Genomic DNA, 56,280 nt, shown 5'->3' with positions numbered 1-56,280 from the left:
ACTGGGCGTTCGCCGAGGTGACGACCGACGAGATGGCCGACGTTCTGCTTAAGATGAAGATGCGCCGACCCTACACGCTTGCCGATGCGGTCAAGGCCACCGGGCTGGAGGCCGAGCCGCTCGAGAAGCTGCTCGATGAGATGAGCTACATCGGTCTGCTCGAGTACAACTGGGAAAACCCCACCCGCACGAAGCAATGGGTGCTGCCCATGCTCGTGCCCGGTTCGGCCGAGTTCCTCAACATGCGCCAGTCCCAGATCGACGAGCATCCTGCTGTGGCGAAGTTTTTTGAGCAGGCCTCCAAGGGGGCCCTTGCCAGGGCCACGCCGATGGTGCCGCCCGGAGGCGCGGGAATCGGCATGCACGTCATCCCGGTCGAGCAGGCGATCCAGATGGAGGACCGCTCCGTCTCTATCGAGCACATCGAGCATTGGCTCGACAAGTATGAGGGCAAGTACGCAGCGAGCCCGTGCAGCTGCCGCATGAGCCGCGCGAAGTTGGGCGAGGGCTGCGGTGACGACCCGAACGACTGGTGCATCGCGGTGGGCGACATGGCCGACTACGTGGTGGAGACCGATCGCGGCCACTACATCACGCGCGAGGAGGTCTACGAGACGCTTCGCCAGGCCGAGGCCAACGGCTTTGTGCATCAGATCACCAACATCGACGGCGAGGACAAGATCTTCGCCATCTGCAACTGCAACGTGAACGTGTGCTATGCGCTGCGCACCTCGCAGCTGTTCAACACGCCGAACCTGTCCCGCTCCGCATATGTGGCGCGCACCGAGACCGACAAGTGCGTGGCCTGCGGCCGATGCGTCGAGGTGTGCCCCGCGGGCGCGGTAAAGCTCGGCCAGAAGCTGTGCGCCGCGAGCACGGGGGAGGTGCCGGAGTATCCCAAGCAGGAGCTGCCCGACACCGTGAAGTGGGGTCCGGAGAAGTGGAGCCCCGATTATCGGAACAAGAACCGCATCGAGACCTATGACACGGGAACGGCCCCGTGCAAGACTGCGTGCCCGGCTCACATCGCGGTGCAGGGGTACCTCAAGCTCGCGGCGCAGGGGCGTTATCGCGACGCGCTCGCCCTCATCAAGCGCGAGAACCCGCTGCCGGCGATTTGCGGCCGCATCTGCAACCGCCGTTGTGAGGACGCCTGCACGCGCGGGCGCATCGATTCGGCGGTTGCCATCGACGAGGTGAAGAAGTTCATCGCCGAGCAGGACCTTGCGGCTGAGCATCGCTACGTCCCCGAGGTGGTGACGCCCACGCGCACTGGGGGCTTCGACGACAAGATCGCGGTGATCGGCGCCGGTCCCGCGGGCCTTTCCTGTGCGTTCTACCTGGCAGAGAAGGGCTACAAGCCGGTCATCTTCGAGAAGAACGCGCGCCCCGGCGGCATGCTCACCTACGGCATCCCCAGCTATAAGCTCGAGAAGGACGTGATCGAAGCCGAGGTCGATATCATTCGCGAGATGGGCGTCGACATCCGTCTGGGCGTCGAGGTGGGTCGCGACGTCACCCTCGATGAGCTGCGCGAGCAGGGGTTCAAGGCGTTTTATGTGGCGATTGGCTGCCAGGGCGGCCGCCTGCCCGGCATCCCGGGCGAGGGCGCCGAGGGCGTGTCCGTCGCCGTTGATTTCCTGCGTGGCGTGGCCGAGCAGCAAGACGACGGTGGCAAGGCCGAGCCGATGTGCGGTCGCACCATCGTGGTGGGCGGCGGCAACGTGGCCATCGATGTGGCCCGCACCGCAGCGCGCCTGGGTTCCGAGCACGTGGAGATGTTCTGCCTGGAGAGCTCCGAGGACATGCCGGCCAGCACCGAGGAAGTTGTCGAGGCCAATGAGGACGGCGTGCACATCTCCTGTGGCTGGGGCCCGGTCGAGGTTCGCACGGGCGAGAATGGTCGCGTGAGCGAGGTCGTTTTCAAGCGCTGCCTGCGCGTGTTCAACGACGAGGGGCGCTTCGACCCGCAGTATGACGAGAACGAACTGCGAACCGTCGCTGCCGATCGCGTCGTGTTCTCCATCGGTCAGTCGATCGTCTGGGGCGACCTGCTCGAGGGGGAGGCGGTCGAGCTCGGTCGCGGCCAGGGCGCCGTCGCCGATCCCAAGACGTATCAGACCGCACAGCCCGACATCTTCGTGGGCGGCGACGTCTACACCGGCCCCAAGTTCGCCATCGACGCCATCGCCGCCGGCCACGAGGCCGCGGTGTCCATTCATCGCTTCGTGCAGGATGCGACGCTCACCATCGGGCGCAACCCGCGCTCTTACCGCGAGTTGAACAAGGACGACGTCGACTTTGGCAGCTACGATACGGCGAGCCGCGGCGACGCGGTGCACGACTACGAGCGTGAGAAGGCAGAGCCGTTCCGCGAGTACGTGAAGACGTTCACCGAGGAGCAGGTGCGCGCCGAGACCGCCCGCTGCCTGGGCTGCGGCGCGAGCGTCGTGGATGAGAACAAGTGCATCGGCTGCGGTCTGTGCACCACTAAGTGCGCGTTCGATGCGATTCACCTGCATCGCGAGCATCCCGAGTGCTCCAACATGGTGAAGTACGAGAAGAAGGTCCCGAGCCTCGCGAAGTACGCGCTCAAGCGCGAGATCAAGATTCGCTTTGGGAAGAAATAGCCGATAGCGGCGTTTCGGATAAGGCGGCCGCAAGACCTCGATCGGGGGACCGTCCCTCGATCGAGATCTCAATGGGGGAGTTTTCGCATGCACGAACTGGGCATCGTTTTCCACATCATCCGCAGCGTCGAGGGCGTGGCACGGGAGAACAACTTGCGCCGTGTCTCCTCGGTGACGCTCGAGCTCGGGGAGGTCTCGGGTGTCATCCCGAGCTATCTGACCGATTGTTGGGATTGGGCGTGCGCCAAGAACGACCTCATGCGCGGGGCCGAGCTGGTGGTCGAGGAAGTTCCCGCAGTCACATACTGCGAAGCGTGCGACAGCACCTATGGCACGGTCGAGCACGGTCGCATCTGCCCGCACTGCGGGAGCGAGAGAACGTACCTGATCCAAGGAGACGAGACGACTATCAAGGAGATCGCCACGCCGGATGAGGAGAGGTCCGAGGTCGCGCGGTAGGAGCGATGGACGTGCAGGAAACCCCATCGGGCGAAACGGCCCGATGGGGTTTCTTGTTGAGCAGGGGTGTGATTACTCGGCGCCCGCGAGCTTCTTCACCAATGTCCCAAGCTCGGTCACCTGCGCCTCGAGCTCGGCGATACGGCGGGCATTGTCGGCGATGCCCTCGCGGTTCATGATCGAGGCCTCCTCGACGGGATCGGGCATGGTCTCACGGTGGTGGGTCGCGTCAAAGGACTCGGCGAGGACGCGGCACCCGTTACGGCGCACCACGCGCCCCGGGATGCCCACCACGGTGCTGTCACTCGGTACGTCCTTCACGACGACCGAGTTTCCGCCGATGCGCACGTTGTCCCCGATATGGATGTTGCCGAGCACCTTGGCGCCCGTTCCAACGGTGACGTTGTTGCCCAGGGTGGGATGGCGCTTGCCGCATTCGTTGCCCGTGCCGCCGAGTGTGACACCCTGGTAGAGCACGCAGTCATCGCCCACCACGGTGGTCTCGCCGATCACGACCCCCATGGCGTGGTCGATGAACAGGCGCCGTCCGATGCGCGCGGCGGGGTGGATTTCGACGCCGGTGAAAAAACGGGTGATTTGCGAGAGAACGCGTGCGAGCCCGTGCATGCCATGGTTCCACAGCCAGTGCTCCGGCGTATGCATCCATTTGGCGTGCAGTCCCGGATAGGACAGGAAGATCACGAGTGAACTTTGGGCCGCTGGGTCGTTTGCCTTGACGGCGGCAATGTCCTCGCGGACGGTGGCGATGGCTCCCATGTCCCTCCTTTGGTGCGTGCGCGCGGTTGTGGCGCGACTCCCATAGTGTGTGAGCTGCAAGTGTACGCGCCCGTTTCGCTAATGTCGAGAGAATCGGTAGGATTAACATCGGCGGGCGCGCCCGCCCCGTGTGCCCCGACACGCCCCCGCGCGCCCCGTGTGCCCCGCGCTCGCCCGCGCCGAGAGGTTTTGGAAAGACTGCGGACATTACCTCGTTTTTACGCCTGCTCGGTATCATGGTGGCACTTGCGTTTGCAGCATGATCAGAAAGGCATCCCATGCAGGAGGCATTTTTCGGCTTCATCAGCCAGTTCGGCTACCTTGCGGTCGCCGCGCTCATCCTTTTCGAGAACGTGTTCCCGCCTATCCCCAGCGAGCTCATCCTGCCGCTGTCGGGCTTTCTCGCCACGCAGACCGAGATGACGCTCCCCGGTGTCATCATCGCCGCGACGGTCGGCTCGGTTGTTGGCGCGTATTTCCTCTACGGCATCGGCCGTCTGCTCTCCCAGGAGCGTCTTGAGGGGTTCTTCGACACCAAGCCTATGCGTATGCTGGGCTTCCATTCCGACGATGTGGCCAAGGCTATCGGCTGGTTCGACCGCAAGGGCCAGATCACGGTGCTCATCTGCCGCTGCATCCCCGTGGTGCGCAGTCTCATCTCCATCCCCGCCGGCACCGCCAAGATGAACATGGTGCGCTTCGCCCTCTACACGCTGGTGGGTTCGCTCGTGTGGAACGCCATCCTGTGCACGCTTGGCTTCTTCGCCGGCGGTGCCTGGGAGCAGATCACCGCTCAGGCCGAGTGGGTGTCCGACGTGGTGAAGGGCGTCATCATCGTCGTCGCCGTGGGCGTTGTGGCATGGTGGGTCAAGTTCCGCATCCTGCCGGCGCGCGCCGAGCAGAAGCGCCGCGAGGCCGAGGGCAAGTAGCGCCTCTGGCGCGCCGGGGCGCATCGGCGCGCGAACCATTTCCTGCCGATTAATTCTGCCGCCACTCCATCGCGGCGGAGTACAATCAAGCGAACATGCCAATGCCGGGCCATGTGCCCGGCATTCTTGTAGTATGCAAGGGCCTTCCGTCGGACGGGCCTTTATGTTGAGAGGGCGCCTTCGGCGAGGGTGCCCGCATCGAGTGAGGAGTTCACCATGACCGTTGAGAAGAAGGACCTGGACTGGGGAAACCTCGATTTCAGCTATCGCAAGACCGACTATAGCTATGTGTCCAACTACAAGGATGGCGCATGGGATGAGGGCGCCCTGACCACCGATCACAGCATCACGCTGTCAGAGTGCGCGGGCATCTTCCATTATTGCCAGGAGGTCTTCGAGGGGCTCAAGGCCTATACCACCGCCGATGGGTCCATCGTGTGCTTCCGTCCCGACATGAACGCCCAGCGCATGGCCGATTCCGCCGAGCGCCTGGTCATGCCCGCCTTCCCGCAGGACCGCTTCGTCGAGGCGGTCAAGCAGGTCGTTGAGGCCAACGCCGCGTGGGTGCCCCCGTTCGGTTCCGGCGCGACGCTCTACGTCCGCCCGCTCATGATCGCCACGGGCGACGTCATCGGCGTGAAGCCTGCCGACGAGTACCAGTTCCGTATCCTCGTGACGCCCGTGGGCCCGTACTTCAAGGGTGGCGACACCACCGTCAAGCTGTGCGTTTCCAAGTACGATCGCGCTGCCCCGCATGGTACCGGCAACATCAAGGCCGGCCTCAACTACGCCATGAGCCTCAAGGCGGGCATGGAGGCGCATGCCGCGGGTTATGCCGAGAACCTGTATCTCGACTCCGAGTCCCGCACCTATGTCGAGGAGACCGGCGGTGCCAACGTGCTGTTCGTCGCCAAGGACGGTACGCTCGTGGTGCCCAAGTCCCATACGGACTCGATCCTGCCCTCCATCACGCGCCGTTCGCTCGTGCAGGTGGCTCAGGACCTGGGGATCGCCGTCGACGAGCGTCCGGTTACCTGGGATGAGGTTGCTTCCGGCACCTTCGTCGAGTGCGGCCTGTGCGGTACTGCGGCCGTCATCTCGCCGGTGGGCGAGATCCACGATGACGATACGGTCGTCGTCTTCCCGGGCGGTCACGAGTCCTCCGGCCCCGTCATGAAGCGTCTGCGCGAGACCTTGACCGGTATTCAGGGCGGTCAGATCGAGGATACGCACGGCTGGGTCTGCAAGATCTGCTAGAAGAACGTGGGGCGATTCGGTTTCGCCCATGCATATCGATGGCGGCGCGCAAAATCGCTGCCGCGGCGGAAACGCTTCGTCGTTTTGCGCCCCTTGCTCGTTCGCGGCAAGGGGCGCTTTTCTGCTACCCTTGAGTCGGTCAAACAAATGGGTGAGCGCGGTGGACGCGCCCGCATGGAAGGAGGCCTCATGGAGGCTTACAAGCAGGAGTTCATCGAGTTCATGGTCGAGTCCGACGTCCTCAAGTTCGGCGACTTCACCCTCAAGAGCGGCCGCAAGTCCCCGTTCTTCATGAACGCCGGCGCCTATGTGACGGGCGAGCAGCTCATGCGCCTGGGCGAGTACTACGCCCGCGCCATTCACGATAACTTCGGCCTGGATTTCGATGTCGTGTTCGGTCCGGCGTACAAGGGCATCCCGCTGTCCGTGGTCACTGCCATCGCCATGCACAAGCTGTATGGCAAGGAGGTCCGTTACTGCTCCGACCGCAAGGAGGTCAAGGATCACGGCGCCGATAAGGGCGGCATGCTGGGCTACGAGCTCAAGGACGGCGACCGCGTGGTGATGGTCGAGGACGTGACCACGTCCGGCAAGTCCATCGATGAGACGTACCCCAAGCTCATGAATGCCGCCAACGTCGAGGTCAATGGTCTGATCGTCTCCCTCAACCGCATGGAGGTCGGCAAGGGCGGCGTCACCACCGCGCAGAAGGAAATCGAGGCCAAGTACGGGTTCCCCGTGGCGAGCATCGTGTCCATGGCCGAGGTGACCGAGCACCTGTACAACCGCGAGGTGGCCGGTCGTGTGGTGATCGATGACGAGCTCAAGGCCGCCATCGATGCATATTATGAGCAGTACGGTGCGCGCGAGTAGTGTTTGCATTCGAGCGATTTGGTGAGGCGGGCGTCGGCGGTTTGCCGGTGCCCGCTTTTTGCGCCGGCCGTTCACCGAGACGCTGCCGTCTGCATGGAATCCTTCGCGTATCATCAGGCCAACGTTCGCCTCGGTGGTGCGTGCCGTACGGGGTTGCATTCCGCTGTTGGGAGGAAAAGACATGAAGAAGAGGTTTTGGACGATCCCGTTGATGGTGCTCGCCGTGGCCTGCACCGTGTTCCTGGGAGGTTGCGGCGGTCCTTCGGTCGAGGAGCTCATCCGCGAGGATCTCGAGACGGCGTTTTCCGAGGTCTCTCCGGATAACGAGGAACTGCTCACCGCCATGACGGATAGTTCGGATGGCGGGTTCGAGACGCTCGGCATCGATACCCAGGAGTTCGCGAAGGCCTATCTCGACGGGTTTACCCACGAGATCAAGGAGGTCGCGGTCGACGAGGAGGCCGGCACCGCCGATGCCACGGTTGTGCTCAAGATGAAGTCCCTCACCGCAATCATGTCCGAGTTCACCGGCAAGTTCCAGGAGTATCTGACCACGATCGATCCTCAGACCGTGGAGAGCGAGGAGGCCCTGTACGAGGAGGCGGGCGCCATGCTCATGGAGGCTGTGAAGAACGCCGAGCCCGAGGAGAGCGAGTGCGTGTTCACGTACGAGAAGGACGATGAGAACACTTGGTCCGCCACCGATAGCGCGGAGCAGCAGATTCTCGATGCCATGATGTAGCTTGTAGACTGACATACCTGCGGGAATGAGCGCATGGGGGCGCGTGGGGCTTCGGCTCTGCGCGCCCGTTTACTGTGGCCCTTGTTTTCATCGTTCCGCTTTTGACGAAGGGGCCTTTTGCGGCGTTCGTCCCGCCTTGAAATCAATTCATCGACTTTTGGTAATTAGTTTGCCGATTTGCCGATGAGCGACCCATCCGATGCTTAAGCGAACTGGGATTTTAAGCATCATCTTGCGCGATGTTCCCCATGTATTCGGATTCCAATTACCAAAAGTCGACTGAGTGAAATGCACGGCATTCGCATACTGAATAATACGAGCCATAAGCAGTTGGAAGATGCATACTCCCCCATCGGCGCTCCTTGGAACCGCGCACGGGAGGGGCCGAAGGGGCGCACGGCGGGAGGGTCGCTACAAAACGATGTCGAGCAGCTCCTCGGGAGTTTCGATCACGTAATCGGCGCCGGCGCCCTCGAGCTCCGCGCGGCCGCGAAAGCCCCACGCCACGCCACATGAACGCATGCCCGCGTTGTGTCCGCAGGCGATATCGACATTGGAGTCTCCCACGTACAGGGCGGTCTTCGGATCTGTGTCGAGCTGTTCGAGGACGTGCGCGGTGATTGCCGGGTCGGGCTTGGGCGGAAAGGTGTCGATGCGTCCTTGTGCCAGGGCCACGCGGTCGCCAAAGTAGCGCTCGACAAGTGGGACCGTTGCCGCGTGGTCTTTATTGGAAAGAACGGCGCAGGTCACGCCACGCTCGCGAAGTTCGTCTAAAAGCTCGAGGATGCCGGGGTAGGGGGCCGTGTGGTCCTCCTTGTGCTCGGCGTAGAAGGCGCGGAAGTCGGCGAGTGCCTGCTCAAAGACGCGGCCGTTCCCCATGAATTCGGCGGGAATAAGGCGCTCGATGAGCTTGATCTGCCCGTTGCCGACTTTATAGCGGAATTGCTCCGCCGTGTAGGTGGGCCATCCGCGGGATTCGCATACATGGTTGCCGGCGATGGTGAGGTCCTCAAGGGTATTGAGCAGCGTGCCGTCAAGGTCGAATATCACGTGGGTGTAGGTCATGGACAGCCCCTTCGAAAAAGCCCGGCCACATACGTGACCGGGCCTGTCTATCATGGCTGGGGCAGAGGGATTCGAACCCCCGTAACTGGTACCAAAAACCAGGGTCCTGCCGCTGGACGATGCCCCAAATGGGTGTGGGCGCGCAAGCGCGCCGCTCTAGTGTAGCGTACCTAGTCGCTCAGCGCATCACACAGGCCGTCGAGAAGGCGAACGGCCAGAGTTTGCGCATCACTTGAAGTGAACGTGCCGTAGCCGGTGATGCCCGTGAGCTCGATGCGGAGCTTGATCGGACGGGTGGCCGCCGCGGCGACCGCCGTCTTGATGCGCAGTGAGAGGTTGTTGCACTCGGCCAGGGTGATCGTGGCGCGCGGCTCGGCGTCGTCGGGCAGCGCATCGGAGGCAATCTCGACCGTCAGGTCCACATCCTCGGGCGCGACGTCGTCATACAGCACGATGCCGCTACCATCGGTCGTGGCGGTTGCGATATTCCACACGCGCGAGGCGACGTTGCGGGCGATTGCGTCCTCACCGCCGATGGCGATGCTCCAGCTTTCGAGCACGCTCGCGGCGCGGGCGAACCCCATGCGGGCCTCGGCCTCGACATCGATCACAGAGGGCTTGCCCTCCCACACATGGTGCAGCCGGTTCACGTAGTTGAAGGTGTCCTGGAACGCCATGCCATCGGCGAACAGCCCCACGTTCTCCTGGAACTGCTGCAAAGCGGCCTCGGTATGCGGGCCGAAGTAGCCGTCATCCACGCCGCAGGCAAAGCCGAGCGTGTTGAGGGCGCGCTGCAGGGCGCGGACATCGGCGCCGTGGAAATTGGGAAGGCGCAGGTACAGCGTGCGATCGCCGAGCTTATAAGACTCGTCCACCAGCGCGCTCCAGCACGTGCCGTCCACATCCTCGCCCGCATCCAGTCCCTGCTGGGCGCGAAACGCGCGAACGGCCGCAGCTGTGGTTGCGCCGAACTCTTTCGCCGTCATCTCGGCGGCGTCGATCATATATCCAAGCGAGGAAAGGCGCGTCTGCACGTCCTCGACGGCAGGCCCTTGCATTCCCTGCGAAATGGGTTCCATGAGATCCCCTTACAACCTGGCGCACGCTGCGGACTTACAGGCCGCACGGCGCGTCTTCATGCGCGCGGGAGAACGAGTGCCTTCGCGCGGCATACATCATACAGTCTACCAAGAGTGCCGACGGCTCCGCATAAAGTACAGCAGGGTCTTTCGTTTTGTTGCGGTGAATGGTTCTGCACGAAAAACGACCGCGCCGATGAGGGGAGCGCGGTCGTTGAGGGGGCTGCGGTTCAGATGCGCGCCATGCGCGGCGGCAATCCTTACAGGTTCGCCTCGATGTCGGCCTTGAGCTTGGGCTTGGGAACAGCGCCCACGGAGCGCATGGCTTCGGCGCCGCCCTTCAGCAGGACGACGGTGGGGATGGACATGACGCCGAAGCGCATGGCCAGGTCCTGGTTCTCGTCGACATTGCACTTGACGACGGTGACCTTGCCTTCGAGCTCGCCGGCCAGCTCATCCACAACGGGGGAGAGCATGCGGCACGGGCCGCACCACGGGGCCCAGAAATCGACGAGGACGGGCAGCTCGCCTGCGAGCATGGAGTCGAAGTTGGTGGCATTCACCTCGGTGACGTTGGACATGGATTCCTCCTATATACGCGTTCCCGTCGGCGCCTGCCGACGGAGGTCTTTTGAATCGAGGACGTTATACCCATGCCTGCGCGCCCGTTACACCGGGAGTAGAATGATTCGGTGTGATTCTTTTCGCCTGGCTCGCGGGCCGGGGTGCGATCGTAGGGGCGGGTGTTCGACGGATGGCCATCACCACACAGGAGCGCAAGGAGGCGCTGGCGGCTGCAGCCGAGCAGGAGCTCAAGGGACTCGAAGCGCGCAGGGTCCGCATGGCGGGCAACGCGTTTTCGCCGGTCGTGCTTGTCAAAGGCGAGCTCAACGATGCCGAGCGTTCGGGCGATCCGCTGCTTTCGGGCGCGGACGGTACGGCCCTGCGTGCGGCGCTCGGCGCCATCGGTTGGGAGCCGCAGGATCTTTGCGTGCTGGCTGCGGTTGCCGGCTCGGGCGACGAGGCCGTGGCGGGCGGTCTGACGGCGGGTGAGCCGCTGCCCGTCGATCTGTTCCGCGAGGCGCTTGAGGCGCTCGATCCCGAGGCGGTCATCCTGTTGGATGATGCGGCCGCCGATCTTTTGCGCGAGACCTATGCCGACGCCCTCGCGATCATCGAGGACTTCGATACCGCCATGCTCAAGCCCGGGCTCATTGCGCCGGTTCTTGGCCGCCGTGTGCTCGCGCTCGATGGTTTTGAGGCCGCGCTGTCCCAGCCGGCGGAAAAGCAGCGTATGTGGGCATATCTCAAGCAGATGCCACCGCTGGGGGCGCCGTACTAAATGGGTTCCCGTGCCGCTGCGATTCGCTGATTCCATAGGTGTCTTGTCAGCTGTCTTGTCAGTGAAAGCCCCCAGTGCCATACTTCCCTCAACGAACCTGCGAATGTCGGGAGGACCGCATGGCACAGACGAGGGGCGGGGCCCTGGAGCGCGCGGCGGCGGTGCCCGCCGAGACGCGCGAGCGCATCGAGGAACTCAAATCAAAGCGTGATGCGGTGATACTTGCGCATTACTATGTCGAGCCCGAGGTGCAGGCCGTCGCCGATTACGTGGGCGATTCGTTCTACCTCGCAAAGCTCGCTAAGACCTTGCCGCAACAGACCATCGTCTTGTGCGGCGTGGAATTCATGGGCGAAAGCGCCAAGCTCCTCAATCGCGATAAGACCGTGCTCTTGCCGGAGCCTGCGGCGGATTGCCCCATGGCCCATATGGTGAGCCGGGCGACGATCGACGCCGCCCGTGCCGAGTACGGCGACGATCTTGCGGTGGTTTGCTACGTCAACTCGACCATGGAGATCAAGAGCTGGAGTGACGTCTGCGTGACTTCATCCAACGCGGTCAAGATCGTGCGCGAGCTGCCGCAGCACCATATCCTGTTCATTCCCGATCGGAACCTTGGTCGCCATGTCGCGCAGCAGGTGCCCGAGAAGCACGTGATCCTGAATGACGGATGCTGCCCGCGCCATGAGGCGATTTCCCTTGCCGAGCTGCGCGAGCTCAAGTCGGCGCATCCCGAGGCGCTCACGCTGGCGCACCCCGAGTGCACCGAGGCGATTCTGGCGGAGGCCGAGTTCATCGGCTCGACCGCCGATATTATCGGCTTTGCGGAGGCGAGCGCGGCGAGCGAGTTCATCATCGTGACGGTCGATGGCGTGCTCTACGAGCTGGAGCGGCGATGCGCCGGTCAGGGCAAGCGCTTCTATGTGACCAAGACTCCGCCCACCTGCGCCGATATGGACGGTATCACGCTCGATAAGCTCGTGGCGTGTCTCGAGAGCGGTTCGGGCGCCGTGGATATCTCGGTTGATGAGGACGCCGCCCGCGCCGCGCAGTGCACGCTCGACCGCATGCTGGAATACGCAGCCCGCTAGGACGCATCCGGCAGGGTTCCGCATGAGCGGCGCCCGCTCGGATGCGTCCCTTGCGTGGGGCGCCGGAATGAAAGGGGCCGCGGATGGCGGCGAACCATATGGACATGACGTGCGATATCGCGATTGTCGGATGCGGCGTGGCGGGCTTGTATGCCGCGCTCACCGCGCCGGCGAGTGCCAAGATCGTGATGCTGTCGAAGGGCGCCCTCGACGAGTGCGATTCGATGCTCGCCCAGGGCGGCATCTGCGTGCTGCCCGAGGCCGAGGATTACGACTCGTTCTTTGAGGACACGCTTCACGCCGGGCACGGCGAGAACCGCCGCGAGAGCGTGGACATCATGATCCGTTCCTCGCGCGCGGTCATCAACGACCTGATTGCGCTGGGTGCGGAGTTCGAGCGCGAGGAGGACGGCTCGCTGGCCTTCACGCGTGAGGGCGCGCACGCCCGGGCGCGCATCGCGTTTCATGCCGACGTGACGGGCAAGGAGATCACCGAGGCGCTGCTGGCGGCGGTCAAACGCCTGCCCAACGTGCGGATTCTCGAGCATGTCGCCATGGTCGACCTGTTGTTCGATGCGCACGAGGGCGGCGGGGCGGATGCGGATGGCGCGCCCGCCTGCACGGGCGTGCTGGCACTTCCCGTCACTGCTGCATCCTCGACGGCCACGATTGAAGAGCTGCGCGCCGTCGCCGGTGTGGGCGAGTCCCTCGACGCCGCCCCCGCCGATCTTGAGTGCGGTGAACCCTTCTGCATCCATGCGGGGAATACCCTGCTCGCTACGGGCGGCATCGGCGGCGTGTATCAGCATTCGACGAATTACCCCCAGCTCACGGGTGATGCGTGCTTCCTTGCCAGCGCTTACGGCATCAAGCAAGAGCATCTCGAGTACGTGCAGATTCACCCCACCGGTCTGTATTCCGCCGAGCCCGGCCGCACCTTCCTTGTGTCCGAGAGTTGTCGCGGCGAGGGCGCGATCTTGTTGAATCATGCCCAGGAGCGCTTTACCGACGAGCTCCAGCCGCGCGATGTGGTGGCGCGCGCCATCCAGGATGAGATGCGCAAAGAGGGCACCGAGTACGAGTGGCTGAGCTTCGCCCCGGTCGATCCGCAGGTCGTGACCGCGCACTTCGCCAACATCCACGCGCATTGCCTGGAAAAGGGACGTGACATCCTCGCCGAGCCCATTCCGGTCGTCCCAACGCAGCATTACTTCATGGGTGGCGTGCGCGTCGATCGCGATTCGGCCACGAGCATGCCGCATCTGTACGCGGCGGGGGAGACCGCCTGCAACGGCGTGCACGGCAAGAACCGTTTGGCGAGCAATTCGCTGCTTGAGTCTTTGGTGTTCGCCCGCCGTGCGGCGTGGAAGATGGCGACGGGCGAAAGCCTGCCCGTGGAGGAGACCGGTGCCCCGGCTCTCGATGGCGTGCACCGCGCGCCGTGCGACCTGTTCCCTGGTCTTCCGTCGTTCGAGCTGAACATCGACACTCTTATATAGGAGGCTCGCATGAATCCCATCACCATGAACCTGGTGGCCGACGACATCATCCGCTTCGCCCTACGTGAGGACATGAACGCGGGCGACCTGTCGACCGAGTCCGTCTGCCCCGAGCGTCGCGAGGCCGAGGTGCAGCTCATCGCCAAGGCCGAGGGCGTGATCGCGGGTCTCGATGTGTTCGAGCGCGCCTTCACCCTGCTCGACCCGCGCACGAGCTTTGATGCTCGCGTCGCCGACGGCGATGCGGTCGAGCCCGGCCAGCTGCTGGGCATCGTGCGCGGCGACGCACGCGTCCTGCTCTCGGGCGAGCGCGTGGCCTTGAATTTCCTGCAGCGCATGAGCGGCATCGCGACGTACACACGCCGTATGGCCGCAGCCCTGGAGGGGACGAAGACCAGGCTCGTCGACACGCGCAAGACCACGCCGTGCCTGCGCATCTTCGAAAAGGCCGCGGTCGAGGCGGGCGGCGGTGCCAATCACCGCTACAACCTCTCCCAAGCGGTCATGCTCAAGGACAATCACATCGACGCTGCAGGCGGTATCGCCGCTGCGGTGGCGGGCGCCCGCGCGCACGCGCCGTTCGTCTGCACGGTCGAGGTCGAGTGCGAGGACCTGGGCATGGTGCGCGAGGCGCTCGAAGCCGGAGCCGATATCATCATGCTTGACAATATGACGCACGAGCAGATGGCCGAGGCGGTTGCGCTCATCGACGGCCGGGCCAAGGTGGAGGCCTCGGGCAATGTGGACGCGGGCAACATCCGCGCCCTCGCCGATCTGGGAGTCGACTTCATCTCGTCCGGCGCCCTCACGCATTCGGCGCCCATTCTCGACCTGTCCCTCAAGCATCTGCGCATGGTGTAGCCGGCATCTTTGGTGGAGAGGGGCCGCGTGCGGCTTGGTCCGGCGCCCCTCGCACACGGGCGAGATGGGCTTGCCAGATACGGATGGGAGGTGCGGCGGATGCCGTTGATGGGACATGAGCGCAGGAACGCGATCCTGCAGAGCCTGCGCGGGGCCGAGCGGCCTGTGAGCGGGACGGCCCTGGCCGACGCCGCGGGTGTGAGCCGCCAGGTGATCGTGCAGGATATCGCCCTGCTGCGCGCCGACGGGCACGATATCGTGGCGACCAACCGCGGCTATGTGCTGCGTGAGGGTTCTTCGGATGCGGATATCCCCACGCGCCTGGTCAAGGTGCGCCATACGGTCGAGCAGCTCGAGGATGAGCTCAACACCATCGTCGATCTGGGCGGTACGGTTCAAAGCGTGATGGTCAATCATCGTGCGTACGGCAAGATCACCGCGGACCTCGACATCCGCAGCCGCAGCGGGACCGCGCGGTATCTCGACGATATTCGCACGGGCAAGTCCACGCCGCTCATGACTGTGACAAGCGGGTATCACTTTCATCGCATCGCGGCCGAGAGCGAGGAGGCGCTCGACCGCATCGAAGCCGCCCTTGCCGCGCGCGGTTACCTCGCCGAGCTCATGCCCTATGAGGATGATTTCCAGTAGTCCCACCGCGTGCTCGCCAAGTCTCAATTGGGGACAGGTGCAAATTGAGCCTTATCGCGCGTTCGCCCGCGCGTGAGGTCCCGGTCGATACCATCTATATATATGCGAAAACCGGGTCCGACCCAGCAAGGGGTCGGACCCGGTTCTCATGGGATCCATATTCGGATGCGCGAGAGACTAGTCCTCGGCGATCTCGGTGATGGCGCCGGCGGGGCAGGCGTCCTGGCAAGCGCCGCAGGCAACGCAGGAATCCTCGTCGGCAACGGTGGCGACGTCGTTCAGCTCGACTCCTGTGATTGTTCGTTCAGCAAGAAAGCTCGCTCACCAAGCCGAGATAAGAATAACGTGATTCATTTGTCTGTCTCCTTTAAGAGCTTCTACCAAACCCCAACAGTGGGACACCAAGGGTTTCTGTCGTATCCGAAGATTCGGCATAGCCTTATGGAGAAAAACTCCGGAAGAATAAGGTTTCCTGTCATACGCTCGATTTCATCGGTCATTAGAAAGGGGAGCATAGTGTAGACATCACCGTCGTCCAGCTTGCACTTCGTAAGATAGTCTCTAATAAACAAATCAAAATGATTTTCGGACACACTCTTTATGCGATTGTTTTCGCATATGCGAATCCTTCGGTCGAAAACGTCCCGTTCCGCCGCAACAACTTCATTCCATTCGTTCGCGCAGCTCCGGCAATCAACTAGATGAATCCTAGTGGTAGTTATTGGAAATGGCTTATCCCAATCCATGTTTTCTGGATACTTGCGTTCAAGCACCAAGAGCTTAAGGCTGTGCGTATGCAGAATTGAGCAGGTGTAGCAAAGGGCAAGCTTCTCATGGGTGGCGTTGGTTGACCATGCCCTAATCTCTCCATCGACTGCTGACAACCGTTCATGAAACTCATTCCAAGATTTCTCACGATCGGCCTTAAAGACACCCTCTATACGAGACAACTCTGAAAGCCTGCTTTTTGCAGTAAATGGGGAAAGACGACCAATTGTTAGGTTATCCGGAAACCATAGCACGTCTCCGAAGCATTCTCCCTGCTGAATTGCAGCGGCTCGCGCAGCTCTCAGAACGGAGCTCACACTACCATCAAAGCATAGGTTAATCACAGAGACTCTGTTCCGCTATAGCCAGGGTTACCATATGCGTAGTTGTATACCTGAGCGGTAAATTGCCAACTGACCCAAATGCGGTGGCTCGCATTAAACTCGTGTTCGCCATCCACATATGCGGTAAACCCGCCGCTGGGAACAATCTGGTCCTCATTAAAGGATTGACGATAGCTATCCCCATTAGAAGTGTCCTTGCACGTGTAGGATCCACTCACGCCTTTGATACGAACGCAAGTCATCATAGATGCGAGTGTGCAGCGGAAGTCAATCTGGCATTTTCCATTACTCGTGGCAATCTTATGCAGAACCACCTGGCACGTTGGTTTTTCGGTGCAGTCGGCACGCAAAGAAGGGGTTTGTCCGACGGTATCAAAAGTCTCAAGTGGGACATCAATAACCTTAAAGGCTATCAAGTCCCCTTCCTCATAATCAGGACCAGGAGCAACCTTCTGCTCAAGTTCTTCAATATCTTCAGCTAGAAGAAATCCTTGGTTGCCACTAAAATCAGCTGGCGTAGCATACGACATCATCGGAACAGCTAAAGACCAAAAAACGACAGCAGAAAGAAATACTGAGACGATCGTCTTAAACTTCAGCTTCTTCATAATCTCCACCCATCAAGCGCTGGCACTCCATGCCCGAAACATTCGGCCATCTTGAAGTCTCCAATGGCACTCATTCGGCAGATGGAAAAAGCATTCGGTGAGCGGCACATCAAAACTATAACCCTACTTTTGTCCTATAAGCCGGAATGATGTGTGCCGGCGGCAGGGTTGCAGAGCACAAAAAAGCTTGGCTCCAAACGGGAGCCAAGCTTTTTTGTTGCTCAATGAGCAAGGCTTGTGCAAGCTGCGCACAAGATGCGCGAGCCGCGCTCAGGTTGGGTGCTAGTCCTCGGCGATCTCGGTGATGGCGCCGGCGGGGCAGGCGTCCTGGCAAGCGCCGCAGGCAACGCAGGAATCCTCGTCGGCAACGGTGGCGACGTCGTTCAGCTCGAGAACGCCGGCCGGGCAAGCGTCGACGCAGACGCCGCAGGCGATGCACTCGTCGGCATCGATGATCGGATGAGCCATGGTAAACCTCCTCTGTAGCGCCCGGTGCCACAGGCGAAGAGGCAACGGGTCTTTTTCGGTCAAAAACATACCACGCACCGCCGCGAGCGCAAGGCCTTGCAGCGGCTTTCCACTGCCGTTCACCGAGTTAGCCCTTGCAAACTTAGAGTGGGGACCCTTCGTTTGCACCGCAGCCTGGCGCGGAGCGCCCTTATCAATGTGGAGGATAGGAAATCTTATATGAATTGACTTAGATTTTGTATAAGGCGCGTCATAAGGGGATACACTATGCCATGAACAAACGCCGAAGCGCCGTGGGCATCCGCACATGCGCGTCACGCAACCCAACGAAGGGAAGTAATCATGAGCAAGATTCTCGGTATCGACCTGGGCACCACCAACTCTGCCATGGCGGTTCTCGAGGGCGGCACCCCCACGACCATCGTGAACGCCGAGGGCGACCGCACCACCCCGTCCGTCGTGGGCTTCCGCGCCGACGGCGACCGCATCGTGGGTAAGGCCGCCAAGAACCAGGCCGTCACCAACCCCAAGAACACCGTGTTCTCCATCAAGCGTTTCATGGGCCGCAAGTTCTCCGAGGTGCAGGACGAGCTCAAGACCGTGCCTTACGAGGTCAAGGAGGGCAGCAACGGTCGTTGCGTCGTCGTGATCGACGGCGAGGAGTTCACCCCCGAGCAGATCTCGGCCATGACGCTCGCCAAGATGAAGGCCGACGCCGAGAAGTACCTCGGCGAGACCATCTCTGAGGCCGTCATCACCGTCCCGGCCTACTTCAACGACGCCCAGCGTCAGGCCACCAAGGACGCCGGCCGCATCGCCGGCCTCGACGTGAAGCGTATCGTCAACGAGCCCACCGCCTCTGCCCTGGCCTACGGCCTGGACAAGCAGGACAAGGAGCAGAAGGTCCTCGTCTTCGACCTCGGCGGCGGCACCTTCGACGTGTCCCTGCTCGACCTGGCCGACGGTGTCTTCGAGGTTCTCGCCACCAACGGCGACAACCACCTCGGCGGTGACGACTGGGATCAGCGCGTCATCGACTGGATGGCCGACAAGTTCCAGTCCGAGAACGGCGTTGACCTGCGTCAGGACCCCATGGCCCTGCAGCGCCTGAAGGAGGCCGCCGAGAACGCCAAGAAGGAGCTCTCGAGTGCCCAGCAGGCTGTCATCAACCTGCCCTTCATCACCATGAACCAGTCCGGCCCGCTGCACCTCAACTACACGCTGTCCCGCGCCGAGTTCGAGAAGATCACCCGCGATCTGCTCGAGCGCTGCAAGGCCCCGGTCACCAAGGCCCTGAATGACGCCGGCGTCTCCCTGTCCGAGGTTGACGAGGTCATCCTGGTCGGCGGCTCCACCCGTATGCCCGCCGTGCAGGAGCTCGTCAAGAACATGACCGGCAAGCAACCCAACATGTCCGTGAACCCCGACGAGGTCGTCTGCAACGGCGCTGCCGTCCAGGGCGGCGTGCTCACCGGCGACGTCGAGGGCATCCTGCTGCTCGACGTGACCCCGCTGTCGCTCGGCGTCGAGACCATGGGCGGCATCATGACCAAGATGATCGACCGCAACACCACGATCCCGACCTCCAAGACCGAGATCTACTCCACGGCCGCCGATAACCAGACCTCCGTCGAGATCAACGTCCTCCAGGGCGAGCGCGAGCTGGCTCGCGACAACAAGTCCCTCGGCAAGTTCCAGCTCTCCGGTATCCCGGCTGCCCGTCGCGGCGTGCCGCAGATCGAGGTCACCTTTGACATCGACGCCAACGGCATCGTGAAGGTCTCTGCCAAGGACAAGGGCACCGGCAAGGAGCAGTCCATCACCATCTCCGGCTCCACCGCGCTTTCCGACGAGGAAGTCGACCGCATGGTGAAGGACGCCGAGTCCCACGCCGAGGAGGACAAGAAGCAGAAGGAGGAAGTCGAGGCCCGCAACCAGACCGACTCCCTGTGCTACTCCACCGAGCAGACCCTCGCCGAGCTGGGCGACAAGGTTTCCGGCGATCTCAAGTCCAAGGCCGAGTCCGCTATCGCCGACGCCAAGAAGGCGCTCGAGGGCTCTGACATCGAGGCCATCAAGTCTGCCGGCGAGGCCCTGCAGTCCGTGGCGTACGAGCTTGCCCAGATGGTGTACGCCGACGCCCAGGCCGCCGCGCCCGGTGCCGACGGCACTGCTGCCGCCGACGACGTGGTCGACGCCGAGTACGAGGTCGTCGACGACGAGGAGTAAGCTCCTTGAGACGCATCCGCCGCGCGCCCCGCGCGTGAGCGCCGCATGAGAGTTCGGGCGGCCGGCCTGCCAGCTGGCGAGCCGGCCGCCCTTTGCATGATAAGGAGACGGACGTGAAGATACCCGTGGAGGACGCCGTCGAGGCATCCGCGCAGGCACCTGATTCCGCCGATACAACCATTGAGAAGGAGGCAGCCGTCATGGCCGACGAAACCGAGGAGATGACCGAGGAGGAGATGGTCGAGGCCGCCATCCGCGCCGGTGAGGAGGCTGCGGACAACGATTTCAAGTTGAAGTACGAGAAGGCCGCAGCGGATCTGGCCGAGGCCCGCGAGCAGCTTGCCGCCGCCGAGGACGCCCGTGAGGCTGCCGAGGCAAAGGCTACCGATGCCGTGAACCGTCACGCCCGCCTGCAGGCCGATTGGGAGAATTACCGTCGCCGTACCGCCCAGGAGCGCCTGGACGAGCGCGCCCGCGCCACCGAGAAGCTCATCGAGGCCCTGTTGCCCGTGGTGGACGATATGGAGCGCGCGCTCGATCACGCCCGCACCCAGGAGCTTGCCGATGACTTCAAGCAGTTCGTCGACGGCGTGGACGCGGTTCGCTCCAAGCTGCTCAGCGTGTTCGACGGTGAGGGCGTCGAGGCGATCGACCCCAAGGGGGAGGCCTTCGACTGCAATATTCACCAGGCCGTCGGTCGCGTGGAGGACGCGTCTCAGTATGACGAGACCGTCAACGACGTGTACCAGAAGGGCTACCGCATGGGCGGCAAGGTGCTGCGTCCCGCCATGGTCACCGTGACCTACGGCGGCGAGACCCGCCCGGTGATCGTCGAGGACGACGAGGACGCCGAGGCCGAGACCGAATAGCGGCTCGCGGTTGCACATATGCACGATTCAGGCAGGGCCCTGGGATGAGACGCCCGGGGCCCTCTTTGAGAAGGGAGGGTTCACATGCCTTCATCTAAGAGCTTTTACGATGTGCTGGGCGTAAGCAAGAACGCCTCCGACAAGGAGATCAAGTCGGCGTTTCGTAAGCTGGCTCAGAAGTACCATCCCGATCGCGGTGGCGACGAGGCGAAGTTCAAGGAGATCTCCGAGGCGTATGAGACGCTGTCCAATCCGGACAAGCGCAAAGAGTACGACATGATGCTGCAGTTCGGCGGCATTCCCGGCCAGGGTGGCTATACGTATGCCGGTGGCGCCGGCGGTCCGTCGATGGCCGATATCTTTGGCAGCATGTTCCGCGGCGAGGGTGTGAGCGGCGCATATGGCGCCGATCCCACGTCGTTCGATTTCGGCGACATGTTTGGCGGCGGCCGCGCTCGCGCTCGCAAGGGCAACGATCTGCGCGCTGTGATCGATGTGACGTTCGACGAGGCCCTGCACGGCGCCAAGCGCAGTGTGACGCATCGCATCCCCTCGACGGGGGAGAGCGACACCATCGAGGTGACCATACCCGCCGGTTGCTACGACGGTATGAAGCTGCGGTACAAGAATCATGGCGAGTACGGCGTGAACGGCGGTCCGCGCGGCAGCATGCTCGTCGAGTTCCGCGTGGCGGAGCACCCGGTGTTCAAGCGCCGCGGCAAGTCCGCCGACGTTTCGATTGACGTGCCGGTGTCCATGTACGAGGCCGCCCTGGGTTGCACGGTCGACGTGCCCACGCCCTCGGGCAAGACGCTGCGCCTCAAGGTTCCCGCGGGGACCCAGTCGGGCAAGAGTTTCCGCTTTAAGGACATGGGCATGCCCGATGTGAAGCGCTCGGGCCATACCGGCGCCCTGCTCGCCACGGTGAGCGTGAAGGTGCCCATGAGCCTGACGGAAAAGGAGCGCGCGGCCCTGGAGAAGCTCCGCGACGCCGATGAGCGCACCTATCGCCCCTCCCTGTAACGTTGTGCAATTGGGGACGGGTGCAAATTGCACCACCCGCTCCAGTCCACATGTGTAATTTGGGGACGGGTGCATTTTACACAGCGTCGCGCGCCGGGTCGCTGCACCCCGGCGCGCGACGCGTACAATAGGATTCGATGATTCGATCGGATGGGGGAAGCATGACCGAAGAGAGCCGTAACAAACCGCTGTATATGATCTCCGTTGCCGCGGAGCTCACGGGCATGCATCCCCAGACGCTGCGCGTGTACGAGTCCAAGGGCCTGGTGAATCCCAAGCGCTCGGGCGGAAATACGCGCCTGTACTCCCAAGCCGACATCGAACGCCTCGAACTCATCAACCAGCTCACCGACGAGGGCATCAACCTCGCTGGCGTGGTGCGCATCCTGGACATGAAGGAGCGCGCCGAGGCTCGTGAGCTCGAGGCCGAAAAGCTGCGCTCTCGCGTGCGGCAGCTTGAGGATGAGCTCCATGAGCTCAAGATGCAAAAGCGCATCACCGCGCTCGCCCCGCGCGACGGCTCCGCCGACCCCGAAAAGGTCCTGCGCGGCTTGCTCGGCGGCGGCGACCTATAAAACCTCAATTTAGGGACAGTCCCTCAATTGAGGTTCCCGGCGCGGAACGAAAGGGATGCGGGCGAAAAGGAGAACGGCGATGGTTGGGGAGAATGGCGACATGAGCGATGCGCCCTTAAGCGAGAATTATCGCTTTTTCAATCACAGCGCCTGCGAGTTCTACCCGTGTCACGATATGCCGGCCGAAGATCTGAACTGCCTGTTCTGCTTTTGCCCGCTGTATCGCCTGGGCGAGGATTGCGGTGGGAACTTCACCTATATAGACGGTGCCGATGGTGCGCGCATCAAGGATTGCAGCGCCTGCACCGTGCCGCATCGGCGCGAGAATTACGACTACATTTTGAATCGGCTGACTTCGGAATAAAGGATGGCTTTGGCCGGGGGGCGTAACGCTGGGCGCTGCGCGCAATGGCGCGCCGCGACCCGACGGATGCTCGAGTGATGTTGGGCGGCGGCGCCGGCCTTGCGGGATCGTGCTGCTCATCCTGCGGGTCCGGCGTGCGTCGAGCATGACTGACCCCTCATTCATACACTAAGAAAATCTTATGTATGGAGACTTAGATTCTGGTATAAATCAAGCGCGCCTCGGCAACAATACCTCTCGATAACACAGTGCGCCGCCCCGTAGGGCGGCCGGATGCAACCCGTGGCCTGGTTCGACTCGGCCACCTCAATTGAGGGACAGTCCCTCAATTGAGGTGATGGCCAAAAGGGTTGCGAGAGAGGGTGATTCCATGAGAATCGACAAGCTTGCCATGACTTCGCGGGAGGCCCTGCAAAACGCCATCGGCATTGCGGCCGACGCGCAGGCCGCCGCCGTGGAGCCGATTCATCTGCTCGCGGCTCTGCTCACCAGCGGGGAGCGCAACATTTCCGTGATCATCGAGCGCATTGGCGCCGACCCCGCCCAGCTTGCGAACGCCACCCAGCAGGCCATCTCCCGCGCGCCCAAGGTCGAGGGCGCCCAGCAGCAACTTGGTAGCGACCTCACGCGTGTGCTCGAGCGCGCGGAGAAGAAGGCTGCCAAGATGGGCGACAACTTCGTGGTGACCGAGCACCTGCTCATGTCGCTCGCCGAGGACAAGGGCGATGCCGGCCGCATCCTGGCCGACGCCGGCGTGACGCGCGAGCGCATCGAGGAGGTGTACACGGAACTCCGCGGCGACGATCGCGTGACCTCGGTGGACTCCAAGACCGAGTTTGAGGCCCTCGAGCAGTACGGTCGCAACATCTGCGACCTGGCGCGTGCCGGCAAGCTCGATCCGGTGATCGGCCGCACCGAGGAGATCCGTCGCACCATCCAGGTCCTCTCCCGCCGCACCAAGAACAACCCGGTGCTCATCGGTGAGCCCGGAGTGGGCAAGACCGCCATTGTCGAGGGCATCGCCCAGCGCATCGTCGCGGGCGACGTTCCCAGCACGTTGCGCGACCGTGACCTCATCGAGCTCGACATGAGCGCGCTGGTGGCGGGCGCCAAGTTCCGCGGTGAGTTCGAGGACCGCCTGAAGGCCGTGCTCAAGGAGGTCGAAAAGTCCGAGGGTCGCGTGATCCTGTTCATCGACGAGCTCCATACCATCGTGGGCGCCGGTGCCACGGAAGGCTCCATGGATGCGGGCAATATCTTAAAGCCCGCCCTCGCCCGCGGTGATCTGCATGCGATCGGCGCCACGACGCTCGACGAGTACCGCAAGTACATCGAGAAGGACGCCGCCCTCGCCCGCCGCTTCCAGCAGGTGTTCGTGGGCGAGCCGAGCGTGGAGGACACGGTGTCGATTCTGCGCGGCCTCAAGGAGAAGTACGAGATCTTCCACGGCGTGCGCATCACCGACGGTGCGCTTGTGGCTGCCGCGGACCTCTCGAGCCGCTACATCGCCGACCGCTTCCTGCCCGATAAGGCCATCGACCTGGTGGACGAGGCGGCGAGCCGCCTGCGCATGGAGCTGGACTCCATGCCGGTCGAGATCGACGCCATCACGCGCCAGCTCACGCAGATGCAAATCGAGGAGCAGGCTCTGATGAAGGAGACCGACGCGGCTTCCGCCGAGCGCTTGGAGGCGCTGCGTCAGGATATCGCCGAGGTCCAAGAGAAGCTCAACGTGGCCAAGGCCGGCTGGCTCAACCAAAAGAACGCCATCGACCGTGTTCAGGAGCTCAAGGCCCAGCTGGACGAGGCTCGCGGCGAGGAGGCCCGCGCGACGCGCGATGGCGACCTTGCCCGCGCCTCCGAGTTGCGCTTCAGCGTGATTCCGGGCCTGGAAGCCCAGGTGCGCGAGGGCGAGGAGCAGCTCGCCGAGCAAAAGGGGGCGGAGAACTCCCTCAAGGAGGAGGTCACTTCCGACGAGATCGCCGAGGTCGTGAGCTCGTGGACCGGCGTGCCGGTTGCCAAGATGATGCAGGGCGAACTTGAGAAGCTGTCGCACCTCGAGGATCAGCTGCATGAGCGCGTCATCGGTCAGGACGAGGCCGTGCGTGCAGTGGCCGCCGCCGTTCGCCGCAGCCGCGCAGGCCTGTCCGACCCCGATCGCCCCATCGGCAGCTTCTTCTTCCTCGGTCCCACCGGCGTGGGCAAGACCGAGCTGGCCAAGGCGCTTGCCGAGTGCCTGTTCGACGACGAGCGTGCGCTTGTGCGCATCGACATGTCCGAGTACATGGAGAAGTTCAGCGTCCAGCGCCTCATCGGCGCACCTCCCGGATACGTGGGGTACGACGAGGGCGGTCAGCTCACCGAGGCGGTTCGCCGCAGGCCCTACTCCGTCATCCTGCTGGATGAGATGGAGAAGGCGCACCCGGACGTGTTCAACGTGCTTTTGCAGGTGCTCGATGACGGCCGCCTCACCGACGGCCAGGGCCGCCAGGTGAGCTTCAAGAACACGATCATCATCATGACGAGCAATGTTGGTTCGAATGCGATCGCCGAGTACGCAGGCCGTGACGAGGCCGAGATGCGCCGTCTGGTGGATGAGGCCATGAGCCACACCTTCAGGCCCGAGTTCCTGAACCGCATCGACGACATCGTGGTGTTCCACCCGCTCGGCATGGCCCAGATCGAGAAGATCGTCGACATCCAGCTCGCCGACGTGCGTCGCCGTCTGGCCAAGGAGCGCATGACGCTTACGATCGAGCCGCGCGCCAAGCAGCTGCTCGCCGAGGGCGGCTTGGACCCGGTGTTCGGTGCCCGTCCGCTCAAGCGCCTCATTCAGCGCGAGGTGGTCGACGCGATCGCGTGTGCCATCATCGACGGCCGCGTGCGCGAGGGCGACGAGGTGAAGATCGACGTCGACGAGGATGGCTCGTTCGTCGTCGTGTAAGAAATGCCGCATTGACGACAGGCGCCGGTTGCGTGCTGCAGCCGGCGCCCGTTTTTTAAGACCCGATTGGAAGCCCGGGCTTGTGGGAATACTCGTAATGACGCTTTCAGATCGGAGGTCGTGATGAACGCCAAGCGAATTGCCCGCCTGATCGTCGCCTGTATTGCGCTGATGATCGGCCTTGTCGGATGCGGGGGTTCGACTGGCCCCGCTGGCTCCGCAGCGCCCGGTTCATCACAGGGCTTGGACGCAAGTGCGACACCCGCCCAGCGCGCCGCGGCCTTGTACCAAGAAGCGGTCTCTCACCCTCAATCGTATTTCGGTCTCCCCGAGCATCCTGAGGGTGCGGGTGGATCTGATGTTCCGACATTCGACTACGCTTTGGTGGCCGTCAAGCCCGGTGAGCTCCCCGCGCTGCTTCTGCGCGCCATGGGTTCGGATGGGCGATGGGCCGACACAGCGGAGATCGTGCCCCTGACCGTGAACGATGCCGGGGACGGGCTTTCAGCTGGGGTCGCGCCGCTATGGGAGGACATCTCCCAGGCGGAAGAGCGGCAGAGGAGCGTTATGGCGTCTGCGTGCGGCGACGGCCTGCTCGTCGAGGACATGAATCGATCGACGGGTGAGGGCGTTGTTTGGCGCCGTCGCTTCGAGGCGGATGCCATGCGTCCGGAGCCCGTGTGCGAATTGCGAGGGGGGTCTGATTCGATGGCGGCCAAGGTTGCTGCGGAGGAATTCGTGCCCATACCCTGGGAGCCTTGCCCGCCTTCGGGTGCGAATCTCGACGACCTCGCCAGTCTGAAGGCACTTGCGGACGGCACGTGGCAGTCGACCGCCGTGCGCGAGGACAAGGACCGCTCGGCAGCGGCAGAGCAATTCGGGCTCATCACTCTGACTGGCACGGTGCGCGAGCTTGATGATCGCGGTATCGCCGCGCTGCAGGGCATCGAGAACCCCAACCCTCCAAGCGACGACCTCGTGATGCACGCGGTGCTCGAGCTCGACGAGCCCGCGACCCTGACCGCCATGAGCGGCGGCGGTCCGGACACGCGCGAGGGCGAGACGCGTTTGATTCTTATTGAGCGGGACACGAGTGAGCTGGCCTGGGGCGCCTATCAGGACAAGCATGTGACGGTGGCGATCGATCCCGCGATGCTCACGTGGCCCTCCGACACGAGTCTGCCGCTTGGAGAGCCTAGTGTCGCAACGGCGGGCATAGTCGTCGTCGATGTTGGGTGATGCCGTCGACGTCCTGTCGGGATGGTTGGCAGCAACAGTTTTATGCCGATCGCGATTGCCGGCATAGAAGCAGCTGCAGCCGCTATCGTATATCCTGCTGATACGGAGAACTGAAGAGGTGCCGGCCCACGTGCGTTCGCACGGAGGGTCGGCCTTTGCGAGGGGAGGGCTCATGGCCGAGCCGCAGAGGACGGGCGAGGAAACTGGCGTTTCGGAGTACGACGATCCGTGCATCCGCGCGGAGAATGAGGACGACGACGGTTACGACCCGTATTCCGATCGTCGCCCTGATCCCGAGCCCCTGTTCGAGCGCGACCCGTGGGCGTAGCGGTCGCATGATGGGATCGGCAGAAAACCTCGAGGGTGTTCGCGGGGTGTTTTCGCAAGGTGCGCGGGCGGCCGATGCGCGGCCGGTCGTTGGACGCTTCGCCCCGTCGCCGACGGGTCGCATGCATTTAGGGAACGTCGCGGCTTCGCTTTTGGCATGGCTTTCGGTTCGCAGCCAGGGTGGCAAGCTCGTGCTGCGCATCGAGGATCTGGACGACCGTGCCCGCAGCGGTCCGTGGGCCGAGTTGCTCATGGACGATCTGCGCTGGTTGGGGCTCGATTGGGATGAGGGTCCGTATTACCAGACCGAGCGGCTTGACCTCTATGAAGATGCGTTGCGGAGGCTCGATTCGCTTGGGCTGGTATACCCCTGTTTTTGCACGCGGGCCGAGCTCCATGCCGCGAGTGCCCCTCATGCCAGTGACGGCACGCCCGTGTATGCGGGGACGTGTAGGAATCTAACGCCTGAGCAGGTGGCGGAGCGTTCGGCTGTCCGGCCGCCCGCGATGCGCCTGAGGGTGCCTGCGGCGGATGGCTCGGACGCGCTCGCCATGGCACCTCGCATGCCTGTAGCCTCGCCGTCGCGTACGGTGAGGTTCACCGACCGCACGTATGGCGTGCATGTCGAGGACCTTGCACGTGAGTGCGGAGACTTTCTCGTGCGGCGCAGCGACGGCGTCTTTGCCTACCAACTCGCCGTCGTCGTGGACGATGCCGCCATGGGTGTCACGGAGGTTGTGCGAGGCTGCGATCTATTGGGGTCGACGGCGCGTCAGCTATATCTGCAGGATATGCTCGGCTATGGGCATCCCGAGTATGCGCACGTTCCGCTGCTGGTGGCGCCGGACGGGCGGCGTCTGTCCAAGCGCGATCGCGATCTCGATATGAGGGAGCTGCGTCGCCGCTTCGGCACACCCGAGGAGCTTTTGGGGCGCCTCGCGCATGCGCTGGGCCTAAAGCCCGACGCTGCACCGTGTTCCGCGGCACACTTGGTCGAGGGATTCAAATGGAACCAAGTGCGAGCGCACCGCGATAACTTCGTGGTGGTGCCCGGTTTCTTGGGCTAGTTTTGAATTGTTGCTTCCACGCCCTGGTCAAGCCCGCGGAAGTGCGTTATTATCGTCTGGCTGTTCCGGAGAGCTGACCGAGAGGCCGAAGGTGCTCGCCTGCTAAGCGAGTAAGGGCCGCAAAGCCCTTCTGGGGTTCGAATCCCCAGCTCTCCGCCAGTCGAAATTAAGAAGCGAGCCCATGAGGCTCGCTTTTTTGTTGCCGCTCCGTGGATTCGAACCCCATTAGGGGTGCGGAGCTGAGGAAACGGCGGAGCCGTTTTCCAGCGAAGCCCGCAAGCGCCGCAGGCGCGCAGCGGGAGGAGGGCGGCGCCAGCCGCCCGGCGAATCCCCAGCTCTCCGCCAGTCGAAATTAAGAAGCGAGCCCATGAGGCTCGCTTATAAGTCTGCGCACGGGCTCGTTTGCCGAATTGCCGTTTGCGAAACACTTGGATCCGCGGTGCATACGTGCGGGTACAATGTGCGCATGTTCGACTCGGAGAAAGGCGGCTTGCATGCCCACCTTCCTTTCACGCCCTCGCCCGCTCGTTCGCGCCGCGCTGCGTGCGCTTCTGCTGCCCGCGCTGACCATCCTTGTCGCCTTTGCTGCGACGCTTGCATTTCCCCATGCCGCCCACGCCGACACGTATGCCTTGCCGAGCGTGCACATTCAGGCGCAGGTCATGGAGAATGGCGACCTGTTCGTGACCGAGGCCCGCACCTTCGCCTTCGAGGACACGGTCAACGGCGTGTACTGGGACATTCCCTTCGCCGACAACGAGCAGGGGAGCGCGTCCGCGGTTTCGGTGCTCGACGTGCGCGAGCTCGACGACGCCCCCGAGGACGAGGCCGATGCCCGTCGCGCTTCGCAGCCCATGCAGGAGGTTTCCTCGGCGAACTCCGGCGATGGTCATGTCTATACGGTCGAGAACCTGGATGATTCTCTGCGCCTCAAGGTTTTCATCCCGCGCGAGGACGGCGACGAGGCGACCGTGTGGGTCAGCTACATGATCGAGGGGGCCGTCATGGCGTGGCCCGATACCGCCGAGCTCTACTGGCAGTTCATCGGGTCCGAATGGGAGGAGGACGCCGAAGACGTTCGCTTGGACGTGACGTTCGCCGGTGCTGCCGCGGGCACGCCGGCAACCTCGAGCTCCAGCGACGCGAATCTGCGCGCTTGGGGCCATGGCCCCCTCGACGGCGAGGTTTCCCTCGACGCGACGGACCCGGCAAACCCGCATGTGGTGCTCGGGGCCCCCATGGTGCATGCCGGCCAGTTCGCCGAGGTCCGTGCGACGTTCCCGACGGATTGGGTGCCAGGTCTGGCCGCGTCCGGCGAGCCTCGCCTCGAGAGCGTGCTGTCCGAGGAAGCGGCATGGGCGGAGGAGGCCAACGCCCAGCGCGAGGGCGCACGGCAGGTGGCCTTTGCGGGTACCGCCGCATTGACCGTCGCGCCCGCAATCATGCTCGGCGTCGTTGTCTACCTGCGTAAAACCAGGTATGCGAGCCCCAAGCCCGTTTTTGACGAGACGTACTTCCGCGACTTGCCGTCGAACGATCACCCGGCGGTCCTCTCGGCCCTGGTGTACGGCGGCACGGTGCAGGATTGCGCATTCGTGGCGACTCTGATGAAGCTCACAGACGACCGCGTGATCAAGATCAAGCACGAGACGCGCACCGAGGACAGGTTCCTCGGCTTGGGCGAGAAGAAGGTCGAGGAGTACTCGATCGAGCTTGCGGCGCGCGAACGCATCACCGATCCGATTGATTTGGCGGCGATCGATTTGTGCTTTGGGCCCGATGCCAAGAACGGCGACGAGGTGCGGTTCGGCGCTTTCCAAAACCAGGAGAGCGTGGGCGAGTACATGCAGTCCTTCAAGGACCAGGTTCTGGCGGAACTCGAGCGCCGTAATCTCACCAACCTCGCACCCGATACCTTCAGGTATGCCCCGGCGGCCCTCGCCGCCCTCATCGTGTTCGGGTGCATAGCCTTTGCGATTTTCACCGATGGCGTCAATTTACCGCTCATCATCCTTGGCGGCGCTCTTGCCATCGCTGCGGCGGTTATCGCCGAGCGCACGAATGTCCATTCGCCCGAGGCCGTTGAGCTGCTCAATCGCTGCCAGGCGCTCGAGCGTTGGCTCGAGGACTTCACCAATCTGGACGACGCGGTTCCCGATGACCTCATCCTGTGGAACAAGATGCTCGTCCTGGCCGTCGCCTTTGGTGTGAGCGACGAGGTTCTGCGCCAGCTGGCGGACGCCGTGCCGGTCGACCGTCGGGTGGACGAGAACGGAATGTACTACTACCCGAGCTACTGGTGGTATTACTCGCATGGCAGCTTGCATTCGCCGATGAGCGAGATGCACGATGTATATCAGGCCACGGTTGCGGAGCTCGCCTCGAGTTCCAATAGCTCCGCCGGTGGATTTGGCGGAGGCTTCTCCGGTGGCGGAGGCGGCGGTGTCGGCGGAGGTGGCGGCGGCACATTCTAACCGCCCGTTCGGCCCGGTCGATGCGGGGCGTTCCGAGTGTGTTCGGCGCGCTCTGAGAACTTCGGTGCACATATAAAACTTCGGAGCACCTGGTGACCAAATTCATGCGCGAAAATGGTTACCAGGTGCTCCGAGTTTTAAAAGGTGCACCGAAGATGTTTAGGGCGCTCCGAAGTTTTCGGGATGCGCCGAAGCCGTGGGCGCAACGGGCGCGGACACCCGCGTCGCCCGGTTCCACCTGCCTACGCGCTCAGGTCGAGCCCGTAGACGTACATCTCCTTGGGGAGCAGCCGGCGCTCATCGCGCGTGCTGCGGTAGGTGCCTGCGCGCTTGAAGCCGTGGTGCTCGTAGAACTGCCAGGTGCAGTCGGTGTCGGTGTAGAGGAAGGCGCGGTTGGCACCAAGTTCGGTGAGGTGGGTCGTTGCGGCGTCCACCAACACGCTGCCAATGCCCATACCGCGTGCGGAGCTGCTCACGACGAGGAGGGTGATCTCGGTCGAACCGGCGTAGCCACTCTTGGCGAGCAGGGAGTCGTTCTTGGATTCGGTCAGCTGGACGCCATGCCAGTACGCGGCCGCCGCCTCGGGCTCGAGCTCGCGCATGCGGCGGAAGTAGTCCTTGGAGATGGTGAACCAGCGCTTATTCGAGCGCGGGCGCGAAGGGTCAGGGCAGGCGAGCACGATGCCGCACGGCTTGTCATCGACAAGCGCAACCTGGGAGAACGTGGAAATGGAAAGCGAATAGGAGAGGTCGTTGCACGCCTCGAGAAAGCCGTATTCGGGCGAGGGACCCTCGTTGTGCCAAGTCTGTTGCAAGATGGCGGCGAGCTCTTCGAAGTCTTCTTCCTCGAAGGGTCGGTACGTGACGCGCGAGACCATGGAACCTCCTGTCATATCACCACTGTTTGTACCACCTGCCCGCGGGTTGTGTGTGTCGTACGCGTGAAGTCGCCCCGCACTCTCAGATTCTCCGCGCAAAGGCCATGTTTTCTCGGCAAGTAATCCAAAAGGGCCCCTGGCGAGCCGCGCGCGCCCCGCCGCCTGCGGTACAGTAGAGGCGTATGTAACGGGGGGTTGCCGGATGAGGCGGCCCCACCTGTGCGAAGGAGGGTCCATGGCTTCCCAGGGGAAGGTTTCCCGCGCGTTGATCTCGGTGACGGACAAGACCGGCGTGGTCGAGTTCGCCCGTGCGCTCAAGGAGGAGTTCGGCGTCGAGATCATCTCGACCGGCGGTACGGCAAAGGCTCTGGTCGACGGTGGCGTTCCCGTGACGCCCATCGAGGAGTACACCGGGTTCCCCGAGATGATGGACGGCCGCGTCAAGACGCTGCACCCCAAGGTCCACGGCGGCCTGCTGGCCCGTCGCGATTCCGAGCAGCACATGGCCGAGGCTGCCGAGCATGGCATCGGTATGATCGACATGGTGGTCGTGAATCTCTATGAGTTCGAGAAGACCGTTGCCAACCCCGACGTCACCTTCGCGGACGCCATCGAGCACATCGATATCGGCGGCCCGTCCATGCTGCGCTCCGCTGCCAAGAACGCCGACGCCGTGACCGTGGTTTCCGACCCGGCCGATTACGAGACGGTCCTCGCCGAGATGCGCGCCAACGATGGTGCCACCACGCTCGAGACGCGCCGCCGTCTCCAGGTGAAGGTCTACACCACCACGGCTGCCTATGACGGCGCCATTTCCACCTGGCTCGCCGCCCAGGCCGAGTCCGGTTGCGCCGACGCGGTCCTCACCGCCGATGGCGAGTTCGCCGCCCCCGCCGCGATGTCCGTCAAGCTCGAGAAGGCCCAGGACCTGCGCTACGGCGAGAACCCGCATCAGGCCGCCGCGGTCTACCGTTTCGACGCCGCCAACGCCCCGCTCTTCTCCTCGGAGGCCCCGCTCGTGGGCGCCGAGCAGCTCCAGGGCAAGCCGCTGTCCTACAACAACTTCCTCGACGCCGAGGCCGCCTGGAACGCCGTGCGTGAGCTCGACGAGCCCGGCGTGGTGATTCTCAAGCACCAGAACCCCTGCGGTTCCGCCGTCGCCGCCGACGTGACCGAGGCCTACGATCGCGCCTTCGCCTGCGATCCCAAGAGCGCCTTCGGCGGCATCGTCGCCGTAAATCGTGAGGTCCCGCTGTCGCTCGTCGAGCACTTCGCCGACCGTGACAAGCTCTTCGTCGAGGTTCTCATCGCCCCGAGCTTCACGCCCGAGGCCCTCGAGCGCCTCTCCAAGCGCGCCAACCTGCGCGTTCTGGCCACCGGCGGTGCCGCGGGCCACGCCAAGCTCGAGATGCGCACCGTCGACGGCGGCATGCTCGTCCAGCGCGTCGACACGGTCGAGGAGGACCCCGCGACCTTCACGTTCCCCACGGAGCGCAAGCCCACGGACGCCGAGATGCGCGACCTCATGTTCGCCTGGAAGGTCTGCAAGACCGTCAAGTCCAACGCCATCCTTATCGCCAAGAACGAGATGGGCATCGGCATGGGCCCCGGTCAGCCCAACCGCGTCGATTCCGCGCTGCTGGCCTGCCAGCGCGCCGATGAGGTCTGCGAGCGCCTTGGCCAGGAGGCCGGCGGTTACGCCTGCGCTTCCGACGCGTTCTTCCCGTTCCGCGACAACGTGGACACCCTGGCCGCCCATGGCGTGACCGCCATCATCCAGCCCGGCGGTTCCGTGCGCGACGAGGAGTCCATCGACGCCTGCAACGAGCACGGCATCGCAATGGTCTTCACCGGCACGCGCCACTTCCGCCACTAAGGCGACAAAACAGCGTTTGCCGAGCACCGGGATGTGTAATGAGGGACGGGTGCGAATTACACATCCCGGCGCATTAGAGCGCATCGGGCCGCCACGTGCGGCTCGATGTGTAATTCGCCCGTCCCTCATTACACATGGCAGGAGAGGAGCAGCGTTGAGCGAGCTTGAGCCGTTTTTCAATTCAGCTGAGGAGTGCGCCACGTACGAGCAGTTTTGCGCCGAGCAGGAGCGCGGCGGCGGGAGGTTCGAGCTCGCCGAGCCGGCGCTCGTGTGTCGCTGGCGCATGGCTCGTCGCGGCGTGCCCATGCTGAACAGGCACATCCGCGCGCTTTCCCAGCGTGTGGTGAACGGTGCTCCGCTCACCACCAACATGCTCTCCTGGGCCAAGCAGCACGTCGAATGGTCTCTTGCCGCCGGCGACTATCAAGATCCGAATGGCGTGCTCATGACGGTGATCGACGTCAACGGCGACGCTCTCATGAGTGTGGGCCCCTATGAGCCGCTCACCGACCGGTCCCGCGATGCCCTGGTTGCCCGTGCGGAGGAAGCCCGCCGCGAGCAGGTCAAGACCGGCATTGCCCCCGAGCTGCTGGCCGCGGTGACGCCCGAGGGGCGCATGCTGGTTTTCGCCGCGCCCGATGAGCATCTCTGCGGCACTGCGACCCTTGTGGAGCAGCTTGCCGCCACGCAGGGCCGAGAGGCCGTGCGCGCCTTGGGGGGCGGCGCCCGTCTTGCGGACGCCCTCGCCGTTGTCGAAGAGGGGAGCGTCGTCTTCCTCATCTCGGACGAGCATGGTGTGGTGGTCGAAGATGAGCGAGCGGCTCCCGTACCCGTTTCCGCCGAGGCCCTGGCGACAGCCCACGCCTTCGCAGATGGTCTGGCAAAGCTCTTCAAGTAGCTCTGCTTGCGCTGCGGTCCCGTCTCCGCGTTTCCCGATGCGCCGGTCGCACTGCCGCTGTTGCCACGGCGCCTCTCGATCACGGCTCGCGCCCATGAGGCTTACATTGCTGAAACCTCGCCGACCCGCCGCCTTCGCATGCGGCGGGTCGCGTCATAATGGACCAAAGCAACGTAGGGCGGACGTTTCACAACGGCTGCCAAGGTGATGAAGAGGAAGGCGACAGGGGAATGGCGCGCATATTCGTGGTCGAGGACGACGCACCCATTCGCAACGAGGTTATCGAGGTGCTCGAGCGCCAGGGCTTCGAGGTGTCCTACTGCCTCACGTTCGATTGCGTGGTCGACGATATCCTCGCCGCCCGACCCGACCTCGTGCTGCTCGACCTCACCCTGCCCGGTACGGACGGCCAGCTCATCTGCCGCGAGTTGCGCCAGCAGTCCGATATCCCCGTCATCGTTCTCACCTCGCGTGTGACCGAGGTCGACGAGGTCATGAGCATGACCATGGGCGCGGACGATTTCATTCCCAAGCCGTACAGCGCCCGTGTGCTCGTTGCGCGCGTGCAGGCGCTGCTTCGCCGTGTGCAGGGCTCTGGCGAGGCCTCTCATGAACTTGCGCATAACGGGGTGTCGCTCGATCTGTCTCGATCCATGGCCACCGCCGTCGACACCGGTCGAAGCATCGAGCTCACCAAAAACGAGATGCGCATCCTCTCCCTGCTCATCGGCCACGCGGGCGCGATCGTGAGCCGCGAGGCCATCATGCGCGACCTATGGGACTCCGATGCGTTCGTGGACGACAACACCCTCACGGTGAACATCAACCGCCTGCGCGCGACGCTCGAGAAGATCGGCATCACGGGCTATCTCACCACGCACCGCGGACGCGGGTACTCGGTGTAGGGGAGCGCAGGCTATGAGCTTCGTGACATTCATGGGGTCGCATTGGCCCACGCTCGCCCTGTCGGTCGCGGCCGCGGCTCTCAGCGCGTTCGTTTTGCTGGTCTCGGGTGCGAGCGCGGGTCTCTCCCTGCTCGTGGCGGGCGTGGTCGTGGGGGCGGGGCTTCTCTCGATCGCCATCGACTATCGTCGCAAGCGCCCGTTCTATGGGGACCTCGCCGCCTGCACCGACGACCTCGAGCATCCGCTGTGGATCTTTGAGATGGTGGACGAGCCCGACTACCCGGAGGGCAGGCTTGCCTACGAGGCCCTGAGCGCCGTGTCGAAGGCCGCCAACGACGACGTCTCGGAGTATCGCCGTCAGGCTCAGGATTATCGCGAATACGTCGAGACCTGGGTCCACGAGGCAAAGTCGCCCCTGGCCGCTGCGCACCTCATGCTCGAGAACCTCATGGAGAGTCTGCCCGCCGACGAGACGGGCGAGGTGCTGCTCGAGAAGACCGAGGCGCTCGGCGAGGAGCTCGACCGCGTCGAGGGCTTCATCGAGCAGGCGCTGTTCTTCGCTCGGTCCGAGTCGCTCGACCGCGACTACCTGATCCGCCCCTATAGCTTGCAAAAACTCGTGGGCGATGCGGTGCGCGCCAATGCGCGCGTGCTGATGGGGGCGCACGTGGCTCCGTATCGCATCGATCTGGAGCAGACGGTGTTCACGGACGAGAAATGGATGAACTTCATCTTGGGGCAGCTCATTCAGAACAGCGCGAAATACGCTGCGGGCGAGGGTGCCGAGCTGGTGTTCTCAAGTCGCCTGTGCGATGAGGGGCTGTCGAGCGAGCGCATCGAGTTGGAGGTGCGCGATAACGGCTGTGGTGTCGAGCAGGCCGATCTGGCGCGTGTGTTCGATCGCGGCTTCACCGGCGAGAACGGACGCTTGGGCAAGCGCGCCACGGGCATAGGCCTGTACCTGGTCAAGCGCCTGTGCGACAAGATGGGGCTCGCGGTGCGCGCACAATCGGCGCCGGGGGAGTACTTCGCGGTGACCATCGCGTTTCCGACGAACAAGATGCACTACTTCGAATGATTGCTTTGTGAGGGCCCAAGACGAGCCGACCGCCCGTCGTGTGTGGGGCGCCGCTCAGTGGTAAAGGCGTTGACCATCACCCGCAAAAGAGGAAAATGAACCGTTGGACGTATGGGAACGTACGTCCTTCGTTCGTTTATGGGGGTGTAGCATGGCGACAAAGGTCACGCTCAAGGAAATCGCGCAGGAGGTCGGGCTGTCGCCGTCGGCAGTGTCGCTCGTTCTCAACGACCGTCCCTGCCGCATCTCGGATGAGAATCGTCGGCGCATCAAGGAAGTCGCCGCGCGGAAGCGCTATGTGCCCAATCAGATCGCGCGCAGCCTCGTCATGCAGCAGTCGAGGACCCTCGGTCTCATCGTGCCGAACATCATGAGTCGCTTCTTCTCCTCGTTTGCCCGCAACCTCGAGGTGCGCTGCCGCGAGCGCGGATACGCCCTGTTCATCATGAACTCCGATGGCAAGACCGAGAACGACGCCGACCTGGTTCGCCTGTTGATCAACCGCGGTGTCGACGGCATCTTCCTCGTCGCCGCGGAGGAGGTCTCGCCCGATCCCCCGCTCATGGAGCAGCTCGAGGCGGGCATCGTGCCCGTGGTGATGGTCGACCGCTCGATTGAGAACGCGCCTGGCGACAAGGTTCGATTCGACAGCGAGCTCGGCGGATACCTGGCAACCAAGCACCTGCTCGACGAGGGACATCGCCGTATCGCGTGCGTGGTGAACACCGCATCGCACACCGGCCGCGATCGTCTGGCCGGCTGCCGGCGCGCGTTTGCCGAGGCCGGCGCGCCCTTTGGCGAGGACCTGGTGTTCGAGAGCGACTATTACATCGCCGACGGCTGCCGCGCCGCTGAGCGCATTGTGGCCTCCGACGCCACGGCGATTTTCGCGAGCTCCGACAACATCGCCCTCGGCGTGCTCAAGTGCCTGCACGCGCACGGCAAGCGCGTGCCGCGCGACTACTCGCTTGTAAGCTACGACAACTCCGCCGCCGATGCGCTGTTCGAGCCTGCGCTCACCGCTATCGAGCAGGACGTCGAGGAGCTGGCCGATCATGCGCTCGAGCTGTTGCTCGCCCGAGTCGAGGCCAAGGACGGCACTCCGGGCCCGTTCGAGGAGCGGGTGCTCCCGCCACGCTTGGTTCAAAACGCCAGCGTCTCCCGCCCCTAACGTCTCAATTGGGGACAGGCACAAATTGAGACTTTTCGCGGTTCTGGCAGGTTGCCGGCCGAGCCGATGACGAGAGTCTCATTTTGTGCCTGTCCCCAAGTGAGACATGAAGAAGGCCGTCCGAAAGGGGCGGCCTTCTAAGTTGGGGGTATGTGGGTGCGCGGCGTGTTCCGCTTGGCGCTACTTGACGACCAGGATGTCGCAGTCGGTGTTGCGCAGCAGGAACGTCGAGATGGAGCCGAGCAGCGCGTACTTGATGGAGGACAGGCCGCGGGCACCGCAGAGGACCAGGTCGGGCTCGATGACGTCGAGCATCTCGTCCTTCAGGGTTTCGCGGATGCGACCGGCGCGAATCACAACGTCGACGGAGGGGATGGCGGGGTTGGCCTTGGCCTGCTCGACCTGGGCGGCGATGGAATTGGTGAAGGCGTCCTGAAGCCCCTGGACCAGGTCGGCGGGGTAGGATCCGGCGGACTCAAGCGCCGTGGAGTCGATGACATGGCCGATGATGAGTGCGGCGCCGTTGTTCGCGGCGACTTTGATCGCGCGGGCGAGGACGAAGTCCTGCTGCTCGGTGCCGTCAAGGGCGACGAATACCTTGGAATAACCCTCGTGCATGGTGACCTCCTTGGTCTATGCGGGCTTTCACGCGCCCGTCTCATGGTGCTTTACCATGCCACAGTTATACCCATTCGGCTTACATTTGCGTTCGATATATCGCAAACGGCGCGCATTTTCGGTGCAGCGCATCGTGTCGGGTGATAATAGGATATCGCGCCGCAGGGCGGCGCTTTTTGTATCGACATGCTCGGCGCGCACCGTCACGCCCCTGAGGAGGACACGTGGATATTATCGAGCTGCTCAAATCCGCCTTCCTTGGCCTGGTCGAGGGCATCACGGAGTGGCTGCCCATCTCGTCGACGGGTCACATGATCTTGGTGGACGAGTTCATCAAGCTGAACGTCACCGAGGAATTCTGGAACATGTTCCTCGTCGTCATCCAGCTTGGCGCCATTCTCGCCGTATGCGTGCTGTTCATACGTGACCTGCTGCCGTTCGGCTTTGGAAAGACGCGACAGGAATGCCGTTCTACCTGGAATCTGTGGGGCAAGATCATCGTGGGCTGCCTGCCCGCGGCCATCATCGGCATCCCGCTCGACGACTTCATGGAGGAGCACCTCTACAACGCCTGGGTTGTTGCCGCCGCGCTCATCGTCTACGGCATCGCCTTCATTGTGATCGAGCGTTGGCGCGCCAATAAGCTCGCCGCGCGCGTGGCTGCCGAGGCTGTGGCGCCGGGCGGTAGGCCCATGGGCTCGCATTTCGCCGCCCCCGCCTCCGCTGTCGAGCCCACCGAGGGTGGCGACTTCGGTTCCATCACCACGCTCGACGATCTCTCTTATAAGACCGCCTTCGGCATCGGCTGCTTCCAGGTGCTCTCGCTCATTCCCGGTACCTCGCGTTCCGGATCCACCATCATCGGCGGCTTGTTGCTGGGCACCACGCGCTCTGTGGCGGCCAAGTTCACCTTCTTCCTGGCGATTCCCGTCATGTTCGGCGCGAGCTTCCTCAAGCTTGTGAAGTTCTTCCTCAAGGGCGGCGTGTTCGACCCGAGCGGCGTTGCCATCCTCGCGGTCGGTTGCGTTGTCGCGTTCATCGTCTCGCTCGTCGCGATCAAGTGGCTCATGGGCTTCGTCCGTCGCCACGACTTCACGGCGTTTGGCATCTACCGCATCGTGCTCGGCGTCGCGGTGCTGGCGTACTTCATGCTGGTGTAAGTGACTTGCTGCACGGTGCGATGCGCACCGTGCGAATCCTTTGCATGTATATGGCACGTACTCTGGCATACTGGGTGCGTGTCATTTTCTTTTGAAAGGTTTCGTATGACGAACGTGTATTTCAACCATGACGGCGGCGTTGACGACCTGGTGAGCCTGCTGCTGTTGCTGCAGATGCCCGAGGCCCGCGTGACGGGCGTCTCGGTTGTGGACGGCGATTGCCAGATCGAGGCGGCCCTCGAGGCGTCTCGCAAAATCATCGATCTCTTTGGGGGTAAGCAGGCGGCTCTCGAGGTTGCGGCGTCGGACTCTCGCCCGCATCATCAATTCCCCTCGGAGTGGAGGGGCTCCGCCTTCACCTTCGATGCGCTGCCCATGCTGAACGAGCACGGCGCGCCCCGCACGCCGATCGCCGCGCGCCCGGCCCATCTCGACCTGGTGGATAAGGTCATGGCCGAGGAGGGCAAGACGACCCTGCTGTTCACCGGCCCCCTGACCGACCTCGCCCGCGCGCTGGACGCTGAGCCCGCCATCGAGGAGAAGATCGAGACGCTCTTTTGGATGGGCGGTTCGCTTGACGGTCATGGCAACGTGGTGGACCCGTGTTTTGACGGCACCGCCGAGTGGAACGCCTTTTGGGACCCCGAGGCGGTCAAGCGCGTGTGGGACTCGTCGCTCGAGATCCACATGGTGGGTCTGGAGAGCACCGAGGAGCTGCCGCTCACGCGCGACCTCTGCCAGCACTGGGCCGAGCTGCGCCGTTACCCGGCCATCGACCTGATCGGCCAGGGATATGCGCTGGTCCTGAATGTGGCGGCGAACAACGTGTACTACCTGTGGGATGTGCTCACCACCGTCTACTGCCTGTACCCCGAGATCGCCGAGGTTGAGCGCGTCCGCTGCGATGTCCGCGTGGACGGCGCCGCGGCCGGCCGGACCTTCCGCTGCGACGAGGGTCGCGAGGTGACGCTCGTGACGCACGCCGACCCCAAGCGCTTCTACGCGCTCGTCGACGAGCTGGCGATGTCGGCCGCTCCGGCCCTGTACTGAGACCCATCGATCCTTCGACCCCACGGAGCCGATATGAACATCCAGATCTTCGGTACTAAAAAGAGCTTCGACACCAAGAAGGCCCAGCGCTATTTCAAGGAGCGTCGCATCAAGTTCCAGTTCATCGATCTCAAAGAGAAGGAGATGAGCAAGGGCGAGTTACAGAGCGTGATGCGCGCCGTGGGCGGCATCGACGCCGTGATCGACCCGGACGCGAAGGATCAGGACACCGTGGCGCTCATCACCTATCTCGCCGAGAGCCAGAAGTTCGACAAGCTGCTCGAGAACCAGCAGGTCCTGCGCGAGCCCATCGTGCGCAACGGCGCCAAGGCGACCGTGGGTTACTGCCCCGATACCTGGAAGGGCTGGGAGTAGGCCCGCTGCCGCATCTGCGCGAGAGCGATTTTGCCAAATTCAAAAGAAGTGTGACCGGCGCCCCTTGCTAGGGGCGCCTTTTTGTCGAATGGGGATGGGAAAAAGAAAAAAAGAGCGCCCGTGCGACGCATGGCCGGATGATTCGTGGTCATTTCGCGCTGAAGTCTCGCGCGGCAGCGGCCCACATGCGCTCATCGGTCACACATCTTGAGAATTTGGCAATCACAGAATCGGTCGGAGCTTTCCAGGTGCATAAAAACGCCGCCTACCGAATGGGTGGTGCATGCGGTAAGCGGCGGTGTTGATGGCGCCAGGTTGATCTGATGGTGGGTGCTTGGCGTGCTACTGGAGCTCACTGAGGAAGCTCGTACCTTCGCCGTTGCCAGGGACGCCGAAGTTCTCCAAGATTGTGGCACCGATATCCGAGGCGGTTGGGCGAAGCCCCAGGTCGACGCCGCCGTGCATGGAGGGGCTCCAGGCGAGCAGCGGTACGAGCTCGCGCGTATGGTCGGTACCGCGGTAGGTGGGGTCGTTGCCGTGGTCGGCGGTGATGATCAGCAGGTCGTCGTCGCGCATAGCGTCCATGACGCCGCCGAGGCGCCGGTCGAAGTCCTCGAGCGCCAGGCCGTCGCCGAGCGGGTCACGGCGGTGCCCGTACACGGCGTCGAAATCGACCAGGTTGGTGAAGCACAGGCCGTGCCAATCGCGCGCCATGACCTCGTCCACATGGTCCATGCCATCGGAGTTGCTCTCGTTGTGATAGCTCTCTGAAAAACCGTTGCCGCACAGCAGGTCGTAGGTCTTGCCCACGGCGATGGTGTCGAGTCCCGCGTCGCGCAGGAAGTCGACGACCGTGGGGCCGGTGGGGGTCAGGCCATAGTCGTGGCGATTGGCGGTGCGGGTGAAATCTGCGGCGCGCGTGCCCACGTACGGGCGCGCGATGACGCGACCCATGGTGATCTCGGGGCCGTTGATGAGGGTGCGCGCGTACTCGCAGATGCGGTAGAGCTCCTCGAGCGGAATCACATCCTCATGCGCGGCGATCTGCAAGACCGAGTCGCCAGAGGTGTAGACGATCAGGTCGCCCGTGGCCAGTTGGTGCTCGCCGTAGTCCTTGAGCACTTCGGTGCCGGAGTAGGGCTTGTTGCACACGATGTTGCGGCCGCTGAATGCACGGAGCTTGTCGAGCAACTCGTCGGGGAAGCCCTGCGGGAAGTAATCCACCTCAAAGCGCGTGGGCAGGCACATCATCTCCCAGTGGCCGTCGAGCGAGTCGTTGCCCAGGCTGATGATGCGCATGCGGCCAAAGCCGCCGGCGGGCCCGGTGTCTGCGCTTACGCCGGCGAACGGCTTGCCGGGGCGCACGCGGCCCAGGCCGAGACGCTCCATGTTGGGGAGCGTGAGCGGACGCCCCTGGTTGTCGACCCACCATTGGGACATATGGCCGAGGGTGTCGGCGCCGTCTGAGTTGTACTTGTCGGCGTCGGGTGCGTCGCCCACGCCGATCGAGTCGATGACGATGGTCAGGATGCGGCGATACTTCTGAGATGCCATGAAAGGTCCTTTGAGAACGATGAAAGCCCCGAGCGCGCGATTGCGGTGCTCGGGGCGACGGTGCAGGTGCGGTGCTTAGGCGTTGAGCTCGCTCAGGATGGCGATGCTCGCGGAGACGCCCAGGCGGTTAGCGCCGGCCTCGATCATGGCCTCGGCGTCGGCGAGGGTGCGAATGCCGCCCGCGGCCTTCACGCCGAAGTCGGGTCCGACGGTCTCGCGCATGAGGCGCACGTCCTCGACGGTGGCGCCGCCGGTGGAGAAGCCGGTGGAGGTCTTCACAAAGTCCGCGCCGCCCTCGACGGTGAGACGGCTCGCGCGGACCTTCTCCTCCTCGGTGAGCAGGCAGCACTCGATGATCACCTTGAGGTGGGCGCCGCCGGCGTGAGCGGCCTCGGCCACGGCTGCGATGTCGGCGCGCACCACGTCGTCGTTGCCGGCCTTGAGCTCGCCGATGTTGATGACCATGTCGACCTCGCGCGCACCGGCGGCCACCACGTCGGCGGTCTCGGCGGCCTTGGCGGTGGTGGACATGGCGCCCAGCGGGAAGCCGATGACGGCGCAGGTCATGACATCGGTGCCCTCCAGCGCGGCGGCGACGCGCGGGACCCAATAGCCGTTCACGCACACGGAGGCGGTGTTCAGCTCGCGTGCCTCGGCGGCGACGCGGTCGATTTGCTCGGCGGTGGCGTCGGCCTTGAGCAGGGTGTGGTCCATGTACTTGGCGAGTTCGGATTTGGTGAGGGACATGGTGGTTCCTTTCATTTGAAGCCCCGGGTGGGGCGGTGGTTGCAGATGCGTATGTGGGGCGTATACCCCGAGGAGTGTCCGGCTACGCGTACGCAACGCCCGCAGCCGTCACACTCGCGTAGAGCAGGGGCTCGACGGGCGGCTCTTGCGGTCCGTACGTGTAGGCGCCGGCGAGTGTGGCCAGGCCGGTTGCGAGCTTCCCCGCATCGTTGGCGTGGACGATGGCGACGGGCTCCCCGTCTTCCACGGGGTCGCCGTAGTTTTTGAGCAGCGTGATGCCGCAGCTGTGGTCGATCTCGTCGTCGAGGGTCAGGCGCCCGCCTCCGAGTTCGGCCGATGCCACGCCCACGCGCTCGGTATCGATATGCGCAACAAAGCCCGCGCGCGGTGCGCACAGCGTCTCGTGCAGGCTTGCCTGTGGGAGCAGGGAGGGGTCGTCTATAACGCGCACGTCTCCGCCCTGGGCGACGACGATCTCCTTGAGCTTGGCGAGCGCCGAGCCGTCCTCGATCACGCGACGCGCTCGTGCCTCGGCCTCGTTGTGGTCAAAGCGCCCCGTGAGCTCGAGCAGGTCGCTCGCGAGCATGATCGCCTCATGCGTGAGGTCGGCGGGTCCTTGTCCCTGCAGGGTCTCGATGACCTCTACGACCTCGAGGGCATTGCCGATGTTGCGTCCCAGCGGGCGGTCCATATTGGTGATGAGCGCCTTTACGCGGCGTCCCATGCCCTCGCCGATCTCGACCATGGCCTGCGCGAGTTCGATGGCTTCGGGCACGGTCTTCATGAATGCGCCGGAACCGACCTTGACGTCGAGCAGGATGCAGCCCGAACCCGCGGCGAGCTTCTTGCTCATGATCGAGCTGGCGATGAGCGGTATGCAGCTCACGGTCGCGGTGACGTCGCGCAGGGCATAGATGAGCTTGTCGGCCGGGACGAGGTTGCCTGTCTGGCCGATGATGGAGGCGCCGTGCTCCCGCACGCAGGAGAGGAATGCGTCATCTGTGAGGGCGGTGTCGAATCCAGGGATGCTCTCGAGCTTGTCCACGGTGCCGCCCGTGTGGCCAAGACCGCGCCCGGTCATCTTGGCAACGAATGTGTGCCCGGGGTCCATGGCCGCAAGCATGGGCACGACGGCGAGCGAGGTCTTATCCCCAACGCCTCCAGTGGAGTGCTTGTCCACGGTGGCGCCCGGGATGCTCGAGAGGTCCATGACATCGCCCGAGTTCATCATGTGCATGGTGAGCAGGCGCGTCTCCTCGGGCGTCATGCCGCGTAGGTAGATGGCCATGAGCAGGGCGCTTGCCTGATAGTCGGGGATGCGCCCGGAGGTGTAGCCATCCACAAAGAAGCCGATCTCGGCGTCGCTGAGCGCGCCGCCGTCGCGTTTCTTTTCAATGATGTCGTACATGCGCATAGGGTTGCCTCATTTCCATATGGCGGCAAAGGGGCGCCGCCGGAGCCGTTGGCGAGATGGGGTTAGCGCCCGAGGTTCTCCGGGCCAAAGCCGTAGGGGAGAAGCTCTTCGAGGGTGGCCTCGACGAATGCATCGGGGCTCGTCCCCATGAGGATGCGGAAGGTGGCCGGGTCGCAGAACTCGCGCATTACCTGCCGGCATACGCCGCATGGCGCGCACAACTCGCTGATGGGCTCACCTGCGGGGCCTCCGACCACGGCGATGGCTGTGAAGTCCCGATGCCCGTCGAAGATGGCGCGGAAAAACGCTGTGCGCTCGGCGCAATTGCCCGGCGAATAGGCCGCGTTTTCGATATTGCACCCGCCGTACACGGTCCCATCGGCGCACAGCAGCGCCGCACCGACGGCGAAGTTCGAATACGGGGAATACGAGTTTTCCCGAGCCGCGATGGCAGCTCGCACAAGTTCAAGGTCGTTCATGATGCTCCTTTCCATCCCCCAGGGGGCCGGCACGTGCCAGAGAAAAACAACTAGCTCGAGCAAGCTAAAGACAACGCAGGGAGGCCCGTCCTTTTTATCCTGAGCGAGTTCTGCACGCCAAACAGTCCAGTGGGCTGTTTGTTGAGTGCAAAACGACCGCCTGAGCGCAGGACATAAAGGACGGGCCTCCCGTTGGGACCGGATTACCCGCGCGAACCCTTCTCGTAGGGCACGCCGTCCGCCTTGGGCGCCACGGAGCGGCCCACGAACAGCACGAGCACCACGAGGGTGAGGATGTAGGGCATGATGGCGAGGATCTCGCTGGGGATCGGCACAACGCCGCCGCCCAGGATGATCACGAGGGCCTGTGCCATGCCGAACAGCAGGCACGCGCCGAACGCGCCGTGCGGGGTCCACTTGCCAAAGATCACCGCGGCCAGCGCGATGAAGCCCTGACCTGCCACGGCCGTCTGCGTGAACTGGGAGATGATCGCCAGCGTGATGGACGCGCCACCGAATCCCGCCATGACGCCGGAGAGCACAACGCAGATAAAACGCGTGCGGCTCACGTTGATGCCGAGGGTGTCGGCGGCGGCGGGGTGCTCGCCCACGGCGCGGACGCGCAGGCCCCACTTGGTCTTGTAGAGCACGAACCATACCGCGGCGGCGGCGATGATGCCGAACACGACGGTGACGTCGACGTTGAGGTTCGCCCACGGGGTGCCGGCAAAGGCGCCGCGCCCGAAGATCTTGGGCAGCGTCTCGATGGAGGGGCTTTGCGTGCCGCCATCCCACATGAGGCGGGCGAGGAAGAGCGCGAGGCCCGGTCCCAACATGTTGAGGGCGATGCCCGAGACGTTTTGGTCGGCGCGGAAGGTCACCGCGGCGACGGCGTGCAGCAGCGCGAAGACGCCGCCTGCGATGCCTGCGCACAGGAACGCGATCCAGGGGTTGCCGGTGTAGAACGAGACGGCGGCGCCGGCGAGGGCGCCGACGGTCATCATGCCCTCGATGCCGATGTTGACGACGCCAGAGCGCTCGGAGATGACGCCGCCCAGGGCGCCGAAGACGAGCGGGGTCGCATACATGAGGGTGATGCCGATGAGCAGCATGACGTTGTTAAGCATGGTTGGCCTCCTGCGCGTCGGAAGTGGCCGCTGCGATTTGGGCCCTCTCGGCAGAGCGCTTCTCAAGGCGCTCGGCGATGAGGGTGACCACGCGGGCGAGCGCGACGAAGAACACGATCGTGCCGATCATGATGTTGATGATGTCGGTGGGGGCGCCCACGGCCATCTGCACGGAGGTGCCGCCGTAGAGCAGGCCGCCGAACAGCAGGCCCGCGAAGATGCACCCGATGGGGGAGGAGCCGGCGATAAGCGCGACGGAGAAGCCGTTGAAGCCGTAGTTCTCGAACGCGGCGAGCGTCGAGATGCAGTGCGGCTGGATGCCGGTGATCATGAGGGCGCCGGCCAGGCCCGAGATGCCGCCCGCGATGACCATGGCGAGCACGGTGTTGCGCTCGACGGGCATGCCGGCGAACTCGGCGGCGTCGCGGTTGAAGCCCACGGCGCGCAGCTCAAAGCCGAGCTTGGAACGGTAGAGGACGAACCAGATCGCGATGGCGACGAGGATGGCCACGATGAAGGCGATGTTGACGTCGGCCTTGACGAGGAAGTCGTAGAGCCACGGCACGTTCCTGAGCGTCTCGAGGCCCTGGTCGGAGAGCTTCCACTCGGGCAGGATCATGGTGTAGCTGGAGGGATTCACCGGGATCGACGAGGTGGAGCTCGGGCGATGGAACATCTCGGAGTTCACGACGAAGTTGTTGAGGTAGAGCATCGTCCAGTTAAGCATGATGGCCGTGATGACCTCATGGATGCCGAAGCGCGCCTTGAGGAAGCCCGTGATGGCGCCGATGGCGGCGCCGCCGGCGATGCCGGCGAGGATCACGACGGGCACCTGCAGCACCATGGGCAGGTCGAGCGTGGAGCCCACGAGCACGGCACACACCGCGCCGGCCACGTACTGGCCCTCTGCGCCGATGTTGAACATGCCCGTCTTGAAGGCGAACGCCACCGAGATTCCGGTGAGGATGATGGGCGAGGCCTTGATGATGGTGTTGGAGATGTACTTGGGCTTGGAGAACACGCCCTCGAACAGCGCCGCGAAGGACGCGACGGGGTCGTAGCCGGCTACCGCGAGCAGGACCGCCGCCACGGCGAATCCGAGCGCGATGGCGATGAGCGTAGCGGTGATGGGACGCTTGAGGATGCGCTGGAGCAGGCTCTCCTGGGGTTTGGCGGTATGCGCCGCGCCTGCGGTTGCAGTGGATGCCATGCTATTCACCTCCTGCCATGAGCAGGCCGATCTTGTTCTCGTCGACCTCGCCCTGCTTGAATGTACCGGTGATGCGGCCGTCGTAGATGACGTCGATGGTGTCGGACACGCTCATGACCTCGTCGAGCTCGAGTGAGATGAGCAGGATGGCCGTGCCGCGGTCGCGCTCGGCGACGAGCGCTTTGTGAACATATTCGATGGCGCCCACGTCCAGGCCGCGCGTGGGCTGCACGGCGATGAGCACGTCGGGATCGTTGGAGACCTCGCGGGCGATGATGACCTTCTGCTGGTTTCCGCCGGACAGGCCGCCGGCGGTTTTGTCGGCGCAGTCGGCGGGGCGGACATCGTAGTCGGCGATGAGCTGCTCGGTGTATTCGTGCATCTTGGCGCCGTCGAGCATACCGTGCTTGCCGAACTCGGGCGTGCGGTACTTCTCGAGCACGGCGTTCTCGGCAACGGTGAAGGGCAGCACCAGGCCGCGCTTCTGGCGGTCTTCGTGGATGGTCGAGACCTTGTGGTCGATGACGTTGCGCGGCGTGGTGTTTTGGATCTCCTCGCCGTTCACGAGGATCTTTCCGGAGTTGGCCTTGGTCAGGCAGGTGATGGCCTCGACGAGCTCCTTTTGGCCGTTGCCATCGATGCCTGCGATGCCGACGATTTCGCCGGAGCGGACCGCGAGGTCGAGGCCCTTGACGGTTTCGATACCGCGCTCGTCGTTCACGTGCAGGTCGCGAATCTCGAAGACGGTCTTGCCGGGCGTGGCGGGCTGCTTCTCGACCTGGAGGTTCACGTGGTGTCCGACCATCATGTCGGCGAGGTCCTCCTCCGTGACGTCCGCGACGGTGACTTCGTCGACGTACTGGCCGCGGCGGATGATCGTGCAGGTGTTGGAGGACGCCTTGATCTCCCTGAGCTTGTGGGTGATGACGATGATGGTCTTACCCGCGCTGGTGAGGTCGTGCATGATCTGGATGAGGCGGTCGATCTCCTGGGGCGTGAGAACCGCGGTGGGCTCGTCCAGGATCAGGATGTCGGCGCCGCGGTAGAGCGCCTTCAAGATCTCGACGCGCTGCTGCATGCCGACCGAGATGTCCTCGATCTTGGCATCGGGATCGACCTCGAGGCCGTACTGCTCGATGATCTGGCAGACCTTCTCACGTGCCTTTTTCATGTCGAGGATGCCCGCTGCACCGCACACTTCGCTGCCGAGCACGATGTTTTGGGTCACGGTGAAATTGTCCACGAGCATGAAGTGCTGGTGGACCATGCCGATGCCATGGGCGATGGCGTCGTTGGGGGTGTTGATGACGACGGGCTCGCCGTTGAGGCAGATCTGGCCCTCGTCGGCTTGGTATAGACCGTAGAGCACGTTCATGAGCGTGCTCTTGCCGGCGCCGTTCTCGCCCAAGACCGCGTGGATCGTGCCCTTCTGCACGGTGAGGTCCACATGGTCGAGTGCAGTGAACGTGCCGAACGTCTTTACGATGCCGCTCATCTGCACCGCGTAGCGCGCATCTGGCTTCATAGGCCGTTCGCTCCTTCCATTTCTCCTTCGGGTTCGGGGCCCTTCGGCCCCTCTTCGTCCCGCGCCGAGGGCGTCCTTGCGGGCGCTCCCGGCGCGGGACGGCTCGTCTGCTCACACGAGCCGTGAACGACGCGGGCCGGCGATGGCGCCGCAGGGCGCATCGCCGGCCTGGCAAAACGTTAAACGTTAGAGCGAAGCGACGTAGTCGTTGAACGCTTCCTCGGTCGCGGGGGGCTCGATCTCGCCGTTCTTGATCTTGTCGAACAGCTCGACGGCGGTGTCGTACACGCCGGGCTCCATGAGGTCGTGGTGGGTGGAAACGGCCACGGCGCCGTCCTTGGCGGAGAGCTCGATGTTCTTGCCGCCGACCTTCTCACCGTTGGAAGCCATGGTGGAGACCTCGATGACGGCCTTGTCGACGTTCTTCATGACGGAGGTCAGCATGTTCTCGGGGGCGAGATCGTACTGGTCCTTGTCGACGCCGATGACCATCTTGTCGGCATCCTGGGCGGCCTCGATGACGCCGTTGCCGGCGTTGCCGGCGCAGGCGAACACGATGTCACAGCCGTCGGAGTACATCTTCTGACCAGCGGCCTTGCCCTTGGCGGCGTCGGTGAAGGTCTCGATGTACTGGGAGACGACCTCGACGTTGGTGCCCTCGGTGGCGTTGGCGTAGGCGACGCCGGCCTGGTAGCCCCAGTCGAAGGTCTCGAGGACGTCGGACTTCATGCCGCCGATGAAGCCGACCTTACCGGTCTGGGTGGTCATGGCGGCGATATAGCCGGCCACGAAGGAGGGTTCCTGCGTCTTGAAGGTCACGCCAGTGAGGTTATCGAGCAGGTCGGCCTCGGGGTAGGCGTTGTCGATGATGGCGAAGTGCACGTCAGGGTTGGTCTTGGCGGTGTTCTGGATCGCCTCGGCCATGGCGAAGCCGATGCCCCACACGGTCTGGGCGCCGTCGTCGACGGCCTTGTCCAGGTTCGTGGCGTAGTCGGACTCCTGCTTGGACTCGGTGTAGCCGACCTCGATGCCGGTGTCCTTGTTGAGCTGCTGCAGGCCCTCCCAGGCGAGCTGGTTGAAGGACTGATCGTTCACGCCACCCATATCGGTGACCATCTGGACCTTGTAGTCGGCAGAGGCGTCGGCGGGAGCGGAGCCCGCGGGCTTGGCCTCGTCGCCACCGCCGCAGCCTGCGACGGAAAGGGCGAGGACGCCGGCAAGGGCGAGACCCATGAGACGATTCTTCTTCATGTTCTTCCTTTCTTGCGTACGGTTGTCGCTTGCAAAATGGGCGCATAGCTGCGCCGTATCTTCTGCCGTGCCTGAGCAAGGGCATGGCGAAAGACCATGGGGGATGCGGGGCGACGGCGCTCGATGCGCCGCGCGCTCCGGACCGAAAGGCGTCCGCCCGGCCTTCGCGATGCGCGAGACCGGGCGGACGAGGGGATTTATGCGGGCAGGGCGAGGGAGAGGGCGATCTCCATCATCTGGGTGAAGCTCGTCTGACGCTCGCCGGCCGGGAGGGACTCTCCGGTGAGGGGCAGGTCGGAGACGGTGAGCAGGCACAGGGCCTTCTTGCCCAGGCGAGCGGCGTTCATGTAGAGCGCGGCGGCCTCCATCTCGACGGCGAGGACGCCCATTTTCTGCCAGGTGGCGGTGGAGGAGGGGTCGTCGAGGTAGAAATGGTCGGAAGACAGGATGTTGCCGACCTTGACATCGACACCCTGCGCGCGGCCCGCGGCAACGGCGCGCTCGAGCAGCTCATAGCTTGCGATGGGGGCGTAGGAGCCGGGGAGGTTGTACTGGGCGGCGTAGTTGGAGTCGGTGCAGGCGCCCATGCCGGCCACGACGTCGCGGACCTTGATGGACGGGTCGATGCCGCCGGCGGAACCCACGCGGATGATGGATTCCACGCCGTAGAACTCGTAGAGTTCGTGGGAGTAGATGCCGATCGAGGGCATTCCCATGCCACCGCCCATAACCGAGACGGGCTGGCCCTGGTACGTGCCGGTGAAGCCGAGCATGTTGCGCACCTCGTTGAAGGTGCGGACATCCTCGAGGTAATGGTCCGCGATGTATTTGGCGCGGAGCGGGTCTCCGGGCATCAGGACCGTTTTGGCGATATCGCCGTAATGAGCCCCGTTGTGGGGCGTAGGGGTGCTTTCCATAAAGGGACGAGGCCTCCTTGCGTCGTAGGTACAACAGAGTACACTTTCTCACCTACGCGTGAGGTTGGCTATCGGAATTCGGTGGGAGGATGCTGCGTTCAGCGAGCGGTTGCCCAGGTCAGATGGTCTATCCTGCTAAAGCGAATCACCAGCCGCGCCAAATCACCTCAAGGAAAAAACACTCTTGGAAGATGCGGTGAGGGTTTCGAAACGCGCCCGTCAGGTTCGTGTGAAGCGAATGTCAGGCGCCGTTTGCCGATATCGATGATTCCAGGGCGGGACGCAAGACGGCCGTCGTGCGTGGGCGGGCATTGGACCTGCGCGTTCGGAGGCGCAAAACGCGACGGTGCCCGTATAGAAATGAATGAGAAAAAGTCCCATTTGCGATACCCTTTGGGACCTGTGCATATGGTATCCTTGCAAACGTGAATAAATCTTCGGCCAACGGTCTCTTTTTTCACATGGGCGCGAGCGTTTTTTCGGCGAGTGGCACGTGCGAATGTCCGGGGATTGTTGCCGGGGATGTCAAATTTGGGGCGGGGACGCCCCGCGAGCACGACGAGGAGCGTGGTCACGCAATGCAGGAGGCATGGGAAGGCTTCGAGGGCGGCAATTGGCTCAACGAGATTGACGTCCGCGACTTCATCCAGAAGAACTACACCCCGTACGAGGGCGACGAGTCGTTCCTGGTGGGTCCCACCGAGCGTACCGTCAAGCTGTGGGATGACGTCATGTCGCTGCTTCTCAAGGAGCGCGAGCAGGGCGGCGTCCTGGACATGGACACCAAGGTCGTGACGGGCATTCTGTCCCACAAGGCCGGCTACATCGACGCCGAGCACCCTGAGCGCGAGACCATCGTCGGCCTGCAGACCGACGCCCCGCTCAAGCGCGCCCTGCACGTCAACGGCGGCATCCGCATCGCCTGCCAGGCCGCTGCCCAGCACGGCTACGAGGTCGATCCCGAGATCGTCGACTTCTACACCAACAAGCGCAAGACGCACAACGCCGGCGTGTTCGACGCCTACACCCCTGAGATGCGCGCCTGCCGCTCCGCTCACATCATCACCGGTCTGCCCGACGGCTACGGCCGCGGCCGCATCATCGGCGACTACCGCCGCGTCGCCCTCTACGGCGTCGACGCCCTGATCGCCGACAAGGAGGCCCAGAAGGCCTCCACGCCCTCCGTCATGACCGAGGAGACTATCCGCGATCGCGAGGAGCTGTCCGAGCAGATCCGCTCCCTCAAGCAGCTCGTCGAGCTCGGCAAGCTGTACGGTTTCGACATCGCCCGTCCGGCCGCCAACACCCAGGAGGCCATCCAGTGGATGTACCTCGCCTACCTGGCTTCCGTGAAGGACCAGAACGGCGCTGCCATGTCCATCGGCCGCACCTCCACCTTCATCGACATCTACGCTGAGCGCGACCTCAAGAACGGCACCTTCACCGAGGAGCAGATCCAGGAGTTCGTCGACCACTTCATCATGAAGCTGCGTATGGTCAAGTTCGCCCGTACCCCCGAGTACCAGAACCTGTTCTCCGGCGACCCGCAGTGGGTCACCGAGTCCATCGGCGGCATGGGTGTCGACGGCCGTACCCTCGTCACCAAGATGAGCTACCGCTACCTCCACACCCTGGAGAACATGGGCACCTCCCCGGAGCCGAACCTGACCGTCCTGTGGTCCACTCACCTGCCCCAGGCCTTCAAGGAGTTCTGCGCTAAGACCTCCATCGCGTCCTCTTCCATCCAGTATGAGAACGACGACGTCATGCGCGTCTACCACGGCGACGACTACGCCATCGCCTGCTGCGTGTCCTCCATGCGCATCGGCAAGGAGATGCAGTTCTTCGGCGCCCGCGCCAACCTCGCCAAGTGCCTCCTGTACGCACTCAACGGCGGTGTCGACGAGGTCTCCAAGAAGCAGGTCGGCCCGAAGTTCCGTCCGGTCGAGGGCGACACCCTTGATTTCGACGACGTCATGGCCAAGTACAACGACATGATGAAGTGGCTCGCCGGCGTGTACGTGAACACGCTGAACGTCATCCACTACATGCATGACAAGTACTGCTACGAGTCCATCCAGATGGCCCTGCACGACAAGGACGTCCACCGTTGGTTCGCCACCGGCATCGCCGGCCTGTCCGTCGTGGCCGACTCCCTGTCCGCCATCAAGTACGCCAAGGTCCACCCGGTCCGCGACGAGAATGGCGTCATCGTCGACTTCAACATCGAGGGCGACTTCCCCAAGTACGGCAACGACGACGACCGCGTTGACGTTCTCGCCCACGACATCGTGCACCAGTTCATGGAGTACATCCGCATGAACGACACGTACCGCAACTCGGTGCCCACCACTTCCGTCCTGACCATCACCTCCAACGTGGTGTACGGCCAGAAGACCGGTGCCACCCCCGACGGCCGTAAGGCCGGCGTGCCGTTCGCTCCTGGCGCCAACCCCATGCACCAGCGCGACACCCACGGTGCCATCGCCTCCCTGTCCTCCGTCTCGAAGCTTCCCTTCCGTGACGCTCAGGACGGCATCTCCAACACCTTCTCCATCATCCCGGGCGCGCTCGGCAAGGAGGACCAGGTTATGTTCGGCGATCTGGATCTCGGTGACGTCTCCTTCGAGAACCCGGTTGCCTGCTGCGACTGCACCGATTCCTCCGCTCCCGAGGGCTCCGAGGACCGCTAAGGCCATCGGACATTCGGTCCGTCTGTAATGTTTCCGCGCTGGTGGTAATTCTTATTCACCGGCGCGGTCAATGCTGATATAATTTCAGTAACAATTCCTATTTCGGCGCGAGAGGGCGTCGAAGATGAAAAGGAGTGCACCAATGAAGGTTGCTGACATCCCGCAGGCTCAGGCCGACAATCTCGTGAGCATGATCGACGCTTACGCCGAGAAGGGTGGCCACCACCTGAACGTCAACGTGTTCAACCGTGACACGCTGCTCGACGCCCAGGCTCACCCGGAGAAGTACCCCCAGCTCACCGTTCGCGTTTCCGGTTACGCTGTGAACTTCCACAACCTGACCAAGGCTCAGCAGGACGAGGTTATCTCCCGTACCTTCCACGATAGCTTCTAAGCGATCACCCACACGGGCACCGCTCAAGCGAGGGACGTCGGCATTGCCGGCGTCCCTTTTTGCATTGCTGGGCGGGTCTACAGGCTGAGAAGGGATGCGAGTCCGAGGAATAGGACAAGGAGGGCGAGGTTGATGGCGGTGAACCAGAGCAGGTAGCGCCCGGTTTGCGCGTCACGCGAACGTCCATAGACACGTAGCGTGATCAGGCTTGCGAGAGAGGCGACCGGTGTTCCCAGGCCTCCGATATTGGTGCCGACAAGCAGTCCGATGCCGTTGCTGCTAAACCCGGAGAGCATGATCGCGGCGGGGACGTTGCTTATGACCTGGCTGGCCAGTGCCGAGACGAGGATCTCACGCCCTACGACGATGGACTGCAGGGTGCTGGCGATGACTTGAACGTGCTTGATGTTTCCCACAAAGATGAAGAAGCAGGCAAAGGTGATAAGAAGGCTGTAGTCGAGGTGTTTGAGTACGCTGCGATCGAATATGAGGCAGCCAATCAGAGTGATGAGCACACAGAGCTCCCAGCTCACGACCCTTCCAACGCAGGCGAGTGCGAGGAGGAATAGGAAGCCGTAAGCGAGGGCGAGTCGTGTATCGACCTTGGAATCGGCGGCTTTGCCGAGCGTTGCCTTCGTATTGGGAATGAGCATACATGGGGTGATGGAGGCAAGGAACCCGATGATGCCATAGGGTGCGATTGCGGTGAGGAATTCGCCGAGTTCGAGCTCGAACGCGGAGTAGAGGTAGATGTTCTGCGGGTTGCCGATGGGCGTCATCATCGAGCCGAGATTTGCCGCGACGGTTTGTGCGACGAGCGTGATGATCGTCGAGCGCGGTTCGGAGCCCTGGAAGAGCAACAGGGTGAGGGGTGCGAACGAGATGAGGGCGACATCGTTCGTGACAATCATGGCGGTGAAGAAAGAGAGCGTGACGAGCAGGAGCGAGAGGCGTCACTGCGTGCCTTCGGTGCGGGTGAGAAGGGACCGCACACGTGCCAGCAGGCCGGCGCGTGTGAAGCCCGCCACGACGGTCATGAGGCAGAAGAGAAGGCCGATGGTGCGCCAATCGATTGCCTCGGCGTATGCGGACCAGTTCTGCGGCACGGGCGGGAACAGGCAAGCCGAGAGGAGCGCTGCGAGGGTGGCGACGACGAGTACGGCTTCAGCTTGGATGAAGGAGCGAATTCGATCGATGAGGGGGAGTTGCATGCTGGTCCTCAGGTTCGGGCAACAGTCGAAAATGACCGAGATGAATGCGGCCAACGGGGTATTATAACTTGCGAAATAAAGCGTCTGCAGCCGTGTCTGCAGGTAAAGGGGGAGATGCGATTATGGCACGTGTTCAGCTAGATGAGGATAGGGACGTCGAGTCCAGATATGCGCTCGGGCGCATCCACTCCATCGAGAGCATGGGCACCGTGGACGGGCCGGGTGTGCGTTTCGTGGTGTTCACCCAGGGGTGCCCCATGCGCTGCGCGTATTGCCACAACCCGGACACGTGGACCACGGGCGAGGGGGCCGGTACGTGCGTGTCGGTCGAGCGCCTGTTGGGAGAGTACGAGAGCAACAGGCCGTTTTACCGTACCGGCGGTCTGACCGTCACGGGCGGCGAGCCGTTGCTTCAGCCCGAGTTCGTGGGAGATCTGTTCGCGGCCGCCCATGCGGCGCCTGCGGGCCGTATCCACACATGCCTGGACAGCTGTGGATACGCGTATAACCCCAAGAAGCCGGAGCGTTTTGAGAAGCTTCTGAGCGAGACCGATATGGTCCTGCTCGACATCAAGCACAGCGACCCTGTGGGGCATAAGGCCCTGACCGGATGCGAGCCCGACCGCATCATCGCGTTCGGCGACGAACTCGCCAGGCGCAAGATCAAGGTCGTGATCCGCCACGTAGTGGTTCCCGGAATCACGGACACGGAAGAGGAGTGCGAGGCGCTCGGACGCCTCATCGCCCCATGGCACAACGTGGTGGGTCTCGAGATGCTGCCTTATCACACGATGGGCATCGTCAAATATGAGCAGCTTGGCTTGGAATATCCGCTCAAGGGTGTGCCCGCGATGGACAAGGGCCGCATGCCCGCCCTTCGCGAGGCGGTTATGCGCGGGTTGCGCGCAGGCCGTGCGGCGGAACACAACTGCCAGGGTTAAGCAAAAGCGGCGGGAAAGCTCTGAACTGCGCCCCGAAACTTGGACGCGATAAATCATAACCGCTAAGCGGCCCCCCGAAGGGCCTGCCCCCGGAACTCCACCGGGGTCAGGCCCTTCAGCTTGACCTGGCGCCTCACGTTGTTCCAGTGGTGGATGTAGTCCTCCAGGTCCGCCTTGAACTCCTCGAACGTGTCCCAGTCGCGCCCGCGGAGGAACTCGTCCTTCAGGTGGCCGAACATCCCCTCCGTGCATGC

The 56,280-nt window shown here is 63.5% G+C and carries 54 protein-coding genes and 2 tRNA genes (1 of these 56 cut by a window edge); 33 read left to right on the top strand and 23 right to left on the bottom strand.

The features are described from left to right. Both COLINT_RS07195 and COLINT_RS07190 read left to right on the top strand, forming a co-directional pair. Positions 1-2,630: the 3' portion of an FAD-dependent oxidoreductase gene (locus tag COLINT_RS07195; protein ID WP_006723803.1), read on the top strand. 157 nt of this gene lie to the left of the window's left edge; 2,630 of the gene's 2,787 nt are visible here — the last part of the coding sequence; its start codon lies beyond the left edge, outside the window; the stop codon is at positions 2,628-2,630. Positions 2,631-2,717: 87 nt separating this feature from the next. Next, positions 2,718-3,089 carry a hydrogenase maturation nickel metallochaperone HypA gene (locus COLINT_RS07190; RefSeq protein ID WP_006723802.1) on the top strand — a complete coding sequence of 124 codons (372 nt, stop codon included), beginning with the start codon at positions 2,718-2,720 and terminating at the stop codon, positions 3,087-3,089. 72 nt (positions 3,090-3,161) lie between these two features. Here the strand turns inward: COLINT_RS07190 and cysE are convergent, their stop codons facing one another. Continuing rightward, positions 3,162-3,866, bottom strand: a complete 705-nt coding sequence (cysE, locus tag COLINT_RS07185) for a serine O-acetyltransferase (protein WP_006723801.1) — start codon at positions 3,864-3,866, stop codon at positions 3,162-3,164. 278 nt (positions 3,867-4,144) lie between these two features. On the opposite strand from cysE, the gene COLINT_RS07180 reads away from it, so the two are divergent. The 4 genes from COLINT_RS07180 to COLINT_RS07165 all read left to right on the top strand — a co-directional run bounded on the left by COLINT_RS07180 (position 4,145) and on the right by COLINT_RS07165 (position 7,667). Further along, positions 4,145-4,795 carry a DedA family protein gene (locus COLINT_RS07180; protein WP_006723800.1) on the top strand — a complete coding sequence of 217 codons (651 nt, stop codon included), beginning with the start codon at positions 4,145-4,147 and terminating at the stop codon, positions 4,793-4,795. Between the two features lie 216 nt (positions 4,796-5,011). Next, positions 5,012-6,052, top strand: coding sequence for a branched-chain amino acid aminotransferase (locus COLINT_RS07175; RefSeq protein WP_006723799.1), 1,041 nt, complete (start codon positions 5,012-5,014; stop codon positions 6,050-6,052). A gap of 189 nt (positions 6,053-6,241) precedes the next feature. After that, the gene (gene pyrE / locus COLINT_RS07170) at positions 6,242-6,925 is read left to right on the top strand and encodes an orotate phosphoribosyltransferase (RefSeq protein WP_039910708.1); all 684 of its coding nucleotides are present in this window, start codon (positions 6,242-6,244) and stop codon (positions 6,923-6,925) included. A 181-nt stretch (positions 6,926-7,106) separates the two neighbouring features. After that, positions 7,107-7,667, top strand: a complete 561-nt coding sequence (locus COLINT_RS07165) for a hypothetical protein (protein ID WP_006723797.1) — start codon at positions 7,107-7,109, stop codon at positions 7,665-7,667. A 411-nt stretch (positions 7,668-8,078) separates the two neighbouring features. Here the strand turns inward: COLINT_RS07165 and COLINT_RS07160 are convergent, their stop codons facing one another. The 4 genes from COLINT_RS07160 to trxA form a co-directional block, all read right to left on the bottom strand. Continuing rightward, positions 8,079-8,732 carry an HAD family hydrolase gene (locus tag COLINT_RS07160; protein ID WP_039910706.1) on the bottom strand — a complete coding sequence of 218 codons (654 nt, stop codon included), beginning with the start codon at positions 8,730-8,732 and terminating at the stop codon, positions 8,079-8,081. 53 nt (positions 8,733-8,785) lie between these two features. After that, a tRNA-Gln gene (locus tag COLINT_RS07155) sits at positions 8,786-8,859 on the bottom strand. A 43-nt stretch (positions 8,860-8,902) separates the two neighbouring features. Next, on the bottom strand, positions 8,903-9,811 hold the full coding sequence (locus COLINT_RS07150; protein ID WP_006723795.1) for a peptidoglycan-binding domain-containing protein: 909 nt from the start codon (positions 9,809-9,811) through the stop codon (positions 8,903-8,905). Between the two features lie 260 nt (positions 9,812-10,071). Further along, the gene (gene trxA / locus COLINT_RS07145) at positions 10,072-10,392 is read right to left on the bottom strand and encodes a thioredoxin (protein WP_006723794.1); all 321 of its coding nucleotides are present in this window, start codon (positions 10,390-10,392) and stop codon (positions 10,072-10,074) included. Between the two features lie 173 nt (positions 10,393-10,565). On the opposite strand from trxA, the gene COLINT_RS07140 reads away from it, so the two are divergent. From COLINT_RS07140 to COLINT_RS07120, 5 genes are all read left to right on the top strand, one after another. Then, positions 10,566-11,153 carry a hypothetical protein gene (locus COLINT_RS07140; RefSeq protein ID WP_006723793.1) on the top strand — a complete coding sequence of 196 codons (588 nt, stop codon included), beginning with the start codon at positions 10,566-10,568 and terminating at the stop codon, positions 11,151-11,153. Positions 11,154-11,272: 119 nt separating this feature from the next. Further along, positions 11,273-12,244, top strand: a complete 972-nt coding sequence (gene nadA, locus COLINT_RS07135) for a quinolinate synthase NadA (protein ID WP_006723792.1) — start codon at positions 11,273-11,275, stop codon at positions 12,242-12,244. Between the two features lie 83 nt (positions 12,245-12,327). Continuing rightward, on the top strand, positions 12,328-13,743 hold the full coding sequence (locus COLINT_RS07130) for an L-aspartate oxidase (protein WP_006723791.1): 1,416 nt from the start codon (positions 12,328-12,330) through the stop codon (positions 13,741-13,743). Positions 13,744-13,752: 9 nt separating this feature from the next. After that, positions 13,753-14,604, top strand: coding sequence for a carboxylating nicotinate-nucleotide diphosphorylase (gene nadC / locus COLINT_RS07125; RefSeq protein WP_006723790.1), 852 nt, complete (start codon positions 13,753-13,755; stop codon positions 14,602-14,604). A gap of 99 nt (positions 14,605-14,703) precedes the next feature. Further along, positions 14,704-15,255, top strand: coding sequence for a transcription repressor NadR (locus tag COLINT_RS07120; RefSeq protein WP_006723789.1), 552 nt, complete (start codon positions 14,704-14,706; stop codon positions 15,253-15,255). Between the two features lie 177 nt (positions 15,256-15,432). Here COLINT_RS07120 and COLINT_RS08380 read toward each other — a convergent pair whose 3' ends face one another. The 4 genes from COLINT_RS08380 to COLINT_RS08525 form a co-directional block, all read right to left on the bottom strand. Beyond that, positions 15,433-15,537, bottom strand: a complete 105-nt coding sequence (locus tag COLINT_RS08380; RefSeq protein WP_233418459.1) for a 4Fe-4S binding protein — start codon at positions 15,535-15,537, stop codon at positions 15,433-15,435. Between the two features lie 95 nt (positions 15,538-15,632). Next, complete coding sequence (locus tag COLINT_RS08840; RefSeq protein ID WP_084743367.1) at positions 15,633-16,367, bottom strand: DUF1835 domain-containing protein; 735 nt, start codon at positions 16,365-16,367, stop codon at positions 15,633-15,635. Further along, entirely contained in the window at positions 16,364-16,975 is a 612-nt protein-coding gene (locus tag COLINT_RS08375; RefSeq protein ID WP_118272148.1) for a hypothetical protein, read from the bottom strand. The genes COLINT_RS08840 and COLINT_RS08375 overlap by 4 nt, the downstream gene beginning before the upstream one ends. A gap of 282 nt (positions 16,976-17,257) precedes the next feature. Further along, entirely contained in the window at positions 17,258-17,443 is a 186-nt protein-coding gene (locus tag COLINT_RS08525; protein WP_039910702.1) for a DUF362 domain-containing protein, read from the bottom strand. A 342-nt stretch (positions 17,444-17,785) separates the two neighbouring features. On the opposite strand from COLINT_RS08525, the gene dnaK reads away from it, so the two are divergent. The 11 genes from dnaK to COLINT_RS07060 all read left to right on the top strand — a co-directional run bounded on the left by dnaK (position 17,786) and on the right by COLINT_RS07060 (position 30,554). Then, a complete protein-coding gene (gene dnaK / locus COLINT_RS07105) occupies positions 17,786-19,672 on the top strand; it encodes a molecular chaperone DnaK (RefSeq protein ID WP_006723785.1) in 1,887 nt (628 codons plus the stop codon). Between the two features lie 113 nt (positions 19,673-19,785). Further along, positions 19,786-20,541 carry a nucleotide exchange factor GrpE gene (locus COLINT_RS07100; RefSeq protein WP_039910700.1) on the top strand — a complete coding sequence of 252 codons (756 nt, stop codon included), beginning with the start codon at positions 19,786-19,788 and terminating at the stop codon, positions 20,539-20,541. An 84-nt stretch (positions 20,542-20,625) separates the two neighbouring features. Beyond that, positions 20,626-21,564 carry a DnaJ C-terminal domain-containing protein gene (locus COLINT_RS07095; protein ID WP_006723783.1) on the top strand — a complete coding sequence of 313 codons (939 nt, stop codon included), beginning with the start codon at positions 20,626-20,628 and terminating at the stop codon, positions 21,562-21,564. Between the two features lie 161 nt (positions 21,565-21,725). Then, a complete protein-coding gene (locus COLINT_RS07090) occupies positions 21,726-22,139 on the top strand; it encodes a heat shock protein transcriptional repressor HspR (RefSeq protein ID WP_006723782.1) in 414 nt (137 codons plus the stop codon). A gap of 79 nt (positions 22,140-22,218) precedes the next feature. Next, positions 22,219-22,503 (top strand): cysteine-rich small domain-containing protein, encoded by a 285-nt coding sequence (locus COLINT_RS07085; RefSeq protein WP_039910699.1) that lies wholly within the window; start codon positions 22,219-22,221, stop codon positions 22,501-22,503. A gap of 370 nt (positions 22,504-22,873) precedes the next feature. Next, positions 22,874-25,447, top strand: coding sequence for an ATP-dependent chaperone ClpB (gene clpB, locus COLINT_RS07080; protein WP_039910698.1), 2,574 nt, complete (start codon positions 22,874-22,876; stop codon positions 25,445-25,447). Positions 25,448-25,570: 123 nt separating this feature from the next. Further along, positions 25,571-26,686, top strand: coding sequence for a hypothetical protein (locus COLINT_RS07075; RefSeq protein WP_006723779.1), 1,116 nt, complete (start codon positions 25,571-25,573; stop codon positions 26,684-26,686). A 172-nt stretch (positions 26,687-26,858) separates the two neighbouring features. Next, entirely contained in the window at positions 26,859-27,014 is a 156-nt protein-coding gene (locus tag COLINT_RS08365) for a hypothetical protein (protein ID WP_006723778.1), read from the top strand. Positions 27,015-27,021: 7 nt separating this feature from the next. Then, complete coding sequence (gene gluQRS / locus COLINT_RS07070; RefSeq protein ID WP_006723777.1) at positions 27,022-28,080, top strand: tRNA glutamyl-Q(34) synthetase GluQRS; 1,059 nt, start codon at positions 27,022-27,024, stop codon at positions 28,078-28,080. 67 nt (positions 28,081-28,147) lie between these two features. Then, positions 28,148-28,239: transfer RNA gene (locus COLINT_RS07065), tRNA-Ser, on the top strand. A gap of 335 nt (positions 28,240-28,574) precedes the next feature. After that, entirely contained in the window at positions 28,575-30,554 is a 1,980-nt protein-coding gene (locus COLINT_RS07060) for a DUF2207 domain-containing protein (protein ID WP_006723776.1), read from the top strand. Between the two features lie 242 nt (positions 30,555-30,796). Here the strand turns inward: COLINT_RS07060 and COLINT_RS07055 are convergent, their stop codons facing one another. Then, positions 30,797-31,432, bottom strand: a complete 636-nt coding sequence (locus COLINT_RS07055) for a GNAT family N-acetyltransferase (RefSeq protein ID WP_006723775.1) — start codon at positions 31,430-31,432, stop codon at positions 30,797-30,799. A 235-nt stretch (positions 31,433-31,667) separates the two neighbouring features. Here COLINT_RS07055 and purH point away from each other — a divergent pair, with 235 nt between their 5' ends. The 5 genes from purH (at position 31,668) to COLINT_RS07030 (ending at position 37,360) form a co-directional block, all read left to right on the top strand. Beyond that, positions 31,668-33,308 (top strand): bifunctional phosphoribosylaminoimidazolecarboxamide formyltransferase/IMP cyclohydrolase, encoded by a 1,641-nt coding sequence (gene purH / locus COLINT_RS07050; protein WP_006723773.1) that lies wholly within the window; start codon positions 31,668-31,670, stop codon positions 33,306-33,308. Positions 33,309-33,462: 154 nt separating this feature from the next. Further along, positions 33,463-34,206, top strand: coding sequence for a hypothetical protein (locus tag COLINT_RS07045; RefSeq protein WP_006723772.1), 744 nt, complete (start codon positions 33,463-33,465; stop codon positions 34,204-34,206). A 230-nt stretch (positions 34,207-34,436) separates the two neighbouring features. Then, positions 34,437-35,111, top strand: a complete 675-nt coding sequence (locus COLINT_RS07040) for a response regulator transcription factor (RefSeq protein ID WP_039910696.1) — start codon at positions 34,437-34,439, stop codon at positions 35,109-35,111. A 13-nt stretch (positions 35,112-35,124) separates the two neighbouring features. Further along, positions 35,125-36,189: a sensor histidine kinase gene (locus COLINT_RS07035; protein WP_006723770.1), complete on the top strand. Its 1,065-nt coding sequence runs from the start codon at positions 35,125-35,127 to the stop codon at positions 36,187-36,189. Positions 36,190-36,340: 151 nt separating this feature from the next. Then, positions 36,341-37,360 carry a LacI family DNA-binding transcriptional regulator gene (locus tag COLINT_RS07030; RefSeq protein ID WP_006723769.1) on the top strand — a complete coding sequence of 340 codons (1,020 nt, stop codon included), beginning with the start codon at positions 36,341-36,343 and terminating at the stop codon, positions 37,358-37,360. A 180-nt stretch (positions 37,361-37,540) separates the two neighbouring features. On the opposite strand, the gene COLINT_RS07025 is transcribed toward COLINT_RS07030, so the two are convergent. Beyond that, positions 37,541-37,978, bottom strand: a complete 438-nt coding sequence (locus tag COLINT_RS07025) for a universal stress protein (RefSeq protein WP_006723768.1) — start codon at positions 37,976-37,978, stop codon at positions 37,541-37,543. Between the two features lie 224 nt (positions 37,979-38,202). Between COLINT_RS07025 and COLINT_RS07020 the strand changes: the two genes are divergently transcribed. The 3 genes from COLINT_RS07020 (at position 38,203) to COLINT_RS07010 (ending at position 40,563) form a co-directional block, all read left to right on the top strand. After that, positions 38,203-39,138, top strand: coding sequence for an undecaprenyl-diphosphate phosphatase (locus tag COLINT_RS07020; RefSeq protein WP_006723766.1), 936 nt, complete (start codon positions 38,203-38,205; stop codon positions 39,136-39,138). Between the two features lie 105 nt (positions 39,139-39,243). Further along, positions 39,244-40,188, top strand: coding sequence for a nucleoside hydrolase (locus COLINT_RS07015; protein WP_006723765.1), 945 nt, complete (start codon positions 39,244-39,246; stop codon positions 40,186-40,188). A gap of 33 nt (positions 40,189-40,221) precedes the next feature. Further along, complete coding sequence (locus COLINT_RS07010) at positions 40,222-40,563, top strand: arsenate reductase family protein (RefSeq protein ID WP_006723764.1); 342 nt, start codon at positions 40,222-40,224, stop codon at positions 40,561-40,563. Between the two features lie 342 nt (positions 40,564-40,905). On the opposite strand, the gene COLINT_RS07005 is transcribed toward COLINT_RS07010, so the two are convergent. The 9 genes from COLINT_RS07005 to deoD form a co-directional block, all read right to left on the bottom strand. Continuing rightward, positions 40,906-42,117, bottom strand: coding sequence for a phosphopentomutase (locus COLINT_RS07005; protein WP_006723762.1), 1,212 nt, complete (start codon positions 42,115-42,117; stop codon positions 40,906-40,908). Positions 42,118-42,192: 75 nt separating this feature from the next. Then, entirely contained in the window at positions 42,193-42,864 is a 672-nt protein-coding gene (deoC, locus tag COLINT_RS07000; RefSeq protein ID WP_039910695.1) for a deoxyribose-phosphate aldolase, read from the bottom strand. 82 nt (positions 42,865-42,946) lie between these two features. Next, entirely contained in the window at positions 42,947-44,278 is a 1,332-nt protein-coding gene (locus COLINT_RS06995) for a thymidine phosphorylase (protein WP_006723760.1), read from the bottom strand. A gap of 62 nt (positions 44,279-44,340) precedes the next feature. Then, on the bottom strand, positions 44,341-44,757 hold the full coding sequence (cdd, locus tag COLINT_RS06990) for a cytidine deaminase (RefSeq protein ID WP_039910694.1): 417 nt from the start codon (positions 44,755-44,757) through the stop codon (positions 44,341-44,343). A 203-nt stretch (positions 44,758-44,960) separates the two neighbouring features. Beyond that, positions 44,961-45,884 (bottom strand): ABC transporter permease, encoded by a 924-nt coding sequence (locus COLINT_RS06985; protein ID WP_006723758.1) that lies wholly within the window; start codon positions 45,882-45,884, stop codon positions 44,961-44,963. Next, positions 45,877-47,094, bottom strand: a complete 1,218-nt coding sequence (locus COLINT_RS06980) for an ABC transporter permease (RefSeq protein WP_006723757.1) — start codon at positions 47,092-47,094, stop codon at positions 45,877-45,879. Before COLINT_RS06980 ends, COLINT_RS06985 begins: the two co-directional genes overlap by 8 nt. 1 nt (position 47,095) lies before the next feature. After that, entirely contained in the window at positions 47,096-48,619 is a 1,524-nt protein-coding gene (locus COLINT_RS06975; protein WP_006723756.1) for an ABC transporter ATP-binding protein, read from the bottom strand. Positions 48,620-48,805: 186 nt separating this feature from the next. Then, complete coding sequence (locus COLINT_RS06970; RefSeq protein WP_006723755.1) at positions 48,806-49,870, bottom strand: BMP family lipoprotein; 1,065 nt, start codon at positions 49,868-49,870, stop codon at positions 48,806-48,808. A gap of 197 nt (positions 49,871-50,067) precedes the next feature. Next, positions 50,068-50,787 (bottom strand): purine-nucleoside phosphorylase, encoded by a 720-nt coding sequence (gene deoD, locus COLINT_RS06965; protein WP_006723754.1) that lies wholly within the window; start codon positions 50,785-50,787, stop codon positions 50,068-50,070. A gap of 578 nt (positions 50,788-51,365) precedes the next feature. Here deoD and pflB point away from each other — a divergent pair. Both pflB and grcA3 read left to right on the top strand, forming a co-directional pair. After that, positions 51,366-53,480 (top strand): formate C-acetyltransferase, encoded by a 2,115-nt coding sequence (gene pflB, locus COLINT_RS06960; protein ID WP_039910693.1) that lies wholly within the window; start codon positions 51,366-51,368, stop codon positions 53,478-53,480. A 142-nt stretch (positions 53,481-53,622) separates the two neighbouring features. Further along, positions 53,623-53,874, top strand: coding sequence for an autonomous glycyl radical cofactor GrcA3 (gene grcA3, locus COLINT_RS06955; RefSeq protein WP_006723751.1), 252 nt, complete (start codon positions 53,623-53,625; stop codon positions 53,872-53,874). A gap of 77 nt (positions 53,875-53,951) precedes the next feature. On the opposite strand, the gene COLINT_RS06950 is transcribed toward grcA3, so the two are convergent. Continuing rightward, positions 53,952-54,815 (bottom strand): SLC13 family permease, encoded by an 864-nt coding sequence (locus COLINT_RS06950; RefSeq protein WP_267878535.1) that lies wholly within the window; start codon positions 54,813-54,815, stop codon positions 53,952-53,954. A gap of 12 nt (positions 54,816-54,827) precedes the next feature. Next, positions 54,828-55,085 (bottom strand): hypothetical protein, encoded by a 258-nt coding sequence (locus COLINT_RS08795; protein ID WP_006723749.1) that lies wholly within the window; start codon positions 55,083-55,085, stop codon positions 54,828-54,830. Positions 55,086-55,207: 122 nt separating this feature from the next. On the opposite strand from COLINT_RS08795, the gene pflA reads away from it, so the two are divergent. Next, positions 55,208-56,026 carry a pyruvate formate-lyase-activating protein gene (gene pflA, locus COLINT_RS06945; RefSeq protein WP_006723748.1) on the top strand — a complete coding sequence of 273 codons (819 nt, stop codon included), beginning with the start codon at positions 55,208-55,210 and terminating at the stop codon, positions 56,024-56,026. A 62-nt stretch (positions 56,027-56,088) separates the two neighbouring features. On the opposite strand, the gene COLINT_RS06940 is transcribed toward pflA, so the two are convergent. Beyond that, the coding region (locus COLINT_RS06940; RefSeq protein ID WP_006723747.1) for an IS3 family transposase at positions 56,089-56,280 on the bottom strand (192 nt) is incomplete at its 5' end.

The sequence above is a fragment of the Collinsella intestinalis DSM 13280 genome, assembly GCF_000156175.1.
Classification (GTDB): domain Bacteria; phylum Actinomycetota; class Coriobacteriia; order Coriobacteriales; family Coriobacteriaceae; genus Collinsella; species Collinsella intestinalis.
Note: the sequence above shows the minus strand (reverse complement) of the source record. Positions and strands in the feature narration are given on the sequence as shown.

Excerpts from the sequence above, each read along its gene's own strand:
- COLINT_RS07190 (WP_006723802.1), top strand. The coding sequence starts at position 2,718 with ATGCACGAACTGGGCATCGTTTTCCACATCATCCGCAGCGTCGAGGGC.
- cysE (WP_006723801.1), bottom strand. The coding sequence starts at position 3,866 with ATGGGAGCCATCGCCACCGTCCGCGAGGACATTGCCGCCGTCAAGGCA.
- COLINT_RS07180 (WP_006723800.1), top strand. The coding sequence starts at position 4,145 with ATGCAGGAGGCATTTTTCGGCTTCATCAGCCAGTTCGGCTACCTTGCG.
- COLINT_RS07175 (WP_006723799.1), top strand. The coding sequence starts at position 5,012 with ATGACCGTTGAGAAGAAGGACCTGGACTGGGGAAACCTCGATTTCAGC.
- pyrE (WP_039910708.1), top strand. The coding sequence starts at position 6,242 with ATGGAGGCTTACAAGCAGGAGTTCATCGAGTTCATGGTCGAGTCCGAC.
- COLINT_RS07165 (WP_006723797.1), top strand. The coding sequence starts at position 7,107 with ATGAAGAAGAGGTTTTGGACGATCCCGTTGATGGTGCTCGCCGTGGCC.
- COLINT_RS07160 (WP_039910706.1), bottom strand. The coding sequence starts at position 8,732 with ATGACCTACACCCACGTGATATTCGACCTTGACGGCACGCTGCTCAAT.
- COLINT_RS07150 (WP_006723795.1), bottom strand. The coding sequence starts at position 9,811 with ATGGAACCCATTTCGCAGGGAATGCAAGGGCCTGCCGTCGAGGACGTG.
- trxA (WP_006723794.1), bottom strand. The coding sequence starts at position 10,392 with ATGTCCAACGTCACCGAGGTGAATGCCACCAACTTCGACTCCATGCTC.
- COLINT_RS07140 (WP_006723793.1), top strand. The coding sequence starts at position 10,566 with ATGGCCATCACCACACAGGAGCGCAAGGAGGCGCTGGCGGCTGCAGCC.
- nadA (WP_006723792.1), top strand. The coding sequence starts at position 11,273 with ATGGCACAGACGAGGGGCGGGGCCCTGGAGCGCGCGGCGGCGGTGCCC.
- COLINT_RS07130 (WP_006723791.1), top strand. The coding sequence starts at position 12,328 with ATGGCGGCGAACCATATGGACATGACGTGCGATATCGCGATTGTCGGA.
- nadC (WP_006723790.1), top strand. The coding sequence starts at position 13,753 with ATGAATCCCATCACCATGAACCTGGTGGCCGACGACATCATCCGCTTC.
- COLINT_RS07120 (WP_006723789.1), top strand. The coding sequence starts at position 14,704 with ATGCCGTTGATGGGACATGAGCGCAGGAACGCGATCCTGCAGAGCCTG.
- COLINT_RS08375 (WP_118272148.1), bottom strand. The coding sequence starts at position 16,975 with ATGAAGAAGCTGAAGTTTAAGACGATCGTCTCAGTATTTCTTTCTGCT.
- COLINT_RS08525 (WP_039910702.1), bottom strand. The coding sequence starts at position 17,443 with ATGGCTCATCCGATCATCGATGCCGACGAGTGCATCGCCTGCGGCGTC.
- dnaK (WP_006723785.1), top strand. The coding sequence starts at position 17,786 with ATGAGCAAGATTCTCGGTATCGACCTGGGCACCACCAACTCTGCCATG.
- COLINT_RS07095 (WP_006723783.1), top strand. The coding sequence starts at position 20,626 with ATGCCTTCATCTAAGAGCTTTTACGATGTGCTGGGCGTAAGCAAGAAC.
- COLINT_RS07090 (WP_006723782.1), top strand. The coding sequence starts at position 21,726 with ATGACCGAAGAGAGCCGTAACAAACCGCTGTATATGATCTCCGTTGCC.
- COLINT_RS07085 (WP_039910699.1), top strand. The coding sequence starts at position 22,219 with ATGGTTGGGGAGAATGGCGACATGAGCGATGCGCCCTTAAGCGAGAAT.
- clpB (WP_039910698.1), top strand. The coding sequence starts at position 22,874 with ATGAGAATCGACAAGCTTGCCATGACTTCGCGGGAGGCCCTGCAAAAC.
- COLINT_RS07075 (WP_006723779.1), top strand. The coding sequence starts at position 25,571 with ATGAACGCCAAGCGAATTGCCCGCCTGATCGTCGCCTGTATTGCGCTG.
- COLINT_RS08365 (WP_006723778.1), top strand. The coding sequence starts at position 26,859 with ATGGCCGAGCCGCAGAGGACGGGCGAGGAAACTGGCGTTTCGGAGTAC.
- gluQRS (WP_006723777.1), top strand. The coding sequence starts at position 27,022 with ATGATGGGATCGGCAGAAAACCTCGAGGGTGTTCGCGGGGTGTTTTCG.
- COLINT_RS07060 (WP_006723776.1), top strand. The coding sequence starts at position 28,575 with ATGCCCACCTTCCTTTCACGCCCTCGCCCGCTCGTTCGCGCCGCGCTG.
- COLINT_RS07055 (WP_006723775.1), bottom strand. The coding sequence starts at position 31,432 with ATGGTCTCGCGCGTCACGTACCGACCCTTCGAGGAAGAAGACTTCGAA.
- purH (WP_006723773.1), top strand. The coding sequence starts at position 31,668 with ATGGCTTCCCAGGGGAAGGTTTCCCGCGCGTTGATCTCGGTGACGGAC.
- COLINT_RS07040 (WP_039910696.1), top strand. The coding sequence starts at position 34,437 with ATGGCGCGCATATTCGTGGTCGAGGACGACGCACCCATTCGCAACGAG.
- COLINT_RS07035 (WP_006723770.1), top strand. The coding sequence starts at position 35,125 with ATGAGCTTCGTGACATTCATGGGGTCGCATTGGCCCACGCTCGCCCTG.
- COLINT_RS07030 (WP_006723769.1), top strand. The coding sequence starts at position 36,341 with ATGGCGACAAAGGTCACGCTCAAGGAAATCGCGCAGGAGGTCGGGCTG.
- COLINT_RS07025 (WP_006723768.1), bottom strand. The coding sequence starts at position 37,978 with ATGCACGAGGGTTATTCCAAGGTATTCGTCGCCCTTGACGGCACCGAG.
- COLINT_RS07015 (WP_006723765.1), top strand. The coding sequence starts at position 39,244 with ATGACGAACGTGTATTTCAACCATGACGGCGGCGTTGACGACCTGGTG.
- COLINT_RS07010 (WP_006723764.1), top strand. The coding sequence starts at position 40,222 with ATGAACATCCAGATCTTCGGTACTAAAAAGAGCTTCGACACCAAGAAG.
- COLINT_RS07005 (WP_006723762.1), bottom strand. The coding sequence starts at position 42,117 with ATGGCATCTCAGAAGTATCGCCGCATCCTGACCATCGTCATCGACTCG.
- deoC (WP_039910695.1), bottom strand. The coding sequence starts at position 42,864 with ATGTCCCTCACCAAATCCGAACTCGCCAAGTACATGGACCACACCCTG.
- COLINT_RS06995 (WP_006723760.1), bottom strand. The coding sequence starts at position 44,278 with ATGCGCATGTACGACATCATTGAAAAGAAACGCGACGGCGGCGCGCTC.
- cdd (WP_039910694.1), bottom strand. The coding sequence starts at position 44,757 with ATGAACGACCTTGAACTTGTGCGAGCTGCCATCGCGGCTCGGGAAAAC.
- COLINT_RS06985 (WP_006723758.1), bottom strand. The coding sequence starts at position 45,884 with ATGCTTAACAACGTCATGCTGCTCATCGGCATCACCCTCATGTATGCG.
- COLINT_RS06980 (WP_006723757.1), bottom strand. The coding sequence starts at position 47,094 with ATGGCATCCACTGCAACCGCAGGCGCGGCGCATACCGCCAAACCCCAG.
- COLINT_RS06975 (WP_006723756.1), bottom strand. The coding sequence starts at position 48,619 with ATGAAGCCAGATGCGCGCTACGCGGTGCAGATGAGCGGCATCGTAAAG.
- COLINT_RS06970 (WP_006723755.1), bottom strand. The coding sequence starts at position 49,870 with ATGAAGAAGAATCGTCTCATGGGTCTCGCCCTTGCCGGCGTCCTCGCC.
- deoD (WP_006723754.1), bottom strand. The coding sequence starts at position 50,787 with ATGGAAAGCACCCCTACGCCCCACAACGGGGCTCATTACGGCGATATC.
- pflB (WP_039910693.1), top strand. The coding sequence starts at position 51,366 with ATGCAGGAGGCATGGGAAGGCTTCGAGGGCGGCAATTGGCTCAACGAG.
- grcA3 (WP_006723751.1), top strand. The coding sequence starts at position 53,623 with ATGAAGGTTGCTGACATCCCGCAGGCTCAGGCCGACAATCTCGTGAGC.
- COLINT_RS08795 (WP_006723749.1), bottom strand. The coding sequence starts at position 55,085 with ATGCAACTCCCCCTCATCGATCGAATTCGCTCCTTCATCCAAGCTGAA.
- pflA (WP_006723748.1), top strand. The coding sequence starts at position 55,208 with ATGGCACGTGTTCAGCTAGATGAGGATAGGGACGTCGAGTCCAGATAT.